Genomic DNA, 55,229 nt, shown 5'->3' with positions numbered 1-55,229 from the left:
GGTAGCGCGTGTACTGGTTGATCTGCTTGCGACCCGCTTCGCCTTCCTTCTTCAGCTTTTCAAGCGTCGGAGAAGCCTGGGTCATCATCTGGATGATGATGGAGGCCGTAATGTAGGGCATCACGTTCAGGGCGAAGATCCCCATCCGCTCCACTGCCCCGCCGGCAAACATGTTCATGTTGCCAAGCAGGCCACCTGACTGGCTTTCAAAGATCGAAGCGTAAGCGACCGGATCGAGGCCAGGAATCGGAACGAACGTGCCGAGCCGGTAAAGCAGCAACATGGCAAGAGTGAACAGGATGCGGTTCTGGAGGTCCTTTGCCTTGGCGAAGGTTCCAAGATTTACATTGCGAGCCATCTGTTCTGCGGCATTGGCCATCGACGCTCGATCTCCCTGAAAATGCGTGCGCCGCCAAAATCGGCGGCGTCACGGTGTTTGTGAAGGGGTTCCGGGTAAAAACCGCTGTTTATTCTGCAGCCGTGTCTTTCGAGGCACCCGTAACCGTCACCTTGCCGCCAGCCTTTTCAACGGCTTCGATGGCAGCCTTGGAGGCACCGGTCACTGTGATGTTGAGGTTTTTCGGCGCCGGCCCCTTGGCCAGCAGGCGAACGCCGTCGCGGACGTTGCGCACGAGGCCGGAAGCGACCAGCGTCTCTTCGGTCACGTTCGACGCGTCCAGCTTGCCAGCTTCAACAGCCTTGGTAACGCGGCCCAGGTTGACCCAGGACATCGTCTTCTGGCCGCGCGGCGTGAAGCCACGCTTCGGCAGGCGCATGTAGATTGGCATCTGGCCGCCTTCGAAGCCATTGATGGCAACGCCGGAACGGGCCTTCTGACCTTTGACACCGCGGCCACCCGTCTTGCCCTTGCCCGAGCCGACGCCGCGGCCGATGCGCATGCGCTGCTTGGTGGAGCCTTCAGCGGGGGACAGTTCGTTGAGTTTCATCGTTCTATCTTCCGATACGTCTTGATGGTTGGGGCGGCGGCGATGCGGCACGAGGCCTTATTCGCCGACCACCTCGACCAGGTGGGCCACTTTGCGGATCATGCCGCGCACGGCCGGAGTGTCTTCGAGTTCCTTGGTCCGGCCGACCTTGTTCAGGCCGAGGCCGACCAGCGTCTGGCGCTGTTCAGGCTTGCGGCCGATCGGGCTGCCGGTCTGGCGGACGGTAAGCTTGGCTTTCGACATGTCGTTACCCTTCCCTAGGCTCAGGCTTCAACGACGCCGGCTTCCGACGCACCATCGGTGCGGCGGCCAACCACGTCCTGGACTTTCAGGCCACGCTTGGAAGCGACGGAACGCGGGCTGGCCTGTTCCTTCAGAGCGTCAAAGGTAGCACGGACCATGTTGTACGGGTTCGAGGAGCCGATCGACTTGCCGACGACGTCATGGACACCCAGCACTTCCATAACGGCACGCATCGGACCGCCAGCGATCACACCGGTACCGGGAGGTGCTGCGCGCAGCACGACCTTGCCAGCGCCCCAACGGCCTTTGCCGTCATGGTGCAGCGTGCGGCCTTCGCGCAGCGGGATGCGAACCATGTTGCGCTTGGCTTCTTCCGTCGCCTTGCGGATCGCTTCCGGAACTTCGCGGGCTTTACCCTTGCCGAAGCCGGCACGGCCCTTCTGGTCACCAACCACGACGAGGGCTGCGAAACCGAAGTTCTTACCACCCTTCACGGTCTTGGCGACGCGGTTGATGCCAACCAGCTTGTCGACGAATTCAGACTGCTCCTCGTCGCGATCGCGATTCCGGCGGCCTCTTCCTCTTTCTTCAGCCATAGGGCCTCTCCTTAGAATTTGAGACCGCCCTCACGGGCGGCGTCTGCCAGGGCTTTCACCCGGCCGTGGAACATGTAGCCGCCGCGGTCGAAGACAACGTCTTCAACACCGGCTTTCTTGGCGCGCTCTGCCAGGATCTTGCCGACCTGAGCAGCCGCGGACGTGTCAGCGCCGGTCTTGGAACCACCGAGAATGTCCTTTTCCAGCGTCGAAGCCGAAGCGAGCGTGATGCCCTTCTCGTCGTCGATGATCTGGGCGGAGATGTTCTTGTGGCTGCGCGCAACCGACAGGCGCGGACGGCCTTCGGCGACCTTCCGGAGCTTGGTACGGACGCGCTGTGCGCGGCGCTGCATCTTTTCGCGTGAGCTTTTCATGGCGTTACTTCTTCTTACCTTCCTTACGGCGGACGTATTCGCCCGCGTAACGGATACCCTTGCCTTTATAAGGCTCCGGCGAACGGTACTTGCGGATTTCGGAGGCGACCTGGCCGACCACCTGCTTGTCAGCGCCCGTGATGACGACTTCCGTCGGCTTGGACGATGCCAGTGTGATGCCTTCCGGCGCCGCATAGACCACATCGTGCGAGAAGCCGAGGGCCAGTTTCACATCCTTGCCCTGCATCTGGGCACGATAACCGACGCCGACCAGTTCGAGCGTCTTCTCGTAACCCTTGGACACGCCTTCAATCATGTTGGCGGCGCGCGAACGGGCCGTGCCCCACTGCGTGCGGGCAACCGGATCGAGGGCCTGAGCCAGCGTCGGAGGACGCTTGCCACGGGCTTTCTCGGCTTCGATGCGATCGTTTGCAGCCTTCATGATGTCTTCGCGCGGCGAGACGGAAAGCTCATTGCCTTCCAGTTTCGGCGTGATGACTTCAACAACCGTCAGGGAGAGTTCACCCTTCGGGCCTTTGGCCTTGATCGTCTGTCCTTCGACCGTCACCGTGGTGCCGGCAGGGATCTCAATCGGGAGTTTTCCAATACGTGACATGGTGTTCTCCTAGAAGACCCGGCAGAGCACTTCGCCGCCGACATTCTCGGCGCGGGCAACGTTATCGGACATCACACCTTTCGAAGTCGAAAGGATGGAGATGCCGAGGCCGTTACGCACCAGCGGGATGTCGGAGACCGAAGAGTACACGCGGCGGCCGGGTTTGGAGACGCGTTTGATCTCCGAGATGACCGGCTGGCCTTCGTAATACTTGAGCTCGATTTCCAGGTTCTTGTGACCGTCTTTTTCAATCTCGGTGTAGCCGCGGATGTAGCCCTCGGACATGAGGACCTCCAGAACGCGACCCCGGAGCTTCGAAGCCGGAGTGACAACTGTAGACATGCCGCGCATCTGAGCGTTGCGGATGCGGGTCAGCATATCGCCGAGGGGATCGGAAATGTTCATGTGTACCCTCCTCTCTTACCAGCTGGACTTCACGAGGCCGGGGATCTGACCGTTCGAGCCAAGCTCGCGCAGCGCGATCCGCGACATTTTGAGTTTGCGATAGTAGCCGCGCGGACGCCCGGACACTTCACAGCGATTACGCACACGGTTCGGCGCGGAATTACGCGGCAGCTCAGCCAGTTTCAGGCGGGCCTTGTAGCGCTCTTCCAGCGACAGGTTCTCATCCATCGCCGCCGCTTTCAGCTTCTCGCGCTTTGCAGCATAGCGCTCCACCAGCTTCTGGCGTTTCGCGTTTTTCTCGATTGCGCTCTTCTTTGCCATATCAGCAGTCTCCTGGGCGCTAGTTGCGGAACGGGAAGCCACACTCGGCGAGGAGTGCCTTGGCTTCTTCGTTCGTTGCGGCGGTGGTGCAGACGATGATGTCCATACCGCGGATGTCATCGACCTCGTCGTAATTGATCTCCGGGAACACGATGTGTTCCTTCAGACCCATGGCGTAGTTGCCACGGCCATCGAAGCTCTTGCCGTTCAGACCACGGAAGTCTTTCACGCGCGGCAGGGCGATGTTGGTCAGACGATCGAGGAACTCGTACATGCGGTCGCGGCGCAGGGTCACCTTGCAGCCGATCAGCATGCCTTCGCGGAGCTTGAAGCCTGCGATCGATTTGCGGGCCTTCGTAGCGACCGGCTTCTGGCCGGCGATCCGCTCAAGCTCGGCCAGGGCCGACTTGATCTTCTTGGAGTCCGCGACAGCTTCGCCGACGCCCATGTTGATCACGACCTTGTCCAGTTTCGGGATCATCATCGGGTTCGAGTAGTTGAACTGATCCTGCAGCTTGGTGCGGATCTGCTCGCGGTACTTCGTCTTCAGACGGGGTTCGTATGCCTCAGACATCGATGGATTCCCCAGAGCGTTTGGCATAGCGCGTCTTGCGACCATGCTCGTCGGTTTTGAAACCCACGCGGACAGCTTTGCCATCGCGCGGATCGGTGAGCGCCACGTTCGAGACGTGAAGCGGTGCTTCGAACGTCTTCAGACCGCCTGCATCCATCTGGGTCGGCTTCTGGTGACGTTTCACAACGTTCACGCCGCGTACGACGACGCGGTTCTCATCCGGGATCACCTTCAGGACTTCGCCCTTGGTGCCCTTGTCGCGGCCGGCGATCACGACAACCGTGTCGCCCTTCTTGATCTTCGCAGCCATGTTACAGGACCTCCGGGGCCATGTTGGCGATCTTGACCTGGTTCTTGCCGCGCAGTTCACGCGGAACCGGGCCGAACACGCGGGTGCCGATCGGCTCGCCATTGTTGTTGATCAGAACGGCGGCGTTCGTATCGAAACGAATGGTTGAGCCGTCCGGGCGGTTGATGTCCTTTGCGACGCGAACGACAACGGCCTTGCGGACATCACCCTTCTTGACGCGGCCGGTCGGGATCGCTTCCTTGATGGAGACCACGATCACGTCACCAACGGAGGCATAACGACGGCCTGCGCCACCCAGCACCTTGATGCACTGGACGCGGCGCGCGCCGGAGTTGTCAGCCACCCGCAGGTTGCTCTGCATCTGGATCATGCGTCACTCCCTTCACCGGTAACGAGTTCCCAACGCTTCAGTTTGGACTTCGGCGTGCACTCTTGAATGGTGACCGTCTGCCCCTCGACGGCGACATTGCCTTCGTCGTGAGCGTGGTACTTCTTCGAGCGGCGAACGATCTTTTTCATCACCGGGTGGGTGAAGGTCCGTTCGACGCGAACGATTGCGGTCTTGTTCTGCTTGGCGGAGACCACGACGCCTTCCATGATACGCTTGGGCATGATCCCTCTCCTTACGCCTTGCCTGCCTGGGCCTTCTCGCGCATCAGAGTCTTCACGCGAGCAATGTCGCGGCGGACTTCAGAAACGCTGGAAGTCTTTTCCAGCTGGCCGGTGGCCGCCTGGAAACGCAGGTTGAACTGTTCCTTCTTCAGCCGAACCAGGTCTTCCTTGAGCTGGTCAGCCGACTTCGCCTTCAAGTCTTCGAGGCGTGCTTTGGTCTTGCGAGCCATGATCAGATCCCCTCGATACGCTTGATGATTTTGGTTTTGATCGGAAGCTTGGCAGCGCCGAGGCGCAGGGCTTCACGGGCAATGTCTTCCGGCACGCCGTCGATTTCGAACAGGATGCGGCCCGGAGCAACGCGCGAGACCCAACGGTCCACGGAGCCCTTACCCTTACCCATACGAACTTCGATCGGCTTGGCCGACACCGGCACATCCGGGAATACGCGGATCCACACTTTACCCTGACGCTTCATCTCGCGGGTAATGGCACGGCGGGTCGCTTCGATCTGGCGCGCGGTGACGCGTTCCGGCTCGAGCGCCTTCAGGCCGAACTCGCCGAATGCCAGCGAGAAACCAGCCTTGGAATTCCCGCGGATCTGGCCCTTGAAGGCCTTGCGGAATTTGGTTCGCTTCGGTTGACGCATCTCTTATGCTCCGGCGGTCTGTGCGCCCGTTGCCGGGCCGCGCTGGTTAGCATTTGCACGTGCACGGGACTGGCCGGACGATTCCAGGCGCTTGTCCTGTGCCATCGGGTCGTGCTCGAGGATCTCGCCTTTGTAGACCCAGACCTTGATCCCGATGATGCCGTAGGTGGTTTCGGCTTCGGCAGTGCCGTAGTCGATGTCGGCGCGCAGCGTGTGCAGCGGCACGGAACCTTCAGCATACTTCTCGGTACGCGCGATCTCGGCGCCACCGAGGCGGCCGGAGACCATGATCTTCACACCGTCTGCGCCGAGGCGCATGGCGGACTGAATGGCGCGCTTCATCGTGCGGCGGAACGAAGCCCGGCGCTCAAGCTGGCGGGCGATGTCGTCAGCGATCAGCGTCGCGTCGATTTCCGGCTTACGGATTTCGACGAGGTTCACGCGGACTTCGTCCTCGGTCATCTTCGACAGGTCCTTGCGGAGCGTCTCGATGTCCCCACCCTTCTTGCCGATCACGAGACCCGGGCGGGCCGTGTGGATCGTGATAAGGCATTTCTTGTGCGGGCGCTCGATGATGATCTTCGAGATGCCGGCTTGCTTGAGGCGCTTGCGGATTTCCTTACGGATCGCAATGTCCTCGTGCAGCAGACGGCCATAGTCGGCGCTGTCTGCGTACCAGCGGCTGTCAGACGTCCGGTTGATGCCAAGACGCAGGCCGATCGGATTTACTTTCTGACCCATCAGGCAGCCTCCGCTTCCATGCTCGTGTCACGCAGCACAATGGTGAGCTGCGCGAAGGGTTTCTGGATCGGTGCAGCGCGACCGCGGGCGCGGGCCCGGATACGCTTCATCACCAGGTTCTTGCCAACGTGGGCCTCAGCAACGACCAGGCTGTCGATGTCGAGGTTGTGGTTGTTCTCTGCGTTCGCGATGGCGCTCTGCAGAAGCTTGCGAACATCCTTTGCCGGACGCTTCGGCGAGAACTGCAGCTCAGCCAGAGCCCGCTCGACCGGAAGGCCGCGGATCTGCTGCGCCAGCAGGTTCAGCTTCTGCGGGCTGGAACGGTACATGCGCAGGACGGCGCGCGATTCGTTCGATGCCTGCTTCGGAGGATTCTTGGCCTTACCCATGGCTTACTTCCTCTTCGCTTTCTTGTCCGCGCCGTGGCCGTAGTAGGTGCGGGTCGGGGCGAATTCGCCGAACTTGTGACCCACCATCTCTTCCGACACGGTGACGGGGATGAACTTGTTGCCATTGTGGACCTGGAAATTCAGGCCAACGAATTGCGGCATGATCGTCGAGCGGCGCGACCAGGTCTTGATCACGGTACGTTTCTCGGCGGAACGAGCTTCCTCTGCTTTCTTCAGCAGGTAGCCGTCGACGAACGGGCCTTTCCAGACAGAACGGGGCATGTCTCGTGGCTCCTGTTAGCGTTTCGCGTTACGGCGACGGATGATCAGACGATCCGTAGCCTTGTTCTTGCGGGTCTTGGGACCACGGGTCTTCTTACCCCACGGCGTCACCGGGTGACGGCCGCCGGACGATTTACCTTCACCACCACCGTGCGGGTGGTCGACCGGGTTCATCACAACACCGCGGACAGATGGGCGCTTGCCGAGGTGGCGCTTGCGGCCGGCCTTGGAGAGCACCTGGTTCATGTTGTCCGGGTTGGACACAGCGCCGACCGTGGCCAGGCAGCTGTCCATCACCATGCGCAGTTCGCCCGAAGCGAGCTTGATCTGCGCATAGCCACCATCGCGGCCGACGAGCTGGGCGTAGGTACCGGCAGAGCGGACCATCTGAGCGCCCTTCTGCGGCTTCATCTCGATGTTGTGGATGATGGTACCGACCGGGATGTTCTTGAGCGGCAGCGTGTTGCCCGGCTTGATGTCAGCCGTTGCGGAAGTGATGACGGTGTCGCCGACTTCCAGGCGCTGCGGCGCGATGATGTAGGACAGCTGGCCGTCCTCATACTTGATCAGCGCGATGAAGGCCGTGCGGTTCGGATCGTACTCAAGGCGTTCGACGGTTGCCGGAACGTCCCAGCGGTTACGCTTGAAGTCGACCTTGCGGTACAGCTTCTTCGCGCCACCGCCGATACGGCGTGCCGTGATGCGGCCTTTATTGTTGCGTCCGCCCTTCTTGGTCAGGCCTTCGGTGAGCGCCTTGACCGGCTTGCCCTTGTGAAGCTCTGAACGGTCGACCAGCACGAGCTGGCGGCGGCCGGGCGAAGTCGGGTTGAATGTCTTCAGTGCCATAATATTCGTCCTTCCCGCTTACAGGCCCGTCGTGATGTCGACAGACTGGCCTTCAGCAAGCGTCACAATGGCTTTCTTGATGTCGTTGCGACGACCAGCATAGCCACGGAAGCGCTTGGTCTTGCCCTTCTGGAGGATCGTGTTGACCTTGGTCACGTCGACCTTGAACAGGGCTTCGACAGCGTCCTTGATCTGCTTCTTGTCGGCATCGATGGCGACTTCGAATACGATCTTGTTGTGCTCAGCGACCAGTGTCGACTTCTCGGTGATGAGAGGACGGCGCAGGACGTCATAGTGGTGGGGTTGCACGTCAGCCATGACGATCAGGCCTCCTTCGATCCGTCGAAGCGCGCCTGGATACCCTCGGCAGCTTCCTTGGTGATGACCAGCGTCTTGCGGCGCAGAATGTCGTAAACGTTCAGGCCGGCGACCGGCAGCACGTCGATGTTCGGGATGTTGCGAGCCGCTTTGGCGAAGTTCTCGTCAACGGCAGCGCCCGAAATGATCAGTGCGTTCTCGATGCCGAGACCTGCGAACTGGCCAACCAGCTCCTTCGTCTTGGCGGAGGTCAGAACAGCTTCGTCCAGAACGAGGATCGCATCACCCTTCACTTTCGAAGAGAGCGCGTGGGCCAGAGCCATCTTGCGGACCTTCTTCGGCAGGTCGTGGGCGTGGCTGCGAACGCGCGGGCCGTGGGCGATACCGCCACCGACGAAGATCGGAGCGTTACGCGAACCATGACGTGCGCCGCCGGAGCCTTTCTGGCGGATGTACTTCTTGGTCGTGCGGTTCACTTCACCGCGCGACTTGGTCTTGTGCGTACCGGCCTGACGGCGCGCGAGCTGCCAGCGAACGGTGCGCTGCAGGATGTCGTCGCGGATCTCGTCGATACCGAAGATCGCATCGTCGACCGTGATATTGCCGGCAGCTTTGCCAGCCAGGGTTTTGACTGCGAGTTCCATTATTCGGCGCTCTCTTGCTTGGTGGTGCCTTCAGGGGCCTTGAACGAACCGGCTGCCGGCGTGTCGGCATGCGGCGCCTTCTTCACAGCGTCGCGGAGTTCCACGAAGGCGCCATTGTGACCGGGGACTGCGCCCTTCACGAGGATCAGGCCACGATCGACGTCCGTACGGACGACTTCGATGTTCTGAGTGGTCACGCGCTCAACGCCGTAGTGACCGGCCATCTTCTTTCCTTTCCACACGCGGCCCGGATCCTGGTTTGCACCAGTCGAACCGTGGGAACGGTGAGAGATCGACACACCGTGCGTGGCGCGGAGACCGCCAAAGTTCCAGCGCTTCATGGCACCGGAGAAACCTTTACCGATCGTCAGGGCAGCAACGTCGACTTTCTGACCAACAGCAAAGTGGTCAGCCAGGACAGTCGCGCCCACTTCCGGCAGGTCGCCAGAGACGCGGAATTCTTTCAGCTTGCGCTTCGGCGCAACGCCGGCTTTCGCGAACTGGCCACGCATCGCCTTGGACGTGCGCTTGGCCTTCTTCTCGCCGACACCCATGATGACAGCCTTGTAACCGTCAGTGCGGGTGACTTCGCCGCCTTTCTTGGTGGTGACGGTGCGCTCGTCTTCCGTGCGCACGCCGACGACCTGACAGCCGTCAAGCGACAGAACGGTCACCGGAACGTGACGACCTTCGTCATCGAATACGCGCGTCATGCCGACTTTGCGGGCAAGCACGCCGGTACGGGCTGCTGGCAGAGCCATTAACGGCCTCCCTCAAGCTTGATTTCGATGCCGACGCCGGACGACAGGTCGAGCTTCATGAGCGCGTCCACGGTCTGCGGGGTCGGGTCCACGATGTCGAGGATGCGCTTGTGCGTGCGGATCTCGAACTGTTCGCGGGATTTCTTGTCGATGTGGGGCGAGCGGTTCACGGTGAAGCGCTCGATACGTGTTGGCAGCGGGATCGGGCCTTTCACTTCAGCGCCCGTGCGCTTTGCCGTGTTCACGATCTCTTTCGCCGACATGTCGAGGGCGCGGTGATCGAAGGCTTTCAGCCTGATCCGGATATTTTGTCGTTCCATCGTCTCGGTCCGTCCGCACAAAACACATCTGCCCGTGGGCAAATCAGCATGCGCCCGGGCGTCCGTGGGATTGAATTGTCTGTTTCGAGGGAGCGTTCGCTGTGAAAAAAGCGCTGCCATCCCGGCGAAGTGGGCGGTTTATGGGATCGTAACCGCCACGTCAACTGACTCGGCCAATGAATCTGCAGAAAGACTGCGGCCCTTTTGCCCTCCCCGCTCCCTGCTCTGCCCGGCGCTTTTCCACAGGCCGATTCCCGTCCAGAGTGAGGCCCTGCCGGGCATGGACGCCCGGAAGGAGGGCTTTGACACATGGTTCAGGTGACGAAAAAGGTCGAATTCCGGGGCGCAGGTGGCGACCTGCTCGCCGGGGCGCTCGAACTTCCGGCCGGGCCGGCGCGGGCTTACGCCCTTTTTGCCCATTGCTTCTCCTGTTCCAAGGACATCCGCGCCGCCCGGGACATCTCCCGCACGCTGGCGTCCGAGGGAATCGCCGTGCTGCGTTTCGACTTCACGGGGCTTGGCAGTTCAGAGGGCGATTTCGCCAATACGAACTTCTCTTCGAACGTCGAAGATCTGGTCGCCGCGGCCGATTTCCTGCGTGAGACCCATGAGGCCCCCACCCTGCTCGTCGGCCATTCCCTTGGCGGGGCGGCCGCAATCGTCGCGGGCGGGCAGATTCCCGAAATCCGCTGTGTCGCCACGCTCGCCGCGCCTTCCGAGGCCGATCATGTGATGCTGCACATCCAGGATAAGGTGGAAGAGATCGAACGGGAGGGCGCCGCGACCGTGTCGCTGGATGGCCGCCCCTTCCGGATCAAGCGGCAGTTCCTCGACGATCTCAGCCGGCAGAATGTGCTGGACCATGTCCGCGATCTGAAGAAACCGCTGCTCATCATGCATGCACCGCGCGATCAGGTGGTCGGGATCGAGAATGCCGAACGCCTGTTCGTCGCCGCGCGCCATCCGAAGAGCTTTGTCAGCCTCGACACGGCCGACCACCTGCTCTCGGATCCGGCCGATGCCCGCTATGCCGGCGAGGTTCTGGCTGCCTGGGCCAGCCGCTATGCCTTTGCGGAGGAAACCGCCCGGCCCCAATCCGGCAGCAACACGGCCCTGCCGACCGGCGACGATGCCCGCGCGGTCTCGATTGACGGGGAACGCTTCGCCGTCGCCCTCTCGATCGGCGACTATCATCTCATCTCGGACGTCAGCCTCGATGAAGGCGGGCGCGATCTCGGCCCCAATCCGACCCGCATCCTTGAAGCGGCCCTTGCCGCCTGCAGCGTGATGACGGCCCGCATGTATGCCCACCGCAAGGGCTGGGACCTCCAGTCCGCCGAAGTGCGGGTGCGGCCCGATCCCGGCTCGGACGGCCACATCCCGAAATTCCTGGAGAAACGCGCGGTTTTCGCCGGAGACCTCGACGACACCCAGATCGCGCGGCTCAACCAGATCGTCTCCCACTGCCCCGTCCACGGCATGATCGAGTCGGGCGTCGACATCGAGTTCCGCGAGGACGACTGAGCCCCGAAAGCAAAAAGGCCGCCCTTTCGGGGCGGCCTTTCGCTCAGCTTCGGTGAGGAAGCTTAGTCTTTAATTGCCGAGACGACGCCGGCGCCGACGGTGCGGCCGCCTTCGCGGATAGCGAAGCGCAGGCCCTGGTCCATGGCGATCGGGGTGATCAGCTCGACGTCCATCTTCACGTTGTCGCCCGGCAGGACCATTTCCTTGTCCTTCGGAAGCGTCACGATGCCCGTCACGTCCGTGGTGCGGAAGTAGAACTGCGGACGGTAGTTCGTGAAGAACGGCGTGTGGCGGCCGCCTTCTTCCTTGGTCAGGATGTAGGCCTCGGCCTCGAACTTCGCGTGCGGCTTGATCGAGCCCGGCTTGGCCAGAACCTGGCCGCGCTCAACGCCTTCACGGTCGACACCGCGCAGCAGCGCGCCGATGTTGTCGCCGGCCTGGCCCTGGTCGAGCAGCTTGCGGAACATTTCAACGCCCGTGCAGGTCGTCTTCACGGTCGGACGGATACCGACGATCTCGATTTCCTCGCCAACCTTGATGATGCCCTGCTCGACGCGGCCGGTCACAACCGTACCGCGGCCCGAGATCGAGAACACGTCTTCGACCGGCATCAGGAACGGCTTGTCCAGCGGACGCTCAGGCGTCGGGATGTACTTGTCGACGGCGTCCATCAGCTCAAGGATCTTGTCCTTGCCGATATTGTCGTCGCGGCCTTCAACAGCGGCCAGAGCAGACCCCTTGATGATCGGGATCTCGTCGCCCGGGAATTCGTAGGACGACAGCAGCTCGCGCACTTCCATCTCGACCAGCTCGAGCAGCTCCTCGTCGTCGACCTGGTCGACCTTGTTGAGGAACACGACCAGCGCCGGCACGCCGACCTGGCGGGCCAGCAGGATGTGCTCGCGGGTCTGCGGCATCGGGCCGTCAGCAGCGTTCACAACCAGGATCGCGCCGTCCATCTGGGCCGCACCGGTGATCATGTTCTTCACATAGTCAGCGTGTCCGGGGCAGTCGACGTGGGCGTAGTGACGGTTTTCCGTCTCGTATTCCACGTGCGCCGTGTTGATCGTGATGCCGCGTGCCTTCTCTTCCGGCGCAGAGTCGATGTCCGCATAGGACTTCGCTTCACCACCGGATGCCGCAGCCAGCGTCATCGAAATCGCTGCCGTCAGCGTCGTCTTGCCGTGGTCAACGTGGCCAATCGTGCCGATGTTCACGTGCGGCTTGTTACGCTCAAACTTTGCCTTGCCCATCGGGCCTCTCCTTCATTCAAACTGTTGGCCGGAACTCCGACCGGATTTCCTTAAGAACCAGAAACTTCCGAGATGATCTTCTGAGCTTCCGCACGCGGAACCTCGTCATAGTGTGCGAAGATCATCGTGAACTGGGCCCGTCCCTGAGACATGCCGCGCAGGTCGGACACGTAACCGAACATGTTCACCAGCGGCACGAAGGCCTTGATCGCCACAGCATTACCACGCGGCTCTGAACCCTGGATCTGGCCACGGCGAGAGTTCAGGTCGCCAATGACATCGCCCATATAGTCTTCCGGAGTCACGACTTCCACATTCATGATCGGCTCCATCAGGCGCGGATCGCCCTGGCCTTTCAGCTCGCGGAACGCGCCACGGGCTGCGATTTCAAACGCCAGCACGGACGAGTCGACGTCGTGGAACGCACCATCGACCAGCGTGGCCTTGAAGTCGGTGACCGGGTAACCGGCCAGCAGGCCGTTTTCCTTGGCCATTTCGAAGCCCTTCTCGACGCCCGGGATGTATTCCTTCGGAACCGCACCACCGACGATCGAGCTTTCGAACACGAAGCCCGAACCGGCTTCCAGCGGCTCGAATTGCACCTTGATGCGCGCGAACTGGCCCGTACCGCCGGACTGCTTCTTGTGCGTGAAGTCGATCTCGGCCCCGCGGCCGAGCTTCTCGCGGTAAGCCACCTGCGGCTGGCCGATGTTGGCTTCGACCTTGAATTCGCGCTTCAGGCGGTCGATCAGGATGTCGAGGTGAAGCTCGCCCATGCCTTTCATGATCGTCTGGCCCGACTCGTGATCGGTCTCGACGCGGAAGGACGGGTCTTCGGCAGCAAGACGCTGCAGACCGACCGACATCTTTTCCTGGTCAGCTTTCGATTTCGGTTCGACGGCAATCTCGATCACCGGATCCGGGAAGGTCATGGTTTCGAGCACGACCGGCTTGTTCGGATCACACACCGTGTCACCCGTGGTCGTTTCCTTCAGGCCGGCGAGCGCCACGATGTCGCCTGCATAGGCTTCCGTGATCTCGTCCTGCTTGTTGGAGTGCATCATGACCATACGGCCGACACGCTCACGCTTGCCTTTGGTCGAGTTCATGAACGAGTCGCCCTTCGACAGCGTACCGGAATAGATACGCGTGAAGGTGAGCGTGCCCATGTAAGGGTCGTTCATGATCTTGAATGCGAGGCCGGAGAACGGTTGCGCATCGTCAGCTTTACGCTCGATGTTACGAACTTCTTCTTCGTCGCCCGGCAGGAAGCCCATGTAGGCCGGCACATCCAGCGGACCTGGAAGGAAGTCAATCACGGCGTTCAGCATCGGCTGCACGCCTTTGTTCTTGAACGCGGAACCACAGAGCACCGGCACGAAGGACAGCGACAGCGTCCCCTTGCGGATCAGCTTGCGCAGGGTATCGATGTCCGGCTCGTTACCTTCAAGGTAGGCTTCCATCGCGTCGTCGTCCATTTCGACGGCGGTTTCGATGAGCTTGCCGCGCCACTCTTCAGCCTGGTCTTTCAGGCTGTCGCGGATTTCGCGGACTTCCCAGCTCGCGCCGAGGTCTTCACCGGCCCACACCCATTCTTTCATGGTGATCAGGTCGACATGGCCTTCGAGTTCGTTCTCGGCACCGATCGGCAGCTGGATCGCGGCCGGCGTCGCACCGGTGCGGTCCTTGATCATCTCAACGCAGTTGAAGAAGTCAGCGCCGATCTTGTCCATCTTGTTCACGAAGACGATGCGCGGAACCTTGTAGCGATCAGCCTGGCGCCACACGGTTTCCGTCTGCGGTTCGACACCGGCATTGGCGTCGAGAACGCAGACAGCACCGTCAAGCACGGCCAGCGAACGCTCGACTTCGATGGTAAAGTCAACGTGTCCGGGAGTGTCGATGATGTTGAAACGGAACTTCGGCGACTGGGCCGTGGAACCGTCTTCAGTGCGTTCCCAGAAGGTCGTCGTAGCAGCCGAGGTGATCGTGATGCCCCGCTCCTGCTCCTGCTCCATCCAGTCCATCGTCGCGGCGCCGTCGTGGACTTCGCCGATCTTGTGCGACTTACCGGTGTAGAAAAGGATACGCTCTGTCGTCGTGGTCTTGCCGGCATCGATGTGAGCCATGATGCCAAAGTTACGATAGCGATCCAGCGGGTATTCGCGGGCCATTTTGGTCAACCTTCGTGTTTGCTTTCCGGGTAGGAAAAGGGGCGATTTGCGGGCGCGTTACCCGTTATCGCCCCGGAATGCCAGTGGTGATTACCAGCGGTAGTGTGAGAACGCCTTGTTGGCGTCCGCCATGCGGTGCGTGTCTTCACGCTTTTTCACGGCGTTGCCGCGGCCTTGGCTTGCATCCATCAGTTCGCCTGCGAGGCGCTCACGCATGGTATTCTCATTGCGGCCAGCAGCAGCGGCAGCGAGCCAGCGGATCGCCAGAGCCTGACGGCGCTCCGTGCGGACTTCAACCGGAACCTGGTAGGTCGCACCACCGACGCGGCGCGAACGGACTTCAACCGCCGGCGCAACCGATTCCAGCGCGTTGTGGAACACTTCGACCGGATCTTTCTTGGCGCGGGCTTCGACGAGGTCGAATGCACCATAGACAATGCGTTCTGCAACGGACTTTTTGCCGTCGCGCATGATCTGGTTCATGAATTTGGTGACGACGATGTCCTTGAATTTCGGATCCGGAAGGACTTCGCGTTTTTCGGCGCGGTGACGACGGGACATGAGCTGACCTCTTACTTCGGCTTCTTGGCGCCGTAATGCGAGCGGCGTTGCTTACGGTTTTTGACGGGCTGGGTGTCGAGAGCACCGCGGACGATGTGGTAGCGGACACCCGGAAGGTCTTTCACACGGCCACCGCGGATCAGGACCACGGAGTGTTCCTGCAGGTTGTGGCCTTCACCCGGGATATAGCAGAGCGATTCAAACCCCGATGTCAGGCGCACCTTGGCCACTTTCCGGAGAGCCGAGTTCGGCTTCTTCGGCGTGGTGGTGTAAACACGGGTGCAGACGCCGCGGCGCTGCGGGCAGGCCTTGAGGGCCGGGGTCTTGGTCCGCGAGCGCTTAGGCGAACGCGGCGAACGAATGAGCTGCTGGATCGTGGGCATTCGGGCCTTCTGTCTCTTCTAACTCTGGCCCGATGGGCCGCTAACGTAATGATGCCCCGAATGCCCCCTAAGGGCTTCCGGAACGGGCGAAAACTTGGGAGCCAGATTGGCCGGATCAGTTCAGATCCGGTACGGCGAAGGGACTTTCATCCCGGGGCCTCTCTGACAATGCGTGGCGTGTAAGCCTACCGGACGCCTGCGTCAAGGGTGGGAAGCTGTCCCGGAACAGCTAGTTTTCCGTTACGGGACGCGGGTTCTGTCGCCTCAGGCATTTCTCCAGTTCCGGCGAGAGCGGACCCGCCTCCCCTGCCGGCATCTCGCTCAGGATTTCCTGACACCGCGTAATCGCCCAGCTATCGAGAGAAAGCCACGCAATCAGACCGAGCGCCAGCACTGCGCAGGCACCGCCAATCAGGTCAGACCGCTCAAGCTGCATAGGGCGTATGCCTCCTCCAGAAGCAGAAAAGCCTGCCATTGCTGGCAGGCTTTTCCATTTGGTTCAAGGGCTTGCGCCCGGACCTTCGAGCCTATTCCTCGACCGGAGCCTTGTCCGGGGCCGGCAGGCTGGTGAGCGTCGCGGCCTCTTCCGTCGCCTTCTGGACAGCGGCGGCTCGCTTTGCCTTCAGCTTCTGGTCGCGGTCGGCGGCCACACGGCGGTACGAGCGGATGCCCGAGCCGGTACCGGCCGGAATCAGGCGGCCAACAATGACGTTCTCCTTGAGGCCTTCCAGCGTATCCACCTTGCCCTGGATTGCGGCTTCGGTGAGGACGCGGGTCGTCTCCTGGAAGGAGGCAGCCGAGATGAAGGACCGGGTCTGCAGCGATGCTTTGGTGATGCCGAGAAGAAGCGGCATGCCTTTGGCTTCCTGCTGATCCTTCTTGCGCGACTTGCGAACCGCTTCGTTGGCTTCCTCGAACTCGATGAGATCGACGTGCTCGCCCGTGATGAGGCCGGTGTCGCCCGGATCGGTGACTTCGATCTTCTGCAGCATCTGGCGAACGATCACCTCGATGTGCTTGTCGTTGATCGGAACGCCCTGCAGTCGGTAAACCTTCTGCACCTCGTCGATGAGGTAGTTGGCGAGCGCCTCGACGCCCAGAGTCGACAGGATATCCTGCGGCGCCGGGTTACCGTCCATCAGGTATTCACCACGCTTGATGAAGTCGCCATCCTGAACGGCAAGGTGCTTGCCTTTCGGCACCAGGTAGTCGATCTGCTCGCGACCTTCCTCCATCGGGACGATCGAGACGCGACGCTTGTTCTTGTAGTCGCGGCCATAGAGGACTTTACCGTCCATTTCAGCGATGATCGCGTGGTCTTTCGGACGGCGGGCCTCGAAGAGTTCAGCAACACGCGGCAGACCGCCGGTGATGTCTTTCGTCTTCGCACCACCGGTGGTGACACGGGCAAGCGTATCGCCGGCCTCGATCGTGTCGCCATCGGCAACCGACAGGATTGCGCCCACGGAGAGCAGGTAAACCGCGTCGGAACCGTTCGGCAGTTTGACGGGGTTGCCGTCCTTGCCGACGATCTGCACCGACGGCTTGATGTCTGCCGACTTGGTGGCCGAGCGCCAGTCGATGATGACGCGCGAGGAGATACCCGTCGCTTCGTCTGTCTCTTCACGCACGGACACGCCATCGATTACGTCGACGAGTTTCACTTCGCCTTTGACTTCCGACACGATCGGCTGAGCGAACGGATCCCAGTCAGCAAGCAGCGTGCCTGGCGTGACCTTCTCCGCATCCTTGATCATCAGGCGCGTACCGTAGGCCGGACGGAAGGACTGACGGGTCCGGCCTTCGGCATCGACGATTTCCACCTGCATGCGGCGGCCCACGACGACGATCGTCTTGTCCTTGCGGGTAACGAACTCGGCATCCCTGAACCGGACCGTGCCTTCGAAGCTGGCTTCGACAGACGACTGGTCGGCCACCTGAGCTGCACCACCAATGTGGAATGTCCGCATGGTAAGCTGGGTACCCGGCTCACCGATGGACTGAGCCGCGATGACACCGACCGCTTCGCCGCGGTTGACCGGCGTACCGCGCGCGAGGTCGCGGCCGTAACACTGGGCACAAATGCCGTTCTTGGTTTCGCAGGTCAGCGGCGAGCGGGCCTTGATCACATCGACACCGGCCTTTTCGATCGCGTCGGCCAGGTCTTCGTCGATATAGGTGTTGGACACTGCAACCAGCTTGCCGTCGACGCTCTTCACGTCTTCTGCCGTCACACGGCCGAGGATGCGCTCGCTGATCGAAACCACGACATCGGCGCCTTCCATGACGGCCGAGATGTCGATGCCCTTTTCGGTACCGCAATCATCTTCATTGATGATGCAGTCCTGAGCGACGTCGACGAGACGGCGGGTCAGGTAACCCGAGTTCGCTGTCTTCAGAGCCGTATCGGCCAGACCCTTACGGGCACCGTGGGTCGAGTTGAAGTACTCGAGAACGGTCAGGCCTTCCTTGAAGTTCGAGATGATCGGCGTCTCGATGATCTCGCCCGACGGCTTGGCCATCAGGCCGCGCATACCGGCCAGCTGCTTCATCTGGTTCTTCGAACCACGGGCGCCGGAGTCGGCCATCATGAAGATCGAGTTGACCTGAGCCTTGCGGACACCCTTGGCAGCCTGGTTCTTCGAGGCGGCGTCCATCATGGCGTCTGCAACCTTGTCGGTACAGCTCGACCAGGCGTCGACCACCTTGTTGTACTTCTCGCCGCGGGTGATGAGGCCGTCTGCATACTGACGCTCGTATTCGGAGACCTGCTCCTTCGTTGCGTCAACCAGCTTCTGCTTGGCTTCCGGGATGACCATATCATCCTTGCCGAAGGAGATACCGGCCTTGCAGGCTTCCTTGAAGCCGAGTTCCATCATCTTGTCACAGAAGATGACCGTCGCCTTCTGGCCGCAGAGACGATAGACCTCGTCGATGATCTTGCCGATCGTCTTCTTGGTCATCGTGGTGTTCACTAGATCCGGCTGGATGCCCTTCATGCGCGGCAGGATATTGGCCACCATGTAGCGGCCCGGCGTCGTGTCGATGATCCAGCGACGCGGATTACCTTCCTCGTCCACGCCCTCGTACATCGCCTTGATCTTCGAGTGCAGCGTGATGAAGCCGGAATCGAGCGCCTGCTCGATCTCTGCGAGTTCGGAGAACACCATGCCCTCGCCCACCTGTTCGTCACGATCGAGCGACAGGTAGTAGAGACCCAGAACAATGTCCTGAGACGGAACGATGATCGGTTTGCCGTTCGCCGGCGAGAGGATGTTGTTGGTCGACATCATCAGCACGCGGGCTTCCAGCTGGGCCTCAAGGCTCAGCGGAACGTGCACGGCCATCTGGTCACCGTCGAAGTCGGCGTTGAACGCCGCACAGACGAGCGGGTGAAGCTGGATGGCTTTACCTTCGATCAGCTTAGGCTCGAACGCCTGGATGCCAAGGCGGTGCAGCGTCGGCGCGCGGTTCAGGAGAACCGGGTGCTCGCGGATAACCTCGTCCAGGATATCCCAGACTTCCGGCTTTTCCTTTTCGACCAGCTTCTTCGCTGCCTTCACCGTGCCGGCGAGGCCCTTGGCGTCGAGGCGGGCGTAGATGAACGGCTTGAACAGTTCGAGCGCCATCTTCTTCGGCAGGCCGCACTCGTGCAGCTTGAGGCTCGGGCCGACCACAATGACCGAACGGCCGGAATAGTCGACGCGCTTGCCGAGCAGGTTCTGACGGAAGCGGCCCTGCTTGCCTTTCAGCATGTCGGAGATCGACTTCAGCGGACGCTTGTTGGTGCCCGTGATCGTGCGGCCACGGCGGCCGTTGTCGAACAAGGCGTCGACAGATTCCTGCAGCATCCGCTTTTCGTTCCGGATGATGATGTCCGGCGCGCGAAGCTCCATCAGGCGCTTCAGGCGGTTGTTCCGGTTGATCACACGGCGATAGAGGTCGTTGAGGTCAGATGTCGCGAAACGGCCGCCATCCAGCGGGACCAGCGGGCGCAGGTCTGGCGGGATGACCGGGATGACCGTCAGGATCATCCATTCCGGCTTGGCGCGGGACTGGAGGAAGGATTCAACGACTTTCAGGCGCTTGGAGACTTTCTTGGTCTTCAGCTCGGACGTCGACTCCTTGAGGTCTTCGCGCAGGGTTTCCGCCAGAGTCGGCAGGTCCAGCGACATGAGGATCTCGCGGATCGCTTCAGCACCGATCATGGCAGTGAAGGCGTCCTCACCCAGATTGTCCTGGGCGTCCATGTATTCCTCTTCCGTCAGGAGCTGCTTCGGCTCCAGTTCGGTGAGGCCCGGTTCGATCACGATGTAGCTCTCGAAGTAGAGCACGCGCTCCACGTCCTTCAGCGCCATGTCGAGCAGCGCCGCAATCCGGGACGGAAGCGATTTCAGGAACCAGATGTGAGCGACCGGTGCAGCCAGGTCGATGTGGCCCATGCGCTCGCGGCGAACGCGGGCCAGCGTGACTTCCACGCCGCACTTCTCGCAGGTGATGCCGCGATACTTGATGCGCTTGTATTTGCCGCAAAGGCATTCGTAGTCCTTCTGCGGGCCGAAGATGCGCGAGCAGAACAGGCCGTCGCGTTCCGGCTTGAAGGTACGATAGTTGATGGTTTCGGGCTTCTTGATTTCGCCCGAGGACCACGACCGGATCTTTTCGGGGCTCGCAATCGAGATGCGGATTGCCTCGAAAGTCGGGGCCGGTGTGTTGGGGTTAAAGATGCTGGCGACGTCCTGGCGCATTCGGGTCTGCTCCTTGGGTGGGCTTTTTCCGGGGACTGAAGGGCCCCTGCCCTGGGTAAAATCTCGTTCGGCTCGGAAGGTCCCGCCAGGCCGGTGGCCCGGCGAGGTCTTCCAGTCAGGTCTTCACGCTACTCGGCGGGCACCGTTTCGCTGTCTGCGGTGGGCTCGTCCTCTGCGGAACCGCCACCCTCTTCGATCAGCTCGACATTTAGGCCCAGCGAACGCATCTCCTTGACGAGCACGTTGAACGATTCCGGGATACCGGCCTCGAACGTGTCGTCGCCGCGGACGATGGCCTCGTAGACCTTCGCACGGCCGGCCGTGTCGTCGGACTTCACGGTCAGCATTTCCTGCAGCGTGTATGCGGCGCCATAGGCTTCCAGCGCCCAGACTTCCATCTCACCGAAGCGCTGGCCACCGAACTGGGCCTTGCCGCCCAGCGGTTGCTGCGTGACGAGCGAGTACGGACCGGTCGAACGGGCGTGGATCTTCTCGTCCACCAGGTGGTGGAGCTTGAGGAGATATTTGTAGCCCACCGTGACCGGACGCGCGAACGCCTCACCGGTACGGCCGTCGAACATCCGCACCTGGCCGGACGAGTCGAGACCCGCACGCTCCAGAAGCTCACTGATGTCGGCTTCGCGCGCACCGTCGAACACCGGCGTGGCGATCGGAACACCATTGCGCAGGTTGCTGGCCAGCTCGATGATTTCCTCATCGCTTTCCGGCATTTCCTGATCCTTGCCATAGGCGGTCGTCAGCGCCGCTTTCAGTGCGCTGACATCGTTCTTCTGGTGGAACTCGTCGACGGCGTTGTCGATGATCCGGCCAAGACCGCGGCAGGCCCAGCCCGTGTGCGTCTCAAGGATCTGACCGATGTTCATACGCGACGGAACGCCAAGCGGGTTCAGCACGATGTCGACCGGCGTACCATCTTCGAGGAACGGCATGTCTTCGAGCGGGTTGATCTTGGAGATAACCCCCTTGTTACCGTGACGGCCGGCCATCTTGTCGCCCGGCTGAAGCTTGCGCTTCACGGCCAGGAAGACCTTCACGACCTTCATCACGCCCGGAGGCAGATCGTCGCCACGCTGGACCTTCTCGACCTTGTCGTTGAAGCGGGCGTCAAGCTCGCGCATCGAAGAGTCGAACTGTTCCTGCATCGCGTCGAGTTCGGACTGTGCCTTCTCGGACTTCAGGGCAACATCCCACCACTGCTTGTGGGTCAGTTCCCCAAGCGCTTCGGCGGTGATGCGGCCGGGCTTGAAGCCTTTCGGACCCGCAGCGGCTTCCTTGCCGACCAGGAATTCCTCGAGACGGCCATAGATGTTCTTCTCCAGGATGGCCTGCTCGTCTTCCTTGTCCTCCTGCAGCTTCTCGATCTGCTCACGCTCGATCTGAAGGGCACGCTGGTCCTTGTCGATTCCGTGGCGGTTGAAGATGCGGACATCGACGACCGTACCGGCATCGCCCGGAGGCACGCGCAGCGAGGTGTCGCGAACATCGGAAGCCTTCTCACCGAAGATGGCGCGGAGGAGTTTCTCTTCCGGCGTCATCGGGCTTTCACCCTTCGGCGTGACCTTGCCGACGAGGATGTCGCCAGCTTTCACTTCGGCACCCACGGCCACGATGCCTGCTTCGTCTAGGTTACGCAGGGCTTCCTCACCGACGTTCGGGATATCGCGGGTAATTTCTTCCGGGCCGAGCTTGGTGTCGCGGGCGGCGACTTCGAATTCCTCGATGTGGATCGAGGTGAAGACGTCGTCACGCACGATGCGCTCGGAGATCAGGATGGAGTCTTCGAAGTTGTAGCCATTCCACGGCATGAACGCGACGAGCACGTTACGGCCGAGCGCCAGCTCACCAAGATCCGTGGACGGACCGTCAGCGATGATGTCGTTCTTTTCAACGACATCGCCCACTTTAACGATCGGGCGCTGGTTGATGCAGGAGTTCTGGTTCGAACGGCGGAACTTGGCCAGACGGTAGATGTCGACACCGGACTTGCCCTGGTCGATCTCGTCCGTGGCGCGGACCACGATACGCAGCGCGTCGACCTGCTCGACCACCCCTGCCCGGCGGGCAACGATGGCGGCGCGGCTATCGCGGGCCACGACCGCTTCCATGCCGGTGCCGACGAACGGCGCTTCCGACTTCACGAGCGGCACAGCCTGACGTTGCATGTTCGAACCCATGAGGGCGCGGTTGGCGTCGTCGTTTTCGAGGTACGGGATCAGCGCTGCAGCGACCGAGACGACCTGCTTCGGCGAGACGTCCATGTACTGGATGTCTTCCTTCGGCACCATGGTCGCTTCGCCAGCCACACGGGCGTTGACGAATTCATTGGCCAGTTCGCCATTCTCGTTCACTTCGGCGTTGGCCTGGGCGATCGAGTAGATGCTCTCTTCCATGGCCGACAGATACACGACCTCGTCGGTCTGCTTGCCGTTGACCACTTTGCGGTACGGGCTCTCGATGAAGCCGTACTTGTTCACGCGGGCATGGGTTGCCAGCGAGTTGATCAGACCGATGTTCGGGCCTTCCGGCGTTTCAATCGGGCAGATGCGGCCATAGTGGGTCGGGTGCACGTCGCGCACTTCGAAGCCGGCTCGCTCGCGGGTCAGACCGCCTGGGCCAAGGGCCGACAGGCGGCGCTTGTGGGTGATCTCGGAGAGCGGGTTGGTCTGGTCCATGAACTGCGACAGCTGCGAGGAGCCGAAGAATTCGCGGACGGCAGCGACAACCGGCTTCGCGTTGATCAGGTCATGCGGCATGACCGTGTCGATATCGACAGAACCCATACGCTCCTTGATCGCGCGCTCCATGCGAACAAGACCTATGCGGTAGTTGTTTTCCATCAGCTCGCCAACCGAGCGGACGCGGCGGTTGCCGAGGTTGTCGATGTCGTCGACTTCGCCCTTGCCGTCTTTCAGGTCGAGGATGACCTTCATGACGCCGATGATGTCGTCGTTGCGAAGCACGCGCATGTCGTCGGCAGCGGCCTCGTAGCCCTTCACGGCAACGCCGAGGCGCATGTTCATCTTCACCCGGCCAACAGCCGAGAGATCATACCGCTCCGGATCGAAGAAGAGCTGGCCGAACAGGGCCTCAGCGGCCTCCTGGGTCGGCGGCTCGCCCGGACGCATCACGCGGTAGATGTCGGACAGGGCTTCGAAACGGGTTTCGTTCTTGTCGGCCTTCAGCGTGTTGCGCAGCCACGGGCCGCGGCCCGAGCTGTCAATGTCCAGCACTTCGATGGTCTTGAGACCGTAGTCGCGCATTTCGGCGATGATCTCGTCTTCCAGCACGTCGCCGGCTTCACCGAAGATCTCACCGGTTTCCATGTTGACCACGTCGCGGGCCAAGAATTTGCCGACGAGGGCTTCGGACGGCACGAGGATCTCGTCCGTACCGCCTTCGGCGATGCGGCGCGCCTTGAGGGCGGTGATCTTCTTGCCTGCTTCGGCGATAACCTTCTTGGACTTGGCGTCGACCAGGTCGAATTCCGGCTTCACGCCCTTCCAGGCGTCGGCACGGAAGCCCGTGATCCAGCCCTTCTTGTCCATCCGGTAGATGGAGTGGGTGTAGAACAGGTCGAGGATCGACTCGGTGTCGTAGCCGAGCGCGTAAAGGATCGTCGTCGCCGGCAGCTTGCGCTTACGGTCGATCCGGATGTTCAGGATGTCTTTGGCATCGAACTCGAAGTCGAGCCACGAGCCGCGGTAAGGAATGATGCGGGCCGCAAACAGCAGCTTGCCGGAAGCATGGGTCTTGCCCTTGTCGTGGTCGAAGAACACGCCCGGCGAACGGTGCATCTGGGAGACGATCACACGCTCGGTGCCGTTAACGACAAAGGTGCCCTTCTCGGTCATCAGCGGGATGTCGCCGAGATAGCATTCCTGCTCTTTGACTTCCTTGACCGAACGCGCGCCAGTGTCTTCATCGACATCGAAGACCACCAGCTGCAGACGGACCTTCAGGGGAGCCTGGAAGGTCAGGTCGCGCTGCACGCATTCTTCAACGTCGAACTTCGGCTGTTCGAATTCGTAGGAGACATATTCGAGCGTCGCACGCTCGGAAAAGTCGGTGATCGGGAACACGGACTTGAAAACACCGCCCAGGCCATCATCCGTACGCGATTGCGCCGGCGTGTGCATCTGAAGGAAGTGCTCGTAGGACTCGCGCTGAACCTCGATCAGGTTTGGCATTTCGATGGCTTCGGGAATGCGCCCGAAGGATTTGCGGATACGTTTCTTTTCCGTGAAGGAGAGTGCCATCCCAGGATCCCAATTTTGTCGCCGCGGCCACCTTGGCCACGACCTTATCGCCAGAACGCGAGTTCGCGGCGGCCCCTAAAGGAACCGCCGCGCTAGTCTTTGAAAGGATGGCGCCTCGCGCGAACACCACCCGAATGTGAAGCGGCCGGAGCTTACTTGAGCTCGACTTTGGCGCCAGCTGCTTCGAACTTCTTCTTGATCTCTTCGGCTTCAGCCTTCGGAGCACCTTCCTTGATCGGCTTCGGTGCGCCTTCCACCAGCTCTTTGGCTTCTTTCAGGCCGAGCGACGGAACGACTTCGCGGACGAGTTTGATGACTTCGATTTTCTTGCCACCGGCTTCTGCCAGGATGACGTCGAATTCGTCTTTCTCTTCAGCAGCGGCTGCACCGCCTGCATCGCCACCGGCGACGGCTGCGACTGCGACCGGAGCAGCAGCGGAAACGCCCCACTTCTCTTCGAGAAGTTTTGCGAGTTCAGCGGCTTCGAGGACGGTGAGGGCCGACAGGTCGTCGACGAGTTTTTCAAGGTCTGCCATTTTGGTAATTCCTGTTTGGTTCGGTTGATTGGGTCTTCAGTTTCCGGAAACGATGGCTCAGGCTGCGTCTTTGTTGGCGAATGCCGAAACCACACGAGCGAGTTGGCCAGCCGGTGCCTGCACGACGCCTGCAACTTTCGTTGCCGGAGCCTGGATGAGGCCGATGAGCTTGCCACGAAGCTGGTCGAGCGAGGGGAGTTTCGCCAGAGCTTCGACACCTTTGGCGTCGAGGACCTGGTCGCCCATCACTGCACCGATGATCACGAGCTTCGAATTTTCCTTCGAGAACTCGTCAGCCGCTTTCGCAGCCGACACCGGGTCAGGTGAAAAGGCGATGGCAACCGGGCCCTGGAACATGTCCTTGGCTTCGTCGCCGCCCTTACCCTCAAGCGCGATCTGCGCCAGGGTATTCTTGACCACCTTCAGCTGCGCACCGTCCTTGCGGAGCATGCCACGCAGCTTCGTCATTTCCGCAACAGACAGACCGGTATAGTGGGTCACAACGACCGCACCGGACTCTTCGAAAACCCCTTTCAGGGATTCCAGAGCCGCAGTTTTTCCAGCTTTATCCATAGCGGGTCTCCATTGAGGCGCCCGGACCATCCGGCCGCCCTGGTAATCGCCTTCTGGCCGGTTGGCCTTCCAGCGCCTGCCCAGGGATTGGCCGCTTGCCCCGGTAAGCCAAAAACAGGTCAGCCCCGTTTTTCCGAACCGAATCAACGCCTCACCCCGTCTGCATAGGTGGCCAACTGGCCGTTATCGCGTATAAATACGTGACCCATGGTCTAGGACAGGAAAACGGGAGGCCGCCGAATGCACATCGGAGAACTCCCGTCAAGAGCGGGGTGTTAACGCTTTATCCCCAAGCCTGCAACCCCCCTCGGTGAGAAAAAGTCAAGTCCGGGGTTTCCCGGAGCGCAAGCGCTGAACCGGAGCGCGCTTCAGCCAATCAGAAACACTCGAAACCCTGTTCCCCCACCGGCCTGCACCTGTCCGGCCAGCCGAACTCCCGCCAATAAGGCGGCAGGCCGATATCGGTCATCAGATCAGCATATTCCGGCAGCCTGCGCATGTCGGCATAGACCGGCCCCCAGATCCGCATCAGCCGCAGGCGCGTGCCATTCAGCTCGTGCCGCCAGATGCGGAGCGCCAGTTCAGGATCGCCCAGTTGCGCAGCGAGAACCGCCAGGATTTCAAACCGGTTCGGATGGCTCCCTGCCCCGTCTTCGAACCTGGCCTCTATCACCTGCAAGGCCGCAGCCTGATCCGGCAGGGCGGCAAGGACAGGTGAGACCAGCGTCTGCAATGATGGATCTGTCCGGATCAGCCGCTCGCTGAGGGCGGTCAGCCCTTCTAGTGTCTGCGGCGCCTGCATCTCGATCGCCCAGGCGTAGGCGTCCCATCCGCCGGGCGGCAGTTGCAAGGTCCAGTAATGTTCGAGCGACGCAGCGGCAGCTTCATGCCGGCCGAGCAGCGCATAGGCCATAGCCAGCGTCGCCGCCCGGTCCGGGTTCAGGGGATCGGCAGTCTGGCCCCGCTGCGCGATGCTCAGTGCTTCCTCAATCCGGCCGGCTCGCATCAGGAAGATGGTCTGGTCGTGCAGAACGCGCAGATTGGGCGATCGGTCCAGCGCGGCCTTGTTGTCCCGGCCGGCTTCCAGCCAATTGCCGTTCAACGACTGAAAGCTCGCAAGGGCGGTATAGGCCTGTGCGAGGTCCGGATTGAGCCGGACAGCGTCTTCCGCCATTGCCATCCCCTGCGCCAGGAAAGCCTCGGCCTCTGCCGGCGTTGACGCGTTCCATGCCTGCGCGCCGATATTCATCGCCAGCGCCACACGAGCGGCGCCATAATCCGGATCGAGCTCAAGCGCCTTGCGGAGAAGGGCCAGCACTTCGCTGCGATCTCCCATGCCATAGACGTCGGATTCCCTGGCGCTCAGGAAATAATTGTACGCCTCAAGACTGTCGGTATCCGAGCCGAGGATCTGGTTCGGTTCCTGGACATGAAGGGAAATGCTGAGAGCCCCGGCCACATCGGTGGCGATATCCTTCTGCAGGTCGAACAGGCTCTGGGCGCTGAGCAGCCGGTCATACCCGTGCGACCAGACCTGATACCCGCTGTCGGTATCGATCAACTCCGCCGAAACCTTGATGCGGTCATTGTCCGACCGGATGCTGCCCGTCAGGACATGCGACACCCGCAGCTTTTTCCCGAGCGCCTGCGCATCGAGTCCCTCTTCGGCGTTGATGGAGGGCGGCGCCCTGCCCGCAACCTTCAGCTCATCCAGCTGGGTGAGGAGGCTGCGGATTTCTTCTGACAAGCCGCGCGAGAAATAGTCCTGCTCCGTATTCCCGCCCAGATTCTCGAACGGCAGGACGGCAATCGACTTGTCGGGCACCGGCACCGAGGAGCTCGACGACCGGCCGATCATGACGCCGGTCCACAACATGATGCAGGCGAGGACGACAAGCGCAGAGACGTAGCGGATTGGGCTGATCTCGGCGGCACGGCGCCACGGTTCACGCACAAAGGGAGCGACCGGCTCTTCCGCGGCCGCCGCCATGGCAGGCGCTTCCGGCACTGTGACGGCCTCTTCGACACCGCCAATTTCAGCCGCAAGCCGGTATCCGCGCTTTGGGATGGTCTCGATCGCCGAGTGCAAATCCTTATCGGTGTTCAGCGCGCTCCTCAGAAGAGAGATCGCCCGGGTCAGGCTTTCATCAGCGCCATGCTCCACGCCCCAGACCCGATCTATCAGCTCCTGACGGGAGATGACTTCGCCGGGACGGTCGGCCAGCGCGCACAGCACCTCCATGACCTTCGGCTCCAGCCGGTGGCGGTCAGTCCCATCCGAAACGCAGTTCTGGTCAGGCTCGACCAGCAGGGCGCCGATCCGGAAATCGGATCGCTCCTTCTCTGCTTCTGTGCCTGAACCGAACGTGTCTGCCATCGTGGTTGTTGCCGTCTGACGAAGCTCCTGCGCCGAGAATATCCCAACTGGACCGGAAAGTCCGAAGCAATCAGGCCGAACTTACTCCTTTAAAAACAAGGCATAATGTAAACATCAGGTTTTCCTAAGCCTCTCCACAGGACCAACGCACCCGGTGTGAACGATTGTCAGGCGCAAAGACGGGATCAATCGAGGTCCTGTCCAGTTCCAGATGAGAGGTCCTGACATGAATTTCCACCCGATCCGCTTCGCCCTTGCCGCAATTCCGTTCGCTGTCGCCGGATTCGGCATGACGGCCACCGCACAAACCGGTGAGGATGCAACTATTAGCTTCAACCGTGGCGCAACCGCAGCGGAAACCTATGCATCCATCGAAAAATCGGCGCGTGACTACTGTCGCAGCATTTATGACAACTCCAGCGCCATCGCCGGCATCTGGCCGACCGCCATATCCAACTGCGCAGCTGACGTCGTCGACCGCACCGTTGGTCAGGTGCAAAGCGCCGACCTGACGGAATACCACGTCGCCGTGACCCGTTCGCTCGAGCCGGCCGAAGACTCCGTCATCATCGTCACGGCCGACAACAACTAGGGGGCGTCCCCACCCCACCCAGCCCCTGAACGGAAAAGCCCGGCACCTTGCGGCGCCGGGCTTTTCTTATTCGTTCGATGATCCGCTCAGGCTTACTGAGAGATCTCTGCCGTGTCGATCGTGACGCCAGCGCCCATGGTGGACGAAAGCGAGATCTTCCGGACGAACGTACCTTTCGCGCCGGACGGACGTGCTTTCACAAGCGCATCCAGGAACGCCGAGACGTTCTTCGCCATGTCGTCTTCAGCAAAGGAGGCCTTGCCGATGCCGGCGTGGATGATACCGGCTTTCTCGACGCGGAACTCGACCGAGCCGGATTTCGCGTCCTTGACGGCCTGGGCCACGTTCGGGGTCACGGTGCCGACTTTCGGGTTCGGCATCAGGCCGCGCGGGCCGAGCACCTTACCGAGACGGCCGACAACGGCCATCATGTCCGGCGATGCGATGACGCGGTCGAAGTCCATGAAACCGCCCTGGATCTTTTCCATCAGGTCTTCAGCACCGACGAAATCGGCACCGGCTGCGGTGGCTTCTTCTGCTTTTGCATCCTTCGCGAACACGGCGACGCGGACGTCCTTGCCCGTGCCGGCCGGCAGGTTGACCACACCGCGGACCATCTGGTCAGCGTATTTCGGGTCAACGCCGAGGTTCACGGCGATCTCGACGGTTTCGTCGAACTTGGCTTTTGCGTTGGACTTCACCAGCGCCACAGCGTCAGCGACGGTGTAGGCCTTGTTTGCGTCAACGGTTTCTGCAATTGCGCGTGCGCGCTTTCCTGCTTTTGCCATGGTTCTTACTCCACAACTTCGATGCCCATCGCGCGGGCGGAACCGGCGATGATCTTGGCAGCTGCGTCAATGTCGTTGGCGTTGAGGTCGACCATCTTGATCTCGGCGATCTCGCGCACCTGGGCCATGGTGACCTTGCCGACGGTGTCGTAGCCCGGCTTCTTGGCGCCGGAAGCAGGCTTCTTGCCGAGCTTCAGCTTGGCAGCCTTCTTCAGCAGCACAGTCGCCGGCGGCGTCTTGGTGATGAAGGTGAACGACTTGTCCTGGTAGTAGTCGATGACGACCGGTACTGGCAGGCCGGGTTCCATGGATTGGGTCTTGGCGTTGAACGCCTTGCAGAATTCCATGATGTTGATGCCGCGCTGACCGAGCGCCGGGCCGACGGGCGGCGACGGGTTGGCCTGGCCGGCAGGAATCTGGAGCTTCAGCTGCCCCAGCAGTTTCTTGGCCATATTGTCCTCTCGAACGTTTCAGATGGGGCGGTGGTCTTTCGATCCGCCCGGTTACAATGGAGGCTCCGCGGTCTGGCATGGCATGCCTCCCGCAGAAGCGGCGCGTATGGCGCATCTGGATAGTGGGGTCAAGCGGGACGAGTCAGGCCGCCCCTTCCCTGCTACATGAGGGCATAGCCCTTCGCGTTGATGTATTTCACCAGCTCATCGGCCCGGCGAGCCGGGTCCGGGTGGGTGGACATGAATTCCGGCGGGCGCTGGCCCTTGGACTGGGCATCCATCAGCTCCCACAGGCGCACGGACTGGCGCACGTCGTAGCCGGCATTGTGCATGTAATCGACGCCGAGCTTGTCAGCCTCGAGTTCATGATTGCGGCTGTAGGGCAGGATCACGCCGAACTGCATGGCGGCGCCGCCCAGCGCGCCGATTTCGCTGCCATACTTGGACAGCGTATCGGACTGGGCAATGGCGATCTGGCCGACGGCGAGTCCCGTCTGCGCCAGCGTCGTCACCGACAGGCGCTCAGCAGCATGGCGGCCGACCACGTGGCCTGTCTCGTGGCCCAGAACGGATGAGAGCTGGTCATCATTCTCGGTCAGTTCCGTTATACCGCGATACACGCCGACCCGGTTGCCCGGCATGACGAACGCGTTGACGTCGTCCGTATCGAACACGGCCACATCCCAGCTCTGTCCGGCTGCGATGTCGCCTTTTTGCTCCGCCCCGCGCACGGTTTTCTCCCACACATGCAGCACGCGGTTCTTCAGCTGGGAATTCGCCGTCACAGGCGTTTGCGCTTTCATGTCGGTCCAGGCCGATGCGGCCATGGACGCCACTTCCTGATCACCGAACAGCAGGAGCTGGCTGCGGCCCGTTGCGGGGTTGGTCTCGCAGCCGCTGATGAACGGAAACACCGTGCCGGCAGCCATGCCGGAAATGATGGCCCGGCGGGACAGGTTCACACGCGGCGCGCCCTCGAAAATAGCGCTATCGATATCGATCAGTTTCGTCATGTGCCTCTCCCTGTTGCAGGCAAATCAAGGTTAGCCGCGCGCCTGCAAATTGCAATCGGGCGCGCCGGGCGATTACGCGGGCAAGGCTCGCCGGTTCCGGCTGAACCTCGCCTGAATGTGTCAGACACTTTCTGCGTCGCGGACCAGAACAGCCGCCTGCTCCACCCAGCCTTCGCGGGCGATGCGACCGCCGAAATTGAGATGCTCGTCCATCCAGGCGACATTCTCCGGCGTCCATTCGGCAATCTGGTCATAGTGCCAGACGCCCAGCTCGTTCAGCAGGACCTGGATCTTGGGACCAATGCCGCCAATCAGGGTCAGGTCATCCGGATGACCTTCGACCGGGCCACTCATCGCCATCGGGCGCTCTGTCAGGACCGTCTCTTCTGTCTCGTATGAGACTTCATCTTCGACAGACTCGTCTTCTTCCTCGAAGTCGCCCTCATCCTCAGCGTCGTCTTCGGCGTCGTCCGCTTCGTCCGAAAACTCGTCAGACTCCTCGTCGGAGCCGTCTTCATCGTCAGCGTCAGCTTCAAATTCATCTTCCGAGTCGTCGTACGCTTCGTCGGCATCGTCGTCTTCGGACTCGCCTTCCTCATCGTCGTCGGAGTCCTCATCGGCGTCGTCTTCATATTCGTCTTCGACTTCGCCGTCTTCGTCAGACTCGTCTTCGTCAGACTCGTCCTCATAGGATTCTTCGTCGTACGACTCGTCCTGCTCGTCCGTGTCGTCTTCCTCGTAGTCGTCTTCGTCGTCGACTTCGTCTGCTTCGTCAGCCTCTGCGTCGAATTCCTCATCGGACTGATCTTCTTCGATGAAGTCTTCTTCGTCATACTCCTCATCCGAGAGCACATCCTCATCGGCATGATCGGCTTCGGCGAGGGATTCCTCTTCATCGTCGGAAACGTCTTCGAAACTGTCTTCTTCCGTTTCGGCTTCATCTTCAGAGACTTCGGCAAATGCGTCTTCGTCCGCCGTTTCGATCTCTTCCTCGATGATCTCCAATTCCTCGACGGTCACGTCTTCAATGACTTCGTCTTCGGCTTGCACTTCGACTGCCGGCTCCTCGTAGACGGGCTCCGCTTCAACGTCTTCAAACGTTTCGGCCGCGGAGATGTCTTCGGCCATGGCCTCGACCGCTTCGGTCATGTCGGCGGCAGTATCCGTCACTTCCAGCTCTTCGAGCATCGCTTCCGCACCAGTCGGTTCGGCAACCGTTTCAGCCGCAGCGTCTTCCGCGCCGCCTTCGAAATAGGCGAGCCGGCCCTCCAGGAAACGATTGCGCCAGCGCAGGCGGGCCATCTCCTCGTTGAGATCCTCATCGGCCAAGACCGGTGCTTCCGCGGGCGCCTTGGCCAGTTCGGCTTCGAGCGCCTCGACGCGCTGCTTGAGATAGTCGGCCTGCCATTTCAGTTTATCCAGCCCTGCCTCGTCGACCGAAGGCTCGGTAGCCGGCTGAGGCTCGATGGCTTCGGCAACAACGACCGGAGCGGCGGGAGCAGCCGCCCGTTCTGCGAGCTGGCTTTCAAGGTGCTGCACCCGGGCTTCAAGATGCCGGTTACGCCAGACCAGCGTCGGGGCTTCGGCGTCGTCATCCGCTGTGCCAGCGGACGGAGCTGTTTCGACCTGGCCCGATGCGTCTTCGGCCCCGCCCCGGTTCGGCGGTAGCACAATGGTCGGTGCATCCGTGTCGGCAGCCGGGGCTGCAGAGGCTGCTGCGCTCGCCTTGGCAGATTCCGTTTTCAGGGTCGCAAGTTCGGTCTTCGCTTTCTGAAGTTCCGATGTCAGGTCTGAAATCTTGCGGGCGGACGCATCGGCGACATTCCCGCCTTCCCCGCGCTGAGCCCTTTGGGCCGCAAACAGGCGCTCGATCTCGTCGCGCGCCTGATCGAGTTCAGTCAGGGCCACATCCTTGTCGACAATGGCCTTGCGCATCTTGCCGGTCAGCAGCATGCCGCGAACGGACCAGCCGAGGAGGAGCGCAAACACGGTCGCTCCAGCCAGCACCATCCACATATGTGTTACAAGCCAAGCCATTAGTCGCTCCGTGTCAGAACCCTGATTTCTATCAGCCGGCCGGATACCTGACCGTCACCATTGTCATTAGCCCGCGCAGGCTGGTCTGGGCCATAGCCAAGCGCAGACAGGCGGGCAGGATCAAACCCGGCTGCCACCATATAGGACACGACCGCTTCGGCACGTGCTTTTCCGGAAGCGCCTGCGCCATCGGAATTGCCTGTCGAATCAGCGTGTCCGCCGATTTCGAATAGCAGGCCCGGCGCGCAGCGATGTGACACGGCCAGCAATTTGTCGAGCGCAGGCCAGCTCTCGCGGGAAAGGGTCGTTCCGTCTGCTTCAAACCCGACCGGGTTTGCGGCCAGCACGGCATCGAATGCCGACTGGCAGGCAGTCGCCGCATCTTTCGCAAAGTCGATCCCTGACACTTCCGGGACATCCACATCCATCGGATAGGCCCAGACGGTCGCCGGTATACCGGGCTCCGCCGCCGCGATATCCTGTTTGACCGATTGGATAAGGCTGGCAGGTGCCTCGCCTTCGATCACGAAACCCGCATCGCCGTCTGCCGGATAGTACCCCATGTCTCCCGACTGGAACCGGGCAAATGACGGCAGGCCGGTCTGCGCGAGCGCGATCCAGTCATCCGGCATATCGGGGGCGAGTTCCATCCGGTCGATCACGTCGCCGGACGTATTCGCCTGAGCCGTGCCGACCAGTTCGCTTCGCTGGGTTTCACTGCGAACTTTGCCCTCCAGGACCAGTCCTTCATCCGTATGTGCCGCCGTCCAGACAGGCAGCCCCTTGATCAGCGGTACGCCGCGATACGGCGCAGCCAGCGCGGCGACCTGCGCAGACAGGTGCGCGCGCTCTGCCGGGTCCGCCTCAGTGCCGCTCACCCGCAGCGTGCTGCCAATGAGACGAACTTCGCCTTCATCCATGTCCGACAGGATACCAAGGCCGAAGCGCGCGACGCCCTGCCAGTTGCCACCCGGCGCACCGGCGGCAACCTCCATCCGGTTTTCGGCAGCCTGTCCGCCCGACAGGCGCGTCGCTTCCGCTTCGATCTGGCTGGCGATCATGCGCGAGGGGACGTAACCGGAAAGGATCATATGGCCGTCAGCCAGCTTCTCTGCGCGCCACACAAAGGGCGATACCGGCAGGCCCGGATCGACCGCAACCTCGACAACAGTCACCCCGCCGACGATCACGCCGCCGCCCCAGGTGGACCGCAATACCGTCTCGGCAGCGGCCATGGCGGCATCCTCCGAAGGGGCAGCCCCCTTCAGCACGGCCCGTTGGCCGTTCATGCGCACATGCGCCCAGTCATATCCATTTCGGGCAAGGGTGGCGTTGGCATCCTGCTCAAGCTGCGCGGCCAGGTTTGCAGGCCGCTGCGGAGACTGGTACAGCCCCCACCATCCCGTTGCCACGAGGCCTACCAGCGCAACTGGCGCCAGCAGGTAATCGAGCATTTTCATTCGGGACCCCGCTAACCTCCTGTTAGGCATTCCCTTTGTGATGGGATGCCCTATTCAGGGACCCGTCGCAAGAGTCCGCCGCACGCGATCCACAACGCATGAAACGTCCGCCAGAAACCCTCACCTCCCCGTCGAACCCGCTGATCAAGTCGTTGAAAGGCCTTGAGCGGAAGAAGGAACGCCAGGCGAGCGGCCTGTTCCTGGCCGAAGGCGCGCGCCTTGTGGAACAAGGTCTCGCCAATAACTGGGAGCCGGACACGCTCGTCGTGGCCGCAGCGGTTGCGGACCGCCCGCATATTGCCGCCCTCGCTGACAAGGCAGAGGCCGCCGGCGCGCGGGTCGTGCTGGTGCCCGAGCGGCTGATGTCGAAGATCACCCACAAGGACAACGCCCAGTCCGTTATCGCAACGTTCAAGCAACGACAGGTCACGCTTGATCAGCTTGAAGTCCGGCATGGTCCGCAGAAGTCATTGTTCGTCGCCCTTTATGAAGTGCGCGATCCGGGCAATCTGGGGACGATTTTGCGGACTGCCGATTGCGCCGGGGCGGACGGGGTCATCCTCGTCGGAACCTGTTGTGATCCTTACAGCTTCGAGGCCGTGCGCGCCTCCATGGGGTCGCTGTTCGACATGCCATTTGCAACCGCTTCCTATGAAGATTTCGAAGCCTGGCGCCGCACGGCCGGCATCGCCTCCGTCGCCGCCTCCGTGAACGGCACCGCCCGCCACGATCTGGTGGATTTGCAACAGGATACAGTGATCCTGATGGGCAATGAACAGGCCGGCCTCCCGCCCCCCGTCGAAGCCGATTGCGACCAGCTCGTCCTCATCCCCATGCGCGGCGGAGCGGACAGTCTGAACCTTGCGCAGGCCACCGCGATCATGGTCTATGAGGCTTGGCGGCAGCGGGATTTCCAATGAAAACAGAGACAAAGCTGCTCGTCGCGGATGACTGGGACGACTATGCCCTGCTCGATTCCGGGCACCTGCAGAAGCTGGAACGCTTCGGCAGCCAGACCGTGATCCGGCCCGATCCGCAGGCCTTCTGGGAACCGGCCCGCCCGGTGGAAACCTGGCGCGCCGATGCCCGTTTCTCCAGCAAAAACAATGATGAAGACGGCTCCGGCAACTGGGAGATCCTCTCCCCCAAGGCGCAGGACACCTGGCCGATGCGCTGGAACGGGCTGACCTTCAACGCCCGGCGCACTGCCTTCCGGCACATGGGCGTCTTCCAGGAGCATTCTGTCCATTGGCGCTTCGCTCAGGAGCAGATCCGTACCGCCGGACGCCCCATCAACGCCTTGAATCTTTTCGGTTATACCGGAATGATGTCGCTCGCCTGCGCCACCGCGGGCGCGGAGGTCGTGCACCTCGATGCGAGCCCGAAATCGAACGGCTACGGCAAGGAAAACCAGTCCCTCAGCGGCCTCGACGACAAACCGATCCGCTGGATCGCCGACGACGCGATGAAGTTCACCGCCCGCGAAATCCGGCGCGGCAACCGCTATGACGGCATCATCCTGGACCCGCCGAAATTCGGCCGCGGCCCCAAGAATGAAACCTGGCGTTTCGAGGAAAATCTCCCGGAATTACTGGACACTGTGCGGGACCTACTGAGCGACCAGCCGCGCTTCGTGATCCTCACGGCTTACGCTGTGCGGCTGTCTTACCTCGCCCTGGCGCAGGCGCTGGCTGACCGGCTGAAGCCCTTCGGTGGCACGATGGAAATGGGCGAAATGGCCCTGCCCCAGAAAGACTCCGACCGCCTGCTTCCGACGGCCATCTATGCCCGCTGGCACGCGGATGCCTGACGCCGCCCCCCACCGCAAACCGGTTGGATAAGGGTCCGTCTGCAGACCATCGGAAACACCATATACAGGCAATATAGGGACAATATACGGCGCCATTCCGGGCACCGTTGCGTTCACATTTTGTTACGCCAAAAGAAAACGGCGGTCCCGAAGGACCGCCGTTCCCGATTTGCTGTCGAACAGCGAGGCCGGACTAGAAGTCCACCTTCGCGCCGATGCGGAAGTAACGGCCGATGAAGCCAGAGGAATCCCAGGCCGGGTTGTAGCCGTACAGGGAGTAAGCAGCACTCGGGTCGAAGTTCGGTTCCGAATTCAGGAGGTTCAGAACGTTCATGTAGACCGAGAGCTTCTCGTTGACTTTGTGGCTTGCCGTCAGGTCGAAGTACAGGATGTCATCCGACGAACAGAGCGACGGGGTGCCATCGTTGTAGGGATAGACGGACGCACCAATGTTGTTTGCACAATCACCTTTCACGCCACCGTAGTCGGTCGAAGCCAGATCCAGACCCGCCGTGTAGTAGGCCGTCAGAGTGACCGACGTGTCATTGTAGTCGATCGTGTTCTGCCAGTCCCAACGCCAGTCAGGCGCACCGGAGCAGGACGTCACGTCACAGGGGCTGAGCGTGCCGGCGTAGCTTTCGGTCGTGCCATCGTCATAGGTCTTCTCGTAGTTGTCGAGATACGAAACGTTGGCAACCGAAGTCCATTCCAGACCCATCGGCAGCGACTTGTGCAGTTTTGCCGAGAAGTCGACACCCGACACTTCCTGCGAGTCAGCATTGGTGTAGCTATACTCGATGAAGCCAAGCAGCGGTAGGGCGTTCGGATTTTCCAAGTCAATCGTGCCAGGGCGAACTGTAATTCCATCGAGGTTCACGACGCCGCCTTGGGCGTAGTAAGCTTCGATCGCCGGACCGTAGTTGACGTTGGTGATGAGGTTGCTGACCTCAATCTTCCAGTAATCGACCGTGAACTGAAGGTCCGAAGTCGGACTCCAGACTGCGCCCAAGGTGTAGGACTTCGATTCTTCTGGATCGAGGCCCGGATTGCCCGAGGAAGTCAGACCAACATTGTACGTACCCGATGTGTAGGCTGGGTTGCTGGCATGCGCCGCAATGAATTCAGCAACGCCGGGATCGTCCGCGTCCAGAGTTTGCGAAATGTAGCCGGTCGTCGGCAGGCCGAAAGACTCGTTGAAACTCGGAATGCGGAAGCCTTCCGAATACGTGCCGCGCAGCGACAGCGTCTGGATCGGATCCCACTTGATGCCAATCTTCGGTGAGAAGTTATCCTGACCCGAAGAATATTCATCGTAACGACCAGAGATGTTCACGTTGACGTTATCAAGGATCGGCGCATCCGCTTCGAAGAAGCCCGACCAGACCTGACGGCTACCAACGGCACCGACGGAGTTGAGGTTGTAGTAACGCTCAGTCGGGTGAAGATCGTTTGCCGGGTTTGCACTCGGGTTGTCGATTTTTTCTTCACGCCAGGCAACGCCCACAGCAGCCTGAAGCGGGCCACCCGGAAGCTCGAACAGGTCCTTTTTCAGGGTCGCTTGGCCCTGGATCACATCGGACGTCGAATTATTGACGCTTTCCGGCATGAGGGCATCATACTGTGCACGGGTGTTCGCAGACTGGTCAATGAAGTTGAAAGAGCCGTCAGCAACGACATCCAGCAGGTTTTGCAGGACGATGTAGCCGTTGCGGGTAATGTCGAGATCGACGTGCGAGATCGACAGGTCAGCCGAATAGTCCCAGCCATTTCCGAACGAACCATCGATACCAGCGGCCGCACGGAATGTATCAGCCTGAGATTCGACAGAGCGCTGACGGCTTGGATAGCCGAGAATTTGGGCTTCATATCCTTCAGCAGCATATGGGTTCTGCGGGTTCAGCGTGCCATTGCTTGCATCACAGGTCTCGGTACCCGTCGGGCAGACATAAACCGGCAACAAGACCAGCGGAGTCTTGATTTGTCCCGGAGGCGCCGTGTCGCCATTCCAGCCATAGGGCGTGAACGAGCTCATGCTGGTCACGCGGTACCAGTCTGCGCGGGCGTACACTTCTGCGCCATTGTCCAGACGGAAGGTAGCGCGGCTGGCCAGGCCCGAACGGGTGATGTCCGGAGAAGCCTGGTAGTAGTCGCCGAAGATGTTCTGCTCACAGACCACCGTACCTGCCGGCCAAGCAGTCGAATCGCCCGCTTGCTCAGCGGTGATGACATGCTCAGTAAGACCTTGACAGCCCTTTGTCGGATCCCCCAGTTCGTAGGGACCCACAGCAGCTCCATCCTGATAAGGACGGATCATCGGTACACGAGTTTTACCTACGCCATCGAAACTGCCGTCAAACTCAATGCCGTTCGGGTTGCCGTTGTCCAGACAGCTGCCGGACGGGCCACAGATGTCGCTCCAGTCCCAGGTGTTGAACGGATAACCGCGGTCGCGCGGATAGATCGCTTCGCTGTCCTGATATTCGCCGGCCACGTAAACGTTGAAGCCGTCGAGGTCCAGGTCACCCTTACCCATGGTCAGGCCGAAGCGCAGTTCCTGGCCGTCGCCTTCCTGGGCGATACCGTAGGATGCGTCAGCGTGAACGCCCTGGATTTCTTTCTTGGTGATGACGTTGACAACACCGGCAATGGCGTCTGCACCATAGGTGGACGAAGCGCCATCGCGCAGCACTTCGACGCGGTCGACGATGCCCTGTGGAATTGCGTTCAGGTCAACGAAGTTACGGCGGCCGTCATCGGCCAGCGGATACGGCGCCATGCGCAGGCCGTCGAAAACGGTCAGCGTGGAGCTGGTCGTCAGACCGCGCAGCGAGATGGCAGTTGCACCCGTTGCGAAGTTGAAGCCGACGTTCCAGTTTTGCGGGATCGTACCAGCGTTGTTTGCGGACAGCTTCGTCACAGCGTCGGAGATCGTAACGATACCGCGTGCGTCGAAGTTTTCTGCCGTCATCGTGGTGACAGGCGATGCCGTTTCACCAGCAAGAATCGAACCCGTGACAACAACCGTTTCCTGACGCGCGACGTCTTCTTCCGTCACGGCGGTCACCGGCGTTGCCGTCTCAGCCGTTTCCTGAGCGGTTGCAGTCATGCTCGCCTGTGCTGCAAACGCCGCGCCCGCGATAACGGACGAGGCCAGCAGGCGGGACTTAATGGATTTCCCGTTCACTATATTACCTCCAATAGTTGAACTGCGCCGTCTTCTGGCGCGTGTCCGGACCCCTGAAATCCGGACTTGGGCATATCGATAAGACCCTCGTCACCGTAGCGTCAACGCATCGTTACTGTTCTGTCATCGAAAGCGTGGGGGGTGTGGTTTATTTGCCTCAGTCGGCGAGGCAAACGCGTTCAAGTGAGGACAAAACTGAGAATAACCAGCCCGAGCGCGAGCAGAAACAGCACGGTTATACCAAGAATCAGCAGAATGGAGGTACGAAGCGCCGCCATGAAGAAGCCGGTCCCGTAGGTGACGCGAAGCTGCCTGTGCAGGTAAAAAACACCCCAAGTTGTTCCGATGGCAACCAGCCAACCGGCACCAATATGCAGCAAAGCACCTGCAATTATTAGTAAAAATAACTGGCAATATATGAATGTTTGAAAATGGAGCGAAGTTATAACATGGTCGTATATGTAAACCTTAGGTTTCCATATGTAGACCAGCGTCAACATCAGCGCGAGCAACGGCATGAACATCAGGCTGAATCGCGGCGCCCATTCCCGGAAACGCGCGGCAAAGCGGTCCTGATTTTCGAAAACCCGGGCAAACTGGTCGCCCGCAGCCTGAAAAGCCTGGGTTTCCTCCGGGCTAACCCCCTCTTCCGTGGCCTTGTCGATGGCGTCATGCAGGGCGTCGCGGTCGACCGTCCCGTCCTCGTTGACGAATGGCAGTTCCACGCCGGCTTCCAGCGTGGCCAGCGTTGATTCCAGCGCGGCCCTGCCCTCTTCACCCAGGTTTTCGTCTTCCAGCTCCAGCTTCAGCGCGGCGATCGCGTCAGCGCGCGTTTCCGCCGACCGCTCCAGACCTGCGCCCGAATTGATGTTCCAGCCGGCATACCAGCCGAGCCGGTCGCCGAGCCCAAAGACGGTGAGGAAGAACAGGACCGACGACAGGAGGAACATGCGGAACGGCGGGACGTACCGCGCACGCTTGCCGTCCAGATAGTCCCGCGTCATCCGGCCCGGCCGGAACAGGAGCAGTGGCACCGACCGCCACAGCCGGCTGTCCAGCGCGAACGTGTCCGCGAGGCTGGAGGCGACGAGACTGAAGAACGGCCGGTGGAAGTTCGAGGCTAGCTGTCCGCACCGGGTGCAGTAGCGTTCCATCACCACCGTGCCGCAATTGCGGCAGGGCTCACCCGGCGGCTGAACCTGATGGTGCTCGCCGGAGGACAGGCCGCCAAGGGAGGCCGCCCCGGCCACTTCGAGGTCATGACTCATGCCGCCTCCCCCTGTTCAGCGACGTTTATTCTGCGGTCTTCATACCATCCCGGCAGATGAAGCGCGAGCGGTGCTGGTCCTTGGCGTTGTCTTCAAAGCCGGTCAGCGTCGGATCGACGAGGTTCTTGGTCACCTGGAACCACATCGGCGTGATCGGGTAATCGTTCAGCATCAGCGCCTCGGCCTCGGCAAACGTCTGGGCCCGTTTCTTGAGGTCCAGTTCCGAATTGGAGCGCATGATCAGCGCGTCATATTCCGGATTGTTGTAATTGCCGTAGTTCTGCTGGCCGGTGTCGGATTTCAGCAGGTAGAGATAGTTGATCGGATCGTCGAAGTCCGCGACCCAGGCCGCATCGGCAACCTGGAAGTCCGACTGGCGCAGGCGCGCATAGAGCACTTTCGTATCCTGCTTCACGATCGTCGGCTTCACCCATGGGGCAATCTCGGCCCAGTTGGCCTGAGCCACCGGGGCAACCTTCGGATTGTCGTCGGTCGAGCGGTGGATGTACTCGAACTCCAGCGGATTGCCCGGCCCGTATCCGGCTTCTTCCAGCAGGCGCTTGGCTTCCGCGAGCCGTTCCGGGCGCGGGACGTCCTCCCAGTCCACATGCGGACGCGGGGCATCGTAATTGTCGATCCCCGGAGGCACCATCGAATAGGCCGGCACATAGCCGGGCGTCAGGACGCTTTTCACCATGAATTCCCGGTCGAGCGCCATCGCGAGTGCCTTGCGCACGCGGACATCGTCAAACGGCGCGACTTCGGTGTTGAACGCCCAGTACGTCGTGATCAGGGCGGGTGTCGTGCGGACCCAGCCCGGCAACTTGGCTTCGATCTCGGCCTGGCGGGCTCCATCGAAGGCGTTGTTGATATCCAGTTCACCGGCCTGGATCTTGTTCTCGACCGAGGAGAGATCCTCCAGTTCGAAATAGACGACGCGGTCGAAGCAGGCATCGGCTGCGCCAAAGCCTGTCGGGTTCTTTTCGGACACCAACTGGTCGCCCGTACGCCAGTAGACCAGCTTGTACGGACCGTTCACCACGATGTTGTCGGGCTGGATCCACGCATCGCCATAGGTCTCGATGGCCTGGCTCGGCACCGGATAAGTCGTGTAGTGGGTGAGCAGGCCCGGCAGGTAGGGCGCTGGGTATTCCAGCGTCAGTTCCAGCGTCTTGTCGTCGATGGCGCGGGCGCCCAGCTCTTCCGGCGGCAACACGCCTTCATTGATCTTGGCGGCATTCTTTATCAGGTAAAGCAGCGAGGAATACTGCGACGCCACTTCCGGAGACTGGATGCGGCGCAGGCCATAGACAAAGTCGTTTGCCGTCACCGGATTGCCATCGGACCAGACATAGTCACCGAGGTGGAAGGTCCAGACGAGGCCGTCGGCGCTGGTGTCCCAGCTGGTCGCCATGCCGGGCTGCGGGCGGCCGTCCGCGCCATCCGTTGTCAGGCCGATGAACATGTCACCGATCAGGATGTTCTCCCATTGCGCCGAGGATTTGTGCGGATCCAGCGTGTCGACCTTGGCCGAGATGCCGCGGCGAAGCGTCGGCACATCGCTGGCGGACCCGCCGCCACCGCCGCCTCCACAGGCAGCCAGAACAAGGGCCATGGCGCCGGCGGCCATCAGACGCGGCATACGGGAGAGGATCATGCACATACTCCTAGAAAGGTCTCAGTCTGGATCGTTTGCTGCCAGATGGCGGTACAATTGAAAAGACTTTGCTGATTTTGAATAAACAGAAGCCGGGTTTGCCGCAAATAGCGGTCTCAGCTTCCCACACCTGCCCAAAAAGGCCCGCCATTGCGCCCGGCAGGGGGTCGGTATGGCCGTTTTGACGCGAAACATCGCTTCGGCTGTTGGACCCACGCAGTCCTTTCGCGTATCCGGACGTATAGGACACGTCACCGCAAGGAGCCCTGTCATCACGGGAAAGGCAGACAAGAAGGAAACGGCCCCCACCCTCTCGAAGCGGGAAAAGCTGAGGCTGGCGATGCGGATTCGCTGGCTGAAGCGCGCGCGGCCACCTGCCCTGTTCACCCTGATTGGCGCGGCCATCCTGACCATCCCTCACACAGGCCTGGTGCCGGACTGGGACAAGCTTGGCGACTGGCCGGGCGTGCTCGCCTCCATCTGCTTCATCGCCGCCACCGGCTGGACGATCGGCACATTGGTCGACGGTCTGGTAAAACGGCGGCTCGCCAAACTGAACTTTCACGAGGCCGACAATCTGCAGGCCCGCAAGTCCGCGACTCGGCTGGACGTGGTCAGGCGCATCTGGGTTGTCGCGGTCGGTGTGATCACGGTCGCCGCGGCGCTGACACTGATCCCCGGCGTGAAACAGTTCGGCGTCAGCCTGTTCGCCTCTGCCGGGATCGCGGGCATCGCAGTCGGCATCGCGGCCCGGCCGATGCTGTCGAACCTGATCGCCGGCCTGCAGATCGCCTTCACCCAGCCGATCCGGCTGGACGATGCGGTCGTGCTGGAAGATGAGTGGGGCTGGATCGAGGAGATCGGTCTCTTCTATGTCGTGGTCCGTATCTGGGACTGGCGGCGCCTGATCGTGCCGCTTTCCTATTTTATCGAACAGCCCTTCCAGAACTGGACGCGGAAATCAGCCAGCATCATCGGCAGCGTGTTCTGGTCGCTGGACTATCGCGCACCGGTTTCCGAAATGCGGGAGAAGCTGACCGAAATCTGCCGCGCGTCGCCCTTATGGGATGGCGATGTCGTGAACCTGCAGGTGACCGATACCGGCCTCAGCACGATCCGTGTGCGGGCTTTGGCCAGCGCAAAGAACTCACCAGACGCGTGGGACCTGCGCTGCTTCATCCGTGAAAAGATGATCATCTGGCTTCAGGAGGAACACCCGGAGGCCCTGCCCCGCGTCCGCAACGAACTCGACACCCTGCCAGAGGGAGCGTTCGACGGACGGGCGATTCAGGCCGGGCGGATGGAATAGACGGCCGTCGCGCTCATCACGATCGTGCCATCCACGGAAGCCGAGCCGCCTGCAAACAGAATGGTGCGCGTGCGCCGGTCGATCCGGGTATCGAAGCTGGCTTTGGACGCATCGTCGATACGGGCGGAGACATCCACGGTCACCGAGACGAGGTCCACATGGGACGGCGCGCAAAGCTCGTCCGCCGCCGCCCGGATGGCCGCCATCAGGTCGAGCGCAAGTTTCTCATCCGCCTGAAGCGTCGCAGTCGCTGTCATGAGTGAAATTCCCCTGTTCGTTCGCCCTTCCATAAACAGGGCGGACGCGAAGGGAAAGGGCCAGGCTGCCGGGAGGGTAAATTGGCAACCTGGCCCTTGGGTAGATAGACACGCCTTGCTGGGGTGCGGACGCCAGACGTATCGAAGGTGATACGCAGGAAATCCGAGGCTGGATCATCGGTGCAGACAATATTCTGTCAGGCAAAGAAAAGCCGCCCCGTAGGAGCGGCGCTTCCTTCCGAAGACCCTGGAGCTCAAGCGGCCTTGGTGTCGCTGTCGTCCGCCGTGATATCGCCATCGAGATCGGAGCCGATCAGATCGCCCAAATGGCCGAAGCCGGTCAGGCCATGCACCTCTTCCATATGGGATGAGATCGCCGGCAGCAGCGCGCCGATATGCTTGTGGTCAAGGCCGATGGCATGCAGCGCGGTGATCATCTCGCGCGCGACGCGGCGCTTGCCGCCCGGGGTCTGCTCGATCATGCGGGCAATTTCACCGACCGGGGCGCCAAGCTCGCTGCCTGTACGGGCCGAAAGGGCACGCGCGCCGGGGATGGTCGTGAACATGGCCGTGGCGAAAGGGGAAGCCTGGCGTTCGGCGGCATTGAGCACGATGCCGAGGGCTTGTTTCGCAATAGGGTCCGCAAGGCCGCTAGTTTTAGCGATGTGCGCCGTAAGATCATTCATCATTGGCGTAGGCACTCCTAAGATTAACGGCCTTGGGATGTTCCATTAACCCGCCACAGCCTTTCTGTTTGGTTACCGGATCGGTGAAATTCGAAAGATTGCAGCAAGGCCTTGTTAAGTATTTCGGCGCTTCCGGCTGCGGGCTGATTTACGAACCGGCCCGGCATTGCCACTATGCCCGTCAGCAGAGGGGCAAGGCATGATCCGGATTGGTATCCTCGGGGCGGCGAAGATTGCGCCTAAAGCCGTCATTGAACCGGCCCGGCGACGGACCGATTGCCGGGTGGTCGCTGTCGCCGCCCGCAACCCGGCACGCGCCGCAACCTTTGCCGAAGAGCATGAAATCCAGCATGTGGCGGAGAGCTATGAAGCCCTGATCGCCCGCGATGACGTCGATCTGATCTACAATGCCCTGCCCCCGAACCGGCATGCGGATCTCAGCATCGCCGCCCTGAAAGCCGGAAAGGCCGTGCTGTGCGAGAAGCCGTTCGCCATGAATGCCGACGAGGCCATGGCCATGCAGCGCGCGGCAGAAGAGACAGGCCGGCCGCTGGTGGAGGCGTTCCACTACCGCTTCCATCCGGCTTTCATCCATGCGCTTGGCCACGTCCACAGCGGGCATGTCGGGAAAATCCTGTCCATGGAGGCGGCGTTCTCGGTCCCGATCCCCTACCGGCCGGGCGAGCTGCGTCATACGCTGGAGTCGGGCGGCGGCGCTCTGATGGATCTCGGCACCTATTGCATCCACATGGTTCGGACGATGGCCGGCGCTGAACCGGCCGTGGCCTCTGCCGAGTGCCATTGCGATCGGCCGGGCGTCGACATCTCGACCCATGCGCGGCTGGTGTTCCCGGGCGATGTCACGGCTTCGATCATGACATCCATGTCGGAGACCGTGTCGCGGCGGCTGCAGCTGCATATAGAGGGCACAAAGGGCTCGCTTACGTTCAACAATCCCATCCATCCGCATCTCGGGCACAAGATCATCCTCCAGCAGCGCGGCCAGCCGGACCGGACGGAGACCATTCCGGGCGAGATCACTTACGATCACCAGCTGGCGCATATGGTCGACGTGCTGGCCGGGCGGGCCGAGCCGTTGACCGGCGGCGAGGACGCTGTCGCAAACATGCGCGTGATCGACGCGATTTACCGTAGTGCCGGATTGCAGCCACGCGGCAGCGAACGGGCATCTTGAAAAACTCAGAAGCCCTTGATATCCGGATTCCATTGCAACAGGCGCTGAGCGCGGTCGCGTCACCAAGGCGAGGCAACCGCGGCGCAGGATAAGTCCTGTGTGCGACGCCTTCGGGCCACCTCCAGGACTTTTAAAGAGCCCGGAGTGAGCCAAATGAAAACCATCATCGAACCTTTCCGCATCAAATCGGTCGAACCGATCCGGATGACGACGCGCGAAGAACGCGCCGACCTGCTGAAGGCGGCAAAGCACAACCTCTTCAAACTGCATTCAGACGATGTAATCATCGACCTCTTAACCGACAGCGGCACCTCGGCCATGAGCGCGGCGCAATGGGGCGCGGTCATGACCGGTGACGAGAGTTATGCCGGGGCACCGAGCTTCTACCGGTTTGAGGCAGCAGTCCGCGACCTGATGGACTTCGCGCACATCATTCCGACGCACCAGGGGCGCGCGGCCGAACACCTCCTGTTCAACCTGATCGCAAAGCCCGGCCACATCATTCCTTCGAACACCCATTTCGATACGACGCGCGGCAATATCGAAGCGGCCGGCGCCGAGGCGGTGGACCTGCCCGTGCCCGAGGGCAAAGTCCCGTCCCTCGATCATCCGTTCAAGGGCAATATGGATCTTGAAGCGCTGGAAACCCTGCTCCGCGAGAAACGCGACTCTGTTCCGGCCGTGATGATGACCATCACCAACAATGCCGGCGGCGGCCAGCCGGCAAGCCTCGAAAATATCCGCGCCGTCGCCCAGATCGCACAGCATTACCGCAAGCCGTTCTTCATCGACGGCTGCCGCTTTGCCGAGAATGCCTGGTTCATCAAACTGCGCGAGCCGGGCCAGCAGGACCGCAGCATCAAGGCGATCATCCACGACATGTTCGAAGTTGCCGACGGCATGACGATGAGCGCCAAGAAAGATGCTTTTGCCAATATCGGCGGCTGGCTGGCACTGCGCGACGATGAACTGGCCGAACGCGCCCGCACCCTGTTGATCCAGACCGAAGGCTTCCCGACCTATGGCGGCCTCGCGGGCCGGGACCTGGACGCCATTGCGCAGGGCCTGTCCGAAATCATTGATGAGGACTACCTGCGCTACCGAGTACGGACGAATGCCTATATTGCCGAGCGCCTGGATGCGATGGGCGTGCCGGTCGTGAAGCCCGCGGGCGGCCATGCCGTGTTCGTGGATGCCCGCGCCTTCCTGCCCCATATCCCGCCGCTGGAATATCCGGGCCAGGCCCTTGCCTGCGCACTATACGAGGTGGGTGGCATCCGTGGCTGCGAGATCGGCACGGTGATGTTCGGGCGCAAGCCCGACGGCAGCGAGGAAGCCGCGCGCATGGACCTTGTCCGCCTCGCCATGCCCCGGCGTGTCTACACCCAGTCGCATGCGGACTATATTGTCGAGGTGTTCGAGGAACTCGCCAACTCGAAGGACCAATTGCGCGGCCTGAAGATCGTGAAAGAGCCGCCGATGATGCGGCACTTCACATCTGAGTTCGAGCCGCTTTAAGCCGCGTCACGGGCGCGTTCGATCCATTCTTCGACCTCTTCTTCCATGAAGAGGTCGTCACCGCGGCGGACGCGCTCGCCTTCCGGCGAATTCAGGAATTCCGTGGCCAGCAGGAACAAGGTGCGCGCAGGCGCTTCGGCCAATTCCTTGCTGGTGCGGATACCGGCGCCGACCATGATCTGCACGTCGTGCACGCGCAGGCCCGGCACTTCCATCATAAGCTTCGTCTGGTCCTGCCAATCCCGCAGGGTTTCGGAATCGATGAAGTGGACGTCCAGCATGAAGGCCGTCTCCTCGATATCGCAATCGAGCAGGTCGCCAATCGTGTAGATGCCAACCTCTTCGAGACGCGCGGCCGTCTTCGGACCGATGGACGGCGCATCGACGACCGGATCTTCCCGCGTCAGGCCAGAACCGCGGACTTGCGGCTCGTCTGCAGGCACTTCGTCATCTTCTGACGCGGCAATCTCTTCCACCTCGTCACCGGATTCCTCTTCGGCCGAGTCATCATATTCCTCGGCTTCATCGTCATCTTCGGACTCATCGTCGTCTTCATCGGACTCGTACTCTTCGTCGTCTTCTTCGTCATACTCGTCGGACTCATCGTCCTCGTCGTATTCCTCATCATCCTCGTCTTCGTCGAAGTCGTCGTCTTCATCTTCCTCGTCGAAGTCTTCTTCTTCGTCGTCTTCGTACTCGTCCTCATCTTCGTCTTCGTCTTCGTCGGACTCGTAGTCTTCTTCGTCGTCGTCATCCTCATCGTCGCCGGCGCTGAGTTCAGCCTCACCGTCTATGTCGAGGCCCGCCGCTTCGATGGCCGCAAGGTCTTCTTCATCGAGGATCAGCTCTTCTTCAGACACTTCGGCCTCGACCTCTTCGACGTCCGCCTCGACCTCAGCGGCCTCATCGAGGATGATGTCTTCTTCGACGATCTCGGCTTCCGGTTCCTCCACAATCGCCTGGACCTCTCCTTCCGGCAGCACATGGGCTGTGCCGATCGGACGGATCTCCTGCTTGTCGATCTCTTTCAGCGGAACACGGAGCACCTGAGCCGCATGTTTCTTGCGGATGATCTTGTCGTCTTCCGGCAGGGTCTTGATCACTTTGCCGGTCTTCTTGAACTCCTTGTACATCCGCTCGACCTGCGCGCGGTCGTTCGCATCGGCGAGTTTCGCCGTGATCCAGCGGAGCGGAATGTCGAGCGTCTCGATATAGCCCTGCAGGGTCAGATGGGCCTTCGGCGGTGCGACGGCGGCCTCTTCGATAGCTTGCGTCATCAGCGCAGCGAACCCTGCCGTGGCATAGGCCACGAGTTCGGCAATCCCTTCGCGCATCGTATCATCAAGGCCGGACGGCGGATGGGAGACCCCGCGTTCGAGATTATAATGGTCGATGAAGGTGTCGTAGAATGTGTTCGACAGGGTCGCGCCTTCGACCACCATGTCGGCGACGAAGCCCGGACCGTCCGGAATCTGAATGTCCGGGTAGCCATTCGCCTCGATCATCTCATCGATCACATCGCGGCTTTTGGCGATGGACCATTCGACGGCTCGGTGGATGACGCCCTCTTCTTCCGTCTGGCCCGTGTGGAACGGCTGGATCGGGTCAGCGTAATAATGGCTCAGCACGCCGAGCGCATAGGCTGCCTTGCTCCACTTCTTCGCACGGAGGAACTCTATCGAGCGGGCATACCATTCCATTGCCTTGTCGGGTGCGCCGCCCCACAGGCCTTCATTCACGTGGCAGACGTGATTCTTGAAGTCCTTGAACTTCGCGTCCGGAGCCTTCGCACCTTCCAGAAGGTGCTCGTGATGGACCAGGAAGATGGCCTTCCAGGCCTTCCCCTGCTCCCCGCCAATCAGCGAAAGGGCATCGAGTGCGATATAGTGGTGGGTAGAACGGCAACGATGTGCACGAACGACACGCTCGAGCAAAGACATGGGCGAGACTCCTCAGCCTGGCAGAATTGTCAGACTGAGGAGTGCGTTAACTTGGTTACCCGGTTGTTAACCCTTCGCCCCTTGCGCGAAGAATTTTCTGCAAATCAGCGAACCGCGAAATCGAACGGTTCGTTGCGGTTCTTGCCCTTGTTCGGCCCCATGAAGCCGAACAGGTGGCCGGCCACCTTGCGCATCTGGATCTCTTCGGAACCTTCAGTGATGCGGTAACGGCGGTGGTGGCGGTAGATGTGTTCGAACGGCTTGTGGCGTGAATAGCCGATGCCGCCATGCACCTGCATCGCCCGGTCGGCCGCGTCGCAGCACAGCCGGTTGGCCTTGTAGTTACACATCGACACCTTGTCGGAGAGCTTGATGGCAACTTCCGGCTTGGACATCTGGTCGATTTCCCATGCCGTCTTGAAGATGAAGAGGCGCAGCATTTCAGCCTCGGTCGCCTGCTCGACCAGCGGGAACTGGATCGCCTGGTTCACCGACAGCGGCTTGCCGAACGGACGGCGCTCATTGGCGTAGTTCACCGCCTCGGTGATGCAGTACATCGCCGCACCGACGGAGCTGGCCGCCTGGCGGATGCGGTTTTCGTGGACGAAGTGCTGGGCCAGCGCGAGGCCGCCTTCCGGCGGGCCGAACACGGCATCTTCCGGCACCCAGACATCCTTGATGGTCAGGCGCGGGTGGTCCGTCGGCATGTTGAAGGTCCACAGATACTCCTCGATGATCACGCCCGGATCGTCTGCGGGGATGATCAGACAGGTGATGCCTTTCGCATCGCCATCCTCGCCGCTGGTACGGCAGAACAGCATGATGTGGCTGGCGACATGCATGCCGGTGATCCACATCTTGGCGCCGTTGATCAACCAGCCGTCCTTGCCGTCTTTCTTGTGGCGCACCGCGCGGGTTTCCATGTGCGTCGCGTCGGAGCCGTGATCCGGCTCGGTCAGGCCGAAGCAGGCCTTGAACTCGCCCTTCAGCGCAGCATCCGCGAGGTGGCGCTGGTCCGGGCGGGCAAAGTCGCGCAGCATCAGGATCTGGGGGAAGTTGCCGACGATCGAGTGCTCGTTCTGGAGGTCATTGTGCAAGCCGAGCCCCTTGCGGGCGAAGTGCTCGCGGATGATGGCCATGCCGAGATTGGTGCCGTCCTGGCCGCCGAACTCTTTCGGCAGCGCATAGCGAAGGTGGCCGGCCTTGTCCGCGCGGCGCTTGGCTTCGCTCAACAGCTCTTCCCATTCAGGACGCGGCAAGCCGCCATTGTCGAAATCTGTCCGGGCCCATTCGCGGCGGTGGTCGAAGAAGCGATTGTTGTCGTCCTGCTCCTGAAGCGGCTTGATCTCGTCCTCGATGAACTTGTCTAGCACCACCAAATAGTCGGCTATTTCCTGGGGAATATTGAAATCCATGTCGCGCGTCCTCCTGACCTCTGCCCCGGTTTGAGGCGTCTTTTCGTAAAGCCTGTTGAAGACAGCATATCGAGGGACCGGCGCACCGCAATTTGTGCCGCCGGGGCAAGCGGCGAACTAAATTGAACTGTTAGAAAAATTATAAGCGCTGAACGATTGACATTTTGTTCAGCGATCATATTTTCTGCCCTGTGGCTTCACCGGGCCACGCTCATCCAACGCAAAAAGGTTTCCTCCCATGACCTCCCGCACCCTCTCTCTCGCCCTTAGTGCAACCCTGGCCGGCGCCGCCCTGTTTGCGGCTCCGGCGTCTGCCGAAATCGAGCGCTATCTGCAGCTGGACGTACAGTATGACGCTTCAGTGCTCGGTACAGCCTCCGGCGCGGAAACTGTGCTGAAATCAGTGCAAGACCAAGCGACTGTCGCCTGTCGCTACACCCGTCCAGTCGCAGGTGCTCCGCGTGTGGACGACGCCTGCGTATCCGAGATCATCGCCCAGGCCGTCGCCCGGATCGATGCCCCGGAGCTGACCCGCATCTATGCAGCCAGCACCGAACAACCGGCCAGCCTCATGGTTGCCCAGAAATAAGGCAGCTGCTTAACGTGAAGCGCTGAACACTTGACGAATTTTTCAGCGCTATCTATTGGTTCAGCGCCGGAGTGACCACCGTGCTACCGGCGCTGAACATAACCATAAGCGAAAAGGCATCCTCCCATGCTCCGTTCCGCAATTCTTGGCGCCGCCTTCCTTGGCCTCGCCGCCCCCGCATTCGCCAGCAGCTTCACCTTTGAAACCGCCAAGCCGGTCGATGAGGCACGTTTCGCTGTGATCGGCACCGTCTGGACCTGCGAAGACACCGTCTGCAAAGGCGACATGGACCGCAAGAAAGTCACGCTCCGCGACTGCAAGAAGCTCGCGAAGAAAGCTGGTGAAATCACCTCTTTCAAGAACGACAAAGACGAGCTCTCGGCTGAAGAAATCGAAGCCTGCAAGGCTTCTGCGCGCGACTAGAACGGCGCGTCCTACCAGCCAAGCTCTCCAGAGCCTCTCCTCGGGCCGCCTCGGATTAAACGCCGGGCGGCCATTTTTTTTGTCTTTCGAGCGCCGATCCGCGCATCGTCTCAGACCGCGGGGTCTGACTCAATCGGCTGCCAGAGTTCGATCTTGCGGCCGTCCGGATCAATCACCCAGGCGAATTTGCCATAGGATTCGATCATCGGCTCGCCCGCCATGGGCACGCCTTCCGCTTTGAGGCGTTCCAGCATGCCGTCGAAATCGTCGATCATCAGATTGATCATGAAGTCAGCGTCAGAGGGTTTGAAATAGTCGCTGCCCGCCTTGAACGGCGCCCAGATCGTGCGGGCACCCTGTGGGAACTGCGCCGCCGAGTCGGCATGAGCGAAGCTTGAGCCGCCATAATCGTCGATCTCCATTCCCAGCACCCGTTTGTACCAGTCACGCGTCGCCTCGACGTCTGCGCAATGGAAAAATATTCCGCCCAAACCGATCACTTTTGCCATGCCCGTCTTCCTTTCCAGATTTCGTGCAGGGACATTCCACCCAATTCGCGCAATGATCCGGGAAAATATCCTCCGGCCAAGCTAACCGGGGACAAGATGAAATCAAAGGTGGGAGACAAAACACGTGACGATCGAAGCCAGACGCACACCGGACGAACGATTTGAAGGCCTGCCCAACTGGTCTTACACGCCGCATTATATCGACGACCTGCCAGGTTACGAGGGCCTCCGCGTCCATTATGTGGACGAGGGCCCGAAGAATGCCGTGCGCACTTATCTCTGCCTGCACGGCCAGCCAACCTGGTCTTACCTTTACCGCAAGATGATCCCGGTATTCCTCGACTCCGGCGCCCGCGTGATCGCGCCGGACTGGCTGGGCTTCGGGCGCTCCGACAAGCCGGTGGCGGATGAAACCTACACCTTCCACTTCCACCGCAACATGATGCTGGCCCTGATCGAGCGGCTGGACCTAAAGGACATCACCCTCGTTTGCCAGGACTGGGGCGGCCTGCTGGGCCTGACCCTGCCACCGGAATTTCCTGATCGGTTCGAGCGGTTGATCGTAATGAACACCACGCTCGCCACTGGCACCTCGCCCAGCGAAGGCTTCAATGCCTGGAAAGCCTATAGCGCCTCGCAGCCCGACATGGACATTGCCGCCCTGATGAAGCGCGGCACACCGGTGCTCACCGATGCTGAAGCGGCAGCTTATGGCGCGCCCTTCCCTGACGCGTCCTACAAGGCCGGGGTGCGGCGCTTCCCGGAACTCGTCATGGTCGAACCCGGCATGGAAGGCATAGAAACATCGAAACGCGCCGCTGACTGGTGGGCGCGGGAATGGCATGGCGACACATTCATGGCTGTCGGCGCCGCAGACCCAGTGCTCGGGCCGCCCGTCATGGAAAAGCTCCGCGCGCAGATCCGCGCCTGCCCAGAACCGATGATCATCGAGGACGCCGGCCATTTCGTGCAGGAATGGGGCGAGCCGGTCGCCAGAGCAGCCCTAAAAGCCTTCGGAGAACTCTGACATGCAGGACCTGATGGCCGCCTGGCAGGCCGATGTCGCGAAGCAGCCCCAATGGGTCCAGACCTGGCTGGACCTGATGGTCGTCGTCCTCGGCGTGTTCGGCGCCGCATTCAGCTTCGTGCGCGTCGAGGCGCGCTGGGTGCTGGCGGGTTTCCTGCTGGGCGCCGCCGCCATGCTGGGGCTCTACAGCCAGATCGGATATTCGCGGCTGCTGGGCCTTGCCCATGTCATCTTCTGGACACCGGCACTGGTCTACCTGCTTCGCCGCTTTACCCACTGGCGCGTGGGTCAGACCCTGTCGGGCAAATGGATCGTCCTGGTTGTCATGGTACTGACGGTTTCACTGGCCTTCGATTACACCGACGTGATCCGCTGGATCCTTGGAGAGCGTTGATTCAGTAGCTGCTCCGTCGAGCGGTCTGGCCTAGAATGGTGGCCATGACCGATTCTCCCCCCCGACCCGGAGCTGGCTGCGGCGCCGGTATCCTCGACGATCAGGGGCGCGTCCTCCTGATCCAGCGCCTCAAGGAACCGGAAGCCGGCGCCTGGGGCCTGCCCGGCGGCAAGATCGATTTCGGCGAACGCTCGGAAGACACAGCGCGCCGGGAAATCGAGGAAGAGCTTGGCATCGTCATCGAATTGACGCGCCTGGCCTGTATCTCGGAAATTATCGATGGCGGCGACGGCCAGCACTGGGTGTCACCGATCTACGAGGCCCGCATCGTTTCTGGAGAGCCCCGCATCATGGAACCGGAGAAACATGGCGGCTGGGGATGGTTCAGCCGCGACGACCTGCCGGAACGACTCACCACGCCTGCGATCACATTCCTGAATACGACTGCACATGGGGCATGGCGGCCTGCCCTGAAGCAGTCTTTATAGGTTGGGCATGCGCTGGCTTCGCCGAATCGCTTTCTGGCTGATCTTCCTTGATCTGGTCGCAACCGCCCTCTTCTGGGGCGTGAGCCGGTTCATGGACCAGTCGAAAACCCTCACCGGCGGAACGGGCGTCGTCTTCTATACCGACAATAACAAGGATGCGGCGGCGCGAATCGCCAAGGCAGTGAACTTGCTGAAAGCCGGAAAACTCGACCGGCTTTACATGGTCGGCGGCCACCGCCCGCAGGAGGGCTGGCTTGGCAGTCAGGAAATGGCGCTGATCGCGGCACGCGGCTCCGGCCTCGGCGGACGCATCTCGGCCGATGTGGAAAGCCGGGACACAATCTCCGGTCTGAAGAACCTCGCTCGCAATGCCAGGACAAAGGCACCCGGCGAAATCGTCTTTGTTTCCAATTGCATGCAGGTAATCCGGGCCAAGGTGATCTACAGCGCCCAACCCGATCATCAGTCGAGCGTCATGGGCGCCTGCCCGCCCGGCGACCTCAATCCGATCGATATCTGGCGGCGGGCCCACTATGAGGCAGGTGCCTGGATTCTGTATGCCCTGCCCGAAACCTGGCAGGACGCGGTTCTTGACCGCCTGCGCGGCGCAAACGAGGAACCCGGGTAAGTTCTGTTCGATTTCAGAACATTGGCGCCAGCCCGCCGTGCCGAACTGAACCTGCATGAAAATAAATGAAACAACCGGTTCCGTAATGGGCACAAATGTTGCAGATTTTGCACGGGTAAGCCAAACGGGCGCACGAGATGCGCTGGGGCAACAGCATATAAAAGGCAGGAACAGAGGCTAAAATGAGCGATACTGTAGCGATCCTTGGAGAACTGGGGATTCAGCCGAAATCCGTC

59 protein-coding genes (2 of these 59 running past the window's edge) are annotated in these 55,229 nt (G+C 61.2%); 14 read left to right on the top strand and 45 right to left on the bottom strand.

All coding sequences use genetic code 11. The features are described from left to right. From secY to rpsJ, 22 genes are all read right to left on the bottom strand, one after another. A protein-coding gene (gene secY / locus R3C98_RS13465; protein ID WP_371314586.1) for a preprotein translocase subunit SecY crosses the window boundary here: on the bottom strand, positions 1-379 show its beginning. Its footprint begins 980 nt before the window's first position; only the first 379 of its 1,359 coding nucleotides appear in the window; the start codon lies at positions 377-379; its stop codon lies off the left edge, out of view. Positions 380-467: 88 nt separating this feature from the next. Then, on the bottom strand, positions 468-947 hold the full coding sequence (gene rplO / locus R3C98_RS13460; protein ID WP_321488743.1) for a 50S ribosomal protein L15: 480 nt from the start codon (positions 945-947) through the stop codon (positions 468-470). 57 nt (positions 948-1,004) lie between these two features. Beyond that, positions 1,005-1,190 (bottom strand): 50S ribosomal protein L30, encoded by a 186-nt coding sequence (rpmD, locus tag R3C98_RS13455; protein WP_321488742.1) that lies wholly within the window; start codon positions 1,188-1,190, stop codon positions 1,005-1,007. A 20-nt stretch (positions 1,191-1,210) separates the two neighbouring features. Then, a complete protein-coding gene (gene rpsE, locus R3C98_RS13450; protein ID WP_371314585.1) occupies positions 1,211-1,786 on the bottom strand; it encodes a 30S ribosomal protein S5 in 576 nt (191 codons plus the stop codon). 11 nt (positions 1,787-1,797) lie between these two features. Then, a complete protein-coding gene (rplR, locus tag R3C98_RS13445) occupies positions 1,798-2,160 on the bottom strand; it encodes a 50S ribosomal protein L18 (protein WP_371314584.1) in 363 nt (120 codons plus the stop codon). 4 nt (positions 2,161-2,164) lie between these two features. After that, on the bottom strand, positions 2,165-2,776 hold the full coding sequence (gene rplF, locus R3C98_RS13440) for a 50S ribosomal protein L6 (RefSeq protein ID WP_371314583.1): 612 nt from the start codon (positions 2,774-2,776) through the stop codon (positions 2,165-2,167). Between the two features lie 9 nt (positions 2,777-2,785). Next, a complete protein-coding gene (rpsH, locus tag R3C98_RS13435; RefSeq protein ID WP_321488739.1) occupies positions 2,786-3,181 on the bottom strand; it encodes a 30S ribosomal protein S8 in 396 nt (131 codons plus the stop codon). Between the two features lie 15 nt (positions 3,182-3,196). After that, positions 3,197-3,502 carry a 30S ribosomal protein S14 gene (rpsN, locus tag R3C98_RS13430; protein ID WP_371314582.1) on the bottom strand — a complete coding sequence of 102 codons (306 nt, stop codon included), beginning with the start codon at positions 3,500-3,502 and terminating at the stop codon, positions 3,197-3,199. Positions 3,503-3,521: 19 nt separating this feature from the next. Further along, positions 3,522-4,076, bottom strand: coding sequence for a 50S ribosomal protein L5 (gene rplE / locus R3C98_RS13425; protein WP_371314581.1), 555 nt, complete (start codon positions 4,074-4,076; stop codon positions 3,522-3,524). Continuing rightward, on the bottom strand, positions 4,069-4,386 hold the full coding sequence (gene rplX, locus R3C98_RS13420) for a 50S ribosomal protein L24 (RefSeq protein WP_371314580.1): 318 nt from the start codon (positions 4,384-4,386) through the stop codon (positions 4,069-4,071). The genes rplE and rplX overlap by 8 nt, the downstream gene beginning before the upstream one ends. A 1-nt stretch (position 4,387) precedes the next feature. Next, positions 4,388-4,756, bottom strand: coding sequence for a 50S ribosomal protein L14 (rplN, locus tag R3C98_RS13415; protein ID WP_371314579.1), 369 nt, complete (start codon positions 4,754-4,756; stop codon positions 4,388-4,390). Beyond that, positions 4,753-4,998 carry a 30S ribosomal protein S17 gene (gene rpsQ, locus R3C98_RS13410; protein WP_034765817.1) on the bottom strand — a complete coding sequence of 82 codons (246 nt, stop codon included), beginning with the start codon at positions 4,996-4,998 and terminating at the stop codon, positions 4,753-4,755. Before rpsQ ends, rplN begins: the two co-directional genes overlap by 4 nt. A gap of 11 nt (positions 4,999-5,009) precedes the next feature. After that, a complete protein-coding gene (gene rpmC / locus R3C98_RS13405; RefSeq protein ID WP_371314578.1) occupies positions 5,010-5,228 on the bottom strand; it encodes a 50S ribosomal protein L29 in 219 nt (72 codons plus the stop codon). Positions 5,229-5,230: 2 nt separating this feature from the next. Continuing rightward, positions 5,231-5,647, bottom strand: a complete 417-nt coding sequence (rplP, locus tag R3C98_RS13400) for a 50S ribosomal protein L16 (RefSeq protein ID WP_034765815.1) — start codon at positions 5,645-5,647, stop codon at positions 5,231-5,233. Between the two features lie 3 nt (positions 5,648-5,650). Beyond that, positions 5,651-6,388 (bottom strand): 30S ribosomal protein S3, encoded by a 738-nt coding sequence (gene rpsC, locus R3C98_RS13395; RefSeq protein ID WP_321488735.1) that lies wholly within the window; start codon positions 6,386-6,388, stop codon positions 5,651-5,653. Next, positions 6,388-6,777 (bottom strand): 50S ribosomal protein L22, encoded by a 390-nt coding sequence (rplV, locus tag R3C98_RS13390; RefSeq protein WP_035573586.1) that lies wholly within the window; start codon positions 6,775-6,777, stop codon positions 6,388-6,390. The genes rpsC and rplV overlap by 1 nt, the downstream gene beginning before the upstream one ends. 3 nt (positions 6,778-6,780) lie before the next feature. Further along, entirely contained in the window at positions 6,781-7,059 is a 279-nt protein-coding gene (gene rpsS / locus R3C98_RS13385) for a 30S ribosomal protein S19 (RefSeq protein ID WP_371314577.1), read from the bottom strand. A 15-nt stretch (positions 7,060-7,074) separates the two neighbouring features. After that, positions 7,075-7,905: a 50S ribosomal protein L2 gene (gene rplB, locus R3C98_RS13380; protein ID WP_371314576.1), complete on the bottom strand. Its 831-nt coding sequence runs from the start codon at positions 7,903-7,905 to the stop codon at positions 7,075-7,077. Between the two features lie 18 nt (positions 7,906-7,923). Then, positions 7,924-8,223, bottom strand: a complete 300-nt coding sequence (locus R3C98_RS13375; RefSeq protein ID WP_034765810.1) for a 50S ribosomal protein L23 — start codon at positions 8,221-8,223, stop codon at positions 7,924-7,926. A gap of 5 nt (positions 8,224-8,228) precedes the next feature. Continuing rightward, the gene (rplD, locus tag R3C98_RS13370) at positions 8,229-8,867 is read right to left on the bottom strand and encodes a 50S ribosomal protein L4 (RefSeq protein ID WP_321488733.1); all 639 of its coding nucleotides are present in this window, start codon (positions 8,865-8,867) and stop codon (positions 8,229-8,231) included. Further along, entirely contained in the window at positions 8,867-9,628 is a 762-nt protein-coding gene (gene rplC, locus R3C98_RS13365; protein WP_371314575.1) for a 50S ribosomal protein L3, read from the bottom strand. The genes rplD and rplC overlap by 1 nt, the downstream gene beginning before the upstream one ends. Continuing rightward, entirely contained in the window at positions 9,628-9,948 is a 321-nt protein-coding gene (gene rpsJ, locus R3C98_RS13360) for a 30S ribosomal protein S10 (RefSeq protein WP_034765807.1), read from the bottom strand. The genes rplC and rpsJ overlap by 1 nt, the downstream gene beginning before the upstream one ends. 309 nt (positions 9,949-10,257) lie before the next feature. Here rpsJ and R3C98_RS13355 point away from each other — a divergent pair, with 309 nt between their 5' ends. Continuing rightward, entirely contained in the window at positions 10,258-11,472 is a 1,215-nt protein-coding gene (locus R3C98_RS13355) for an alpha/beta fold hydrolase (RefSeq protein WP_371314574.1), read from the top strand. A 62-nt stretch (positions 11,473-11,534) separates the two neighbouring features. On the opposite strand, the gene tuf is transcribed toward R3C98_RS13355, so the two are convergent. The 10 genes from tuf to R3C98_RS13305 form a co-directional block, all read right to left on the bottom strand. Further along, positions 11,535-12,725: an elongation factor Tu gene (gene tuf / locus R3C98_RS13350; RefSeq protein ID WP_371314573.1), complete on the bottom strand. Its 1,191-nt coding sequence runs from the start codon at positions 12,723-12,725 to the stop codon at positions 11,535-11,537. Between the two features lie 50 nt (positions 12,726-12,775). Then, entirely contained in the window at positions 12,776-14,899 is a 2,124-nt protein-coding gene (gene fusA / locus R3C98_RS13345) for an elongation factor G (protein ID WP_371314572.1), read from the bottom strand. A gap of 90 nt (positions 14,900-14,989) precedes the next feature. After that, on the bottom strand, positions 14,990-15,460 hold the full coding sequence (gene rpsG / locus R3C98_RS13340; RefSeq protein WP_035576749.1) for a 30S ribosomal protein S7: 471 nt from the start codon (positions 15,458-15,460) through the stop codon (positions 14,990-14,992). An 11-nt stretch (positions 15,461-15,471) separates the two neighbouring features. Further along, positions 15,472-15,843: a 30S ribosomal protein S12 gene (gene rpsL / locus R3C98_RS13335; protein WP_034765685.1), complete on the bottom strand. Its 372-nt coding sequence runs from the start codon at positions 15,841-15,843 to the stop codon at positions 15,472-15,474. Between the two features lie 229 nt (positions 15,844-16,072). Further along, positions 16,073-16,279: a hypothetical protein gene (locus tag R3C98_RS13330; protein ID WP_371314571.1), complete on the bottom strand. Its 207-nt coding sequence runs from the start codon at positions 16,277-16,279 to the stop codon at positions 16,073-16,075. 91 nt (positions 16,280-16,370) lie between these two features. Then, a complete protein-coding gene (gene rpoC, locus R3C98_RS13325) occupies positions 16,371-20,591 on the bottom strand; it encodes a DNA-directed RNA polymerase subunit beta' (RefSeq protein WP_371314570.1) in 4,221 nt (1,406 codons plus the stop codon). Positions 20,592-20,719: 128 nt separating this feature from the next. After that, entirely contained in the window at positions 20,720-24,868 is a 4,149-nt protein-coding gene (gene rpoB, locus R3C98_RS13320) for a DNA-directed RNA polymerase subunit beta (RefSeq protein WP_371314569.1), read from the bottom strand. Positions 24,869-25,020: 152 nt separating this feature from the next. Continuing rightward, a complete protein-coding gene (rplL, locus tag R3C98_RS13315; protein WP_371314568.1) occupies positions 25,021-25,404 on the bottom strand; it encodes a 50S ribosomal protein L7/L12 in 384 nt (127 codons plus the stop codon). A 57-nt stretch (positions 25,405-25,461) separates the two neighbouring features. Further along, entirely contained in the window at positions 25,462-25,977 is a 516-nt protein-coding gene (rplJ, locus tag R3C98_RS13310) for a 50S ribosomal protein L10 (protein ID WP_371314567.1), read from the bottom strand. Positions 25,978-26,353: 376 nt separating this feature from the next. After that, the gene (locus tag R3C98_RS13305; protein ID WP_371314566.1) at positions 26,354-28,354 is read right to left on the bottom strand and encodes a winged helix-turn-helix domain-containing tetratricopeptide repeat protein; all 2,001 of its coding nucleotides are present in this window, start codon (positions 28,352-28,354) and stop codon (positions 26,354-26,356) included. A 226-nt stretch (positions 28,355-28,580) separates the two neighbouring features. Between R3C98_RS13305 and R3C98_RS13300 the strand changes: the two genes are divergently transcribed. After that, on the top strand, positions 28,581-28,946 hold the full coding sequence (locus tag R3C98_RS13300; protein WP_371314565.1) for a hypothetical protein: 366 nt from the start codon (positions 28,581-28,583) through the stop codon (positions 28,944-28,946). A 92-nt stretch (positions 28,947-29,038) separates the two neighbouring features. Here the strand turns inward: R3C98_RS13300 and rplA are convergent, their stop codons facing one another. The 5 genes from rplA to R3C98_RS13275 form a co-directional block, all read right to left on the bottom strand. Continuing rightward, complete coding sequence (rplA, locus tag R3C98_RS13295) at positions 29,039-29,734, bottom strand: 50S ribosomal protein L1 (protein ID WP_371314564.1); 696 nt, start codon at positions 29,732-29,734, stop codon at positions 29,039-29,041. 5 nt (positions 29,735-29,739) lie between these two features. Continuing rightward, complete coding sequence (rplK, locus tag R3C98_RS13290) at positions 29,740-30,186, bottom strand: 50S ribosomal protein L11 (RefSeq protein WP_034765657.1); 447 nt, start codon at positions 30,184-30,186, stop codon at positions 29,740-29,742. A gap of 161 nt (positions 30,187-30,347) precedes the next feature. Continuing rightward, entirely contained in the window at positions 30,348-31,199 is an 852-nt protein-coding gene (locus R3C98_RS13285) for a M48 family metallopeptidase (RefSeq protein ID WP_371314563.1), read from the bottom strand. Between the two features lie 120 nt (positions 31,200-31,319). Next, positions 31,320-33,236 carry a hypothetical protein gene (locus tag R3C98_RS13280; RefSeq protein WP_371314562.1) on the bottom strand — a complete coding sequence of 639 codons (1,917 nt, stop codon included), beginning with the start codon at positions 33,234-33,236 and terminating at the stop codon, positions 31,320-31,322. Continuing rightward, on the bottom strand, positions 33,236-34,696 hold the full coding sequence (locus R3C98_RS13275) for an OmpA family protein (protein WP_371314561.1): 1,461 nt from the start codon (positions 34,694-34,696) through the stop codon (positions 33,236-33,238). The genes R3C98_RS13280 and R3C98_RS13275 overlap by 1 nt, the downstream gene beginning before the upstream one ends. A gap of 98 nt (positions 34,697-34,794) precedes the next feature. Here R3C98_RS13275 and R3C98_RS13270 point away from each other — a divergent pair, with 98 nt between their 5' ends. Both R3C98_RS13270 and R3C98_RS13265 read left to right on the top strand, forming a co-directional pair. After that, a complete protein-coding gene (locus tag R3C98_RS13270; protein ID WP_371314560.1) occupies positions 34,795-35,616 on the top strand; it encodes a TrmH family RNA methyltransferase in 822 nt (273 codons plus the stop codon). Beyond that, positions 35,613-36,506 carry a class I SAM-dependent methyltransferase gene (locus tag R3C98_RS13265; RefSeq protein ID WP_371314559.1) on the top strand — a complete coding sequence of 298 codons (894 nt, stop codon included), beginning with the start codon at positions 35,613-35,615 and terminating at the stop codon, positions 36,504-36,506. Before R3C98_RS13270 ends, R3C98_RS13265 begins: the two co-directional genes overlap by 4 nt. 193 nt (positions 36,507-36,699) lie before the next feature. Here the strand turns inward: R3C98_RS13265 and R3C98_RS13260 are convergent, their stop codons facing one another. The 3 genes from R3C98_RS13260 to R3C98_RS13250 all read right to left on the bottom strand — a co-directional run bounded on the left by R3C98_RS13260 (position 36,700) and on the right by R3C98_RS13250 (position 42,615). Next, positions 36,700-39,690 carry a TonB-dependent receptor domain-containing protein gene (locus tag R3C98_RS13260; RefSeq protein ID WP_371314558.1) on the bottom strand — a complete coding sequence of 997 codons (2,991 nt, stop codon included), beginning with the start codon at positions 39,688-39,690 and terminating at the stop codon, positions 36,700-36,702. Positions 39,691-39,869: 179 nt separating this feature from the next. Next, entirely contained in the window at positions 39,870-40,958 is a 1,089-nt protein-coding gene (locus R3C98_RS13255; protein ID WP_371314557.1) for a DUF3667 domain-containing protein, read from the bottom strand. A gap of 25 nt (positions 40,959-40,983) precedes the next feature. After that, complete coding sequence (locus R3C98_RS13250; protein ID WP_371314556.1) at positions 40,984-42,615, bottom strand: peptide ABC transporter substrate-binding protein; 1,632 nt, start codon at positions 42,613-42,615, stop codon at positions 40,984-40,986. A gap of 172 nt (positions 42,616-42,787) precedes the next feature. On the opposite strand from R3C98_RS13250, the gene R3C98_RS13245 reads away from it, so the two are divergent. Then, a complete protein-coding gene (locus tag R3C98_RS13245) occupies positions 42,788-43,924 on the top strand; it encodes a mechanosensitive ion channel family protein (RefSeq protein WP_371314555.1) in 1,137 nt (378 codons plus the stop codon). On the opposite strand, the gene R3C98_RS13240 is transcribed toward R3C98_RS13245, so the two are convergent. Both R3C98_RS13240 and R3C98_RS13235 read right to left on the bottom strand, forming a co-directional pair. Further along, complete coding sequence (locus R3C98_RS13240; RefSeq protein ID WP_371314554.1) at positions 43,903-44,181, bottom strand: hypothetical protein; 279 nt, start codon at positions 44,179-44,181, stop codon at positions 43,903-43,905. The genes R3C98_RS13245 and R3C98_RS13240 overlap by 22 nt on opposite strands. Before the next feature lie 254 nt (positions 44,182-44,435). After that, positions 44,436-44,870, bottom strand: a complete 435-nt coding sequence (locus R3C98_RS13235; RefSeq protein ID WP_371314553.1) for a hypothetical protein — start codon at positions 44,868-44,870, stop codon at positions 44,436-44,438. Between the two features lie 196 nt (positions 44,871-45,066). Here R3C98_RS13235 and R3C98_RS13230 point away from each other — a divergent pair, with 196 nt between their 5' ends. Together R3C98_RS13230 and R3C98_RS13225 are read left to right on the top strand one after the other, a co-directional pair. Further along, positions 45,067-46,062 carry a Gfo/Idh/MocA family protein gene (locus tag R3C98_RS13230; protein WP_371314552.1) on the top strand — a complete coding sequence of 332 codons (996 nt, stop codon included), beginning with the start codon at positions 45,067-45,069 and terminating at the stop codon, positions 46,060-46,062. A gap of 153 nt (positions 46,063-46,215) precedes the next feature. Continuing rightward, positions 46,216-47,580 carry a tryptophanase gene (locus tag R3C98_RS13225; RefSeq protein ID WP_371314551.1) on the top strand — a complete coding sequence of 455 codons (1,365 nt, stop codon included), beginning with the start codon at positions 46,216-46,218 and terminating at the stop codon, positions 47,578-47,580. On the opposite strand, the gene R3C98_RS13220 is transcribed toward R3C98_RS13225, so the two are convergent. Beyond that, positions 47,577-49,520: a DUF4332 domain-containing protein gene (locus R3C98_RS13220; RefSeq protein ID WP_371314550.1), complete on the bottom strand. Its 1,944-nt coding sequence runs from the start codon at positions 49,518-49,520 to the stop codon at positions 47,577-47,579. The genes R3C98_RS13225 and R3C98_RS13220 overlap by 4 nt on opposite strands. Before the next feature lie 104 nt (positions 49,521-49,624). Continuing rightward, positions 49,625-50,935: an acyl-CoA dehydrogenase family protein gene (locus tag R3C98_RS13215; RefSeq protein ID WP_371314549.1), complete on the bottom strand. Its 1,311-nt coding sequence runs from the start codon at positions 50,933-50,935 to the stop codon at positions 49,625-49,627. Between the two features lie 238 nt (positions 50,936-51,173). Here R3C98_RS13215 and R3C98_RS13210 point away from each other — a divergent pair, with 238 nt between their 5' ends. Next, positions 51,174-51,524: a UrcA family protein gene (locus R3C98_RS13210; protein WP_371314548.1), complete on the top strand. Its 351-nt coding sequence runs from the start codon at positions 51,174-51,176 to the stop codon at positions 51,522-51,524. Between the two features lie 126 nt (positions 51,525-51,650). Beyond that, the gene (locus tag R3C98_RS13205) at positions 51,651-51,947 is read left to right on the top strand and encodes a hypothetical protein (protein WP_371314547.1); all 297 of its coding nucleotides are present in this window, start codon (positions 51,651-51,653) and stop codon (positions 51,945-51,947) included. Positions 51,948-52,057: 110 nt separating this feature from the next. Here R3C98_RS13205 and R3C98_RS13200 read toward each other — a convergent pair whose 3' ends face one another. Further along, entirely contained in the window at positions 52,058-52,456 is a 399-nt protein-coding gene (locus R3C98_RS13200) for a VOC family protein (protein ID WP_371314546.1), read from the bottom strand. 130 nt (positions 52,457-52,586) lie between these two features. Here R3C98_RS13200 and R3C98_RS13195 point away from each other — a divergent pair, with 130 nt between their 5' ends. The 5 genes from R3C98_RS13195 to R3C98_RS13175 all read left to right on the top strand — a co-directional run. After that, positions 52,587-53,483, top strand: coding sequence for a haloalkane dehalogenase (locus R3C98_RS13195; protein WP_371314879.1), 897 nt, complete (start codon positions 52,587-52,589; stop codon positions 53,481-53,483). Position 53,484: 1 nt separating this feature from the next. Further along, complete coding sequence (locus R3C98_RS13190; protein ID WP_371314545.1) at positions 53,485-53,877, top strand: hypothetical protein; 393 nt, start codon at positions 53,485-53,487, stop codon at positions 53,875-53,877. A gap of 44 nt (positions 53,878-53,921) precedes the next feature. After that, positions 53,922-54,365, top strand: a complete 444-nt coding sequence (locus R3C98_RS13185) for an NUDIX domain-containing protein (RefSeq protein WP_371314544.1) — start codon at positions 53,922-53,924, stop codon at positions 54,363-54,365. Between the two features lie 7 nt (positions 54,366-54,372). Next, positions 54,373-54,993, top strand: coding sequence for an ElyC/SanA/YdcF family protein (locus R3C98_RS13180; RefSeq protein ID WP_371314543.1), 621 nt, complete (start codon positions 54,373-54,375; stop codon positions 54,991-54,993). A 182-nt stretch (positions 54,994-55,175) separates the two neighbouring features. After that, positions 55,176-55,229, top strand: partial view of a phosphoenolpyruvate carboxykinase gene (locus tag R3C98_RS13175; protein WP_371314542.1) — the start only. Its footprint extends 1,539 nt past the window's final position; only the first 54 of its 1,593 coding nucleotides appear in the window; it begins with the start codon at positions 55,176-55,178; the stop codon falls past the right edge of the window.

It is taken from the genome of Hyphomonas sp. (assembly GCF_041398465.1).
GTDB lineage: Bacteria > Pseudomonadota > Alphaproteobacteria > Caulobacterales > Hyphomonadaceae > Hyphomonas.
The sequence above is the reverse complement of the archived record's forward strand: the minus strand, read 5'-3'. Positions and strand labels throughout refer to the sequence as shown.

What these genes read in the sequence shown, in the direction of transcription:
- R3C98_RS13225 (WP_371314551.1), top strand. Translation starts at nt 46,216, where the DNA reads ATGAAAACCATCATCGAACCTTTCCGCATCAAATCGGTCGAACCGATC.
- R3C98_RS13275 (WP_371314561.1), bottom strand. Translation starts at nt 34,696, where the DNA reads ATGAAAATGCTCGATTACCTGCTGGCGCCAGTTGCGCTGGTAGGCCTC.
- R3C98_RS13220 (WP_371314550.1), bottom strand. Translation starts at nt 49,520, where the DNA reads ATGTCTTTGCTCGAGCGTGTCGTTCGTGCACATCGTTGCCGTTCTACC.
- rplC (WP_371314575.1), bottom strand. Translation starts at nt 9,628, where the DNA reads ATGGCTCTGCCAGCAGCCCGTACCGGCGTGCTTGCCCGCAAAGTCGGC.
- rpsE (WP_371314585.1), bottom strand. Translation starts at nt 1,786, where the DNA reads ATGGCTGAAGAAAGAGGAAGAGGCCGCCGGAATCGCGATCGCGACGAG.
- R3C98_RS13200 (WP_371314546.1), bottom strand. Translation starts at nt 52,456, where the DNA reads ATGGCAAAAGTGATCGGTTTGGGCGGAATATTTTTCCATTGCGCAGAC.
- rpsN (WP_371314582.1), bottom strand. Translation starts at nt 3,502, where the DNA reads ATGGCAAAGAAGAGCGCAATCGAGAAAAACGCGAAACGCCAGAAGCTG.
- tuf (WP_371314573.1), bottom strand. Translation starts at nt 12,725, where the DNA reads ATGGGCAAGGCAAAGTTTGAGCGTAACAAGCCGCACGTGAACATCGGC.
- R3C98_RS13205 (WP_371314547.1), top strand. Translation starts at nt 51,651, where the DNA reads ATGCTCCGTTCCGCAATTCTTGGCGCCGCCTTCCTTGGCCTCGCCGCC.
- R3C98_RS13180 (WP_371314543.1), top strand. Translation starts at nt 54,373, where the DNA reads ATGCGCTGGCTTCGCCGAATCGCTTTCTGGCTGATCTTCCTTGATCTG.
- rplV (WP_035573586.1), bottom strand. Translation starts at nt 6,777, where the DNA reads ATGGGTAAGGCCAAGAATCCTCCGAAGCAGGCATCGAACGAATCGCGC.
- R3C98_RS13330 (WP_371314571.1), bottom strand. Translation starts at nt 16,279, where the DNA reads ATGCAGCTTGAGCGGTCTGACCTGATTGGCGGTGCCTGCGCAGTGCTG.
- R3C98_RS13355 (WP_371314574.1), top strand. Translation starts at nt 10,258, where the DNA reads ATGGTTCAGGTGACGAAAAAGGTCGAATTCCGGGGCGCAGGTGGCGAC.
- rplN (WP_371314579.1), bottom strand. Translation starts at nt 4,756, where the DNA reads ATGATCCAGATGCAGAGCAACCTGCGGGTGGCTGACAACTCCGGCGCG.
- rplF (WP_371314583.1), bottom strand. Translation starts at nt 2,776, where the DNA reads ATGTCACGTATTGGAAAACTCCCGATTGAGATCCCTGCCGGCACCACG.
- rpoC (WP_371314570.1), bottom strand. Translation starts at nt 20,591, where the DNA reads ATGCGCCAGGACGTCGCCAGCATCTTTAACCCCAACACACCGGCCCCG.
- rpsC (WP_321488735.1), bottom strand. Translation starts at nt 6,388, where the DNA reads ATGGGTCAGAAAGTAAATCCGATCGGCCTGCGTCTTGGCATCAACCGG.
- R3C98_RS13235 (WP_371314553.1), bottom strand. Translation starts at nt 44,870, where the DNA reads ATGATGAATGATCTTACGGCGCACATCGCTAAAACTAGCGGCCTTGCG.
- R3C98_RS13285 (WP_371314563.1), bottom strand. Translation starts at nt 31,199, where the DNA reads ATGACGAAACTGATCGATATCGATAGCGCTATTTTCGAGGGCGCGCCG.
- R3C98_RS13255 (WP_371314557.1), bottom strand. Translation starts at nt 40,958, where the DNA reads ATGAGTCATGACCTCGAAGTGGCCGGGGCGGCCTCCCTTGGCGGCCTG.
- R3C98_RS13245 (WP_371314555.1), top strand. Translation starts at nt 42,788, where the DNA reads ATGGCCGTTTTGACGCGAAACATCGCTTCGGCTGTTGGACCCACGCAG.
- R3C98_RS13265 (WP_371314559.1), top strand. Translation starts at nt 35,613, where the DNA reads ATGAAAACAGAGACAAAGCTGCTCGTCGCGGATGACTGGGACGACTAT.
- rpoB (WP_371314569.1), bottom strand. Translation starts at nt 24,868, where the DNA reads ATGGCACTCTCCTTCACGGAAAAGAAACGTATCCGCAAATCCTTCGGG.
- R3C98_RS13185 (WP_371314544.1), top strand. Translation starts at nt 53,922, where the DNA reads ATGACCGATTCTCCCCCCCGACCCGGAGCTGGCTGCGGCGCCGGTATC.
- R3C98_RS13215 (WP_371314549.1), bottom strand. Translation starts at nt 50,935, where the DNA reads ATGGATTTCAATATTCCCCAGGAAATAGCCGACTATTTGGTGGTGCTA.
- R3C98_RS13375 (WP_034765810.1), bottom strand. Translation starts at nt 8,223, where the DNA reads ATGGCTGACGTGCAACCCCACCACTATGACGTCCTGCGCCGTCCTCTC.
- R3C98_RS13230 (WP_371314552.1), top strand. Translation starts at nt 45,067, where the DNA reads ATGATCCGGATTGGTATCCTCGGGGCGGCGAAGATTGCGCCTAAAGCC.
- rpsJ (WP_034765807.1), bottom strand. Translation starts at nt 9,948, where the DNA reads ATGGAACGACAAAATATCCGGATCAGGCTGAAAGCCTTCGATCACCGC.
- rplP (WP_034765815.1), bottom strand. Translation starts at nt 5,647, where the DNA reads ATGCGTCAACCGAAGCGAACCAAATTCCGCAAGGCCTTCAAGGGCCAG.
- rplA (WP_371314564.1), bottom strand. Translation starts at nt 29,734, where the DNA reads ATGGCAAAAGCAGGAAAGCGCGCACGCGCAATTGCAGAAACCGTTGAC.
- rplL (WP_371314568.1), bottom strand. Translation starts at nt 25,404, where the DNA reads ATGGCAGACCTTGAAAAACTCGTCGACGACCTGTCGGCCCTCACCGTC.
- R3C98_RS13240 (WP_371314554.1), bottom strand. Translation starts at nt 44,181, where the DNA reads ATGACAGCGACTGCGACGCTTCAGGCGGATGAGAAACTTGCGCTCGAC.
- rplK (WP_034765657.1), bottom strand. Translation starts at nt 30,186, where the DNA reads ATGGCCAAGAAACTGCTGGGGCAGCTGAAGCTCCAGATTCCTGCCGGC.
- R3C98_RS13190 (WP_371314545.1), top strand. Translation starts at nt 53,485, where the DNA reads ATGCAGGACCTGATGGCCGCCTGGCAGGCCGATGTCGCGAAGCAGCCC.
- rplR (WP_371314584.1), bottom strand. Translation starts at nt 2,160, where the DNA reads ATGAAAAGCTCACGCGAAAAGATGCAGCGCCGCGCACAGCGCGTCCGT.
- rpmC (WP_371314578.1), bottom strand. Translation starts at nt 5,228, where the DNA reads ATGGCTCGCAAGACCAAAGCACGCCTCGAAGACTTGAAGGCGAAGTCG.
- rplD (WP_321488733.1), bottom strand. Translation starts at nt 8,867, where the DNA reads ATGGAACTCGCAGTCAAAACCCTGGCTGGCAAAGCTGCCGGCAATATC.
- R3C98_RS13250 (WP_371314556.1), bottom strand. Translation starts at nt 42,615, where the DNA reads ATGATCCTCTCCCGTATGCCGCGTCTGATGGCCGCCGGCGCCATGGCC.
- rpsS (WP_371314577.1), bottom strand. Translation starts at nt 7,059, where the DNA reads ATGCCCCGTTCTGTCTGGAAAGGCCCGTTCGTCGACGGCTACCTGCTG.
- fusA (WP_371314572.1), bottom strand. Translation starts at nt 14,899, where the DNA reads ATGGCCCGCGAATACCCGCTGGATCGCTATCGTAACTTTGGCATCATG.
- rplE (WP_371314581.1), bottom strand. Translation starts at nt 4,076, where the DNA reads ATGTCTGAGGCATACGAACCCCGTCTGAAGACGAAGTACCGCGAGCAG.
- R3C98_RS13300 (WP_371314565.1), top strand. Translation starts at nt 28,581, where the DNA reads ATGAATTTCCACCCGATCCGCTTCGCCCTTGCCGCAATTCCGTTCGCT.
- R3C98_RS13210 (WP_371314548.1), top strand. Translation starts at nt 51,174, where the DNA reads ATGACCTCCCGCACCCTCTCTCTCGCCCTTAGTGCAACCCTGGCCGGC.
- rplO (WP_321488743.1), bottom strand. Translation starts at nt 947, where the DNA reads ATGAAACTCAACGAACTGTCCCCCGCTGAAGGCTCCACCAAGCAGCGC.
- rpsL (WP_034765685.1), bottom strand. Translation starts at nt 15,843, where the DNA reads ATGCCCACGATCCAGCAGCTCATTCGTTCGCCGCGTTCGCCTAAGCGC.
- rpsQ (WP_034765817.1), bottom strand. Translation starts at nt 4,998, where the DNA reads ATGCCCAAGCGTATCATGGAAGGCGTCGTGGTCTCCGCCAAGCAGAAC.
- rplJ (WP_371314567.1), bottom strand. Translation starts at nt 25,977, where the DNA reads ATGGATAAAGCTGGAAAAACTGCGGCTCTGGAATCCCTGAAAGGGGTT.
- rplX (WP_371314580.1), bottom strand. Translation starts at nt 4,386, where the DNA reads ATGGCTGCGAAGATCAAGAAGGGCGACACGGTTGTCGTGATCGCCGGC.
- R3C98_RS13305 (WP_371314566.1), bottom strand. Translation starts at nt 28,354, where the DNA reads ATGGCAGACACGTTCGGTTCAGGCACAGAAGCAGAGAAGGAGCGATCC.
- R3C98_RS13270 (WP_371314560.1), top strand. Translation starts at nt 34,795, where the DNA reads ATGAAACGTCCGCCAGAAACCCTCACCTCCCCGTCGAACCCGCTGATC.
- rplB (WP_371314576.1), bottom strand. Translation starts at nt 7,905, where the DNA reads ATGGCACTGAAGACATTCAACCCGACTTCGCCCGGCCGCCGCCAGCTC.
- rpmD (WP_321488742.1), bottom strand. Translation starts at nt 1,190, where the DNA reads ATGTCGAAAGCCAAGCTTACCGTCCGCCAGACCGGCAGCCCGATCGGC.
- rpsH (WP_321488739.1), bottom strand. Translation starts at nt 3,181, where the DNA reads ATGAACATTTCCGATCCCCTCGGCGATATGCTGACCCGCATCCGCAAC.
- R3C98_RS13280 (WP_371314562.1), bottom strand. Translation starts at nt 33,236, where the DNA reads ATGGCTTGGCTTGTAACACATATGTGGATGGTGCTGGCTGGAGCGACC.
- rpsG (WP_035576749.1), bottom strand. Translation starts at nt 15,460, where the DNA reads ATGTCCCGTCGTCACCGCGCCGAAAAACGCGAAGTCCTTCCGGATCCG.